General features: G+C 62.1%; 56 protein-coding genes and 3 pseudogenes (2 of these 59 running past the window's edge). 44 read left to right on the forward strand and 15 right to left on the reverse strand.

Going from position 1 to position 55,020, the window contains the following annotated elements; genetic code table 11:
- The 4 genes in view from BLQ92_RS31110 to phnG are tightly spaced (at most 23 nt apart) and all read right to left on the reverse strand, a layout consistent with a single transcriptional unit that may run on beyond the window.
- Positions 1 to 523, reverse strand: partial view of an alpha-D-ribose 1-methylphosphonate 5-phosphate C-P-lyase PhnJ gene (locus BLQ92_RS31110; RefSeq protein WP_090691335.1) — the 5' portion only. Its footprint begins 386 nt before the window's first position; only the first 523 of its 909 coding nucleotides appear in the window; its start codon is at positions 521 to 523; its stop codon lies off the left edge, out of view.
- The gene (locus BLQ92_RS31115; RefSeq protein WP_090691338.1) at positions 520 to 1,722 is read right to left on the reverse strand and encodes a carbon-phosphorus lyase complex subunit; all 1,203 of its coding nucleotides are present in this window, start codon (positions 1,720 to 1,722) and stop codon (positions 520 to 522) included. Before BLQ92_RS31115 ends, BLQ92_RS31110 begins: the two co-directional genes overlap by 4 nt.
- A complete protein-coding gene (gene phnH, locus BLQ92_RS31120) occupies positions 1,722 to 2,348 on the reverse strand; it encodes a phosphonate C-P lyase system protein PhnH (RefSeq protein ID WP_090691697.1) in 627 nt (208 codons plus the stop codon). Before phnH ends, BLQ92_RS31115 begins: the two co-directional genes overlap by 1 nt.
- A 23-nt stretch (positions 2,349 to 2,371) precedes the next feature.
- Positions 2,372 to 2,863, reverse strand: a complete 492-nt coding sequence (gene phnG, locus BLQ92_RS31125) for a phosphonate C-P lyase system protein PhnG (protein ID WP_090691341.1) — start codon at positions 2,861 to 2,863, stop codon at positions 2,372 to 2,374.
- Positions 2,864 to 3,041: 178 nt separating this feature from the next.
- On the opposite strand from phnG, the gene phnF reads away from it, so the two are divergent.
- The 3 genes from phnF to phnN are packed head-to-tail and all read left to right on the forward strand — an operon-like array spanning position 3,042 to position 5,111.
- Complete coding sequence (gene phnF, locus BLQ92_RS31130) at positions 3,042 to 3,800, forward strand: phosphonate metabolism transcriptional regulator PhnF (protein ID WP_090691345.1); 759 nt, start codon at positions 3,042 to 3,044, stop codon at positions 3,798 to 3,800.
- Positions 3,797 to 4,546: a DUF1045 domain-containing protein gene (locus BLQ92_RS31135; RefSeq protein WP_090691349.1), complete on the forward strand. Its 750-nt coding sequence runs from the start codon at positions 3,797 to 3,799 to the stop codon at positions 4,544 to 4,546. The genes phnF and BLQ92_RS31135 overlap by 4 nt, the downstream gene beginning before the upstream one ends.
- A 7-nt stretch (positions 4,547 to 4,553) precedes the next feature.
- Positions 4,554 to 5,111, forward strand: coding sequence for a phosphonate metabolism protein/1,5-bisphosphokinase (PRPP-forming) PhnN (gene phnN / locus BLQ92_RS31140; RefSeq protein ID WP_090691352.1), 558 nt, complete (start codon positions 4,554 to 4,556; stop codon positions 5,109 to 5,111).
- An 82-nt stretch (positions 5,112 to 5,193) separates the two neighbouring features.
- Here phnN and BLQ92_RS31145 read toward each other — a convergent pair whose 3' ends face one another.
- A complete protein-coding gene (locus BLQ92_RS31145; protein ID WP_090691355.1) occupies positions 5,194 to 6,102 on the reverse strand; it encodes a LysR family transcriptional regulator in 909 nt (302 codons plus the stop codon).
- Between the two features lie 131 nt (positions 6,103 to 6,233).
- On the opposite strand from BLQ92_RS31145, the gene BLQ92_RS31150 reads away from it, so the two are divergent.
- The 14 genes and pseudogenes from BLQ92_RS31150 to BLQ92_RS31215 form a co-directional block, all read left to right on the forward strand.
- The gene (locus BLQ92_RS31150) at positions 6,234 to 7,436 is read left to right on the forward strand and encodes a M20 aminoacylase family protein (RefSeq protein ID WP_090691699.1); all 1,203 of its coding nucleotides are present in this window, start codon (positions 6,234 to 6,236) and stop codon (positions 7,434 to 7,436) included.
- Between the two features lie 61 nt (positions 7,437 to 7,497).
- Positions 7,498 to 7,704: a hypothetical protein gene (locus tag BLQ92_RS31155; RefSeq protein ID WP_090691358.1), complete on the forward strand. Its 207-nt coding sequence runs from the start codon at positions 7,498 to 7,500 to the stop codon at positions 7,702 to 7,704.
- Positions 7,705 to 7,810: 106 nt separating this feature from the next.
- The gene (locus tag BLQ92_RS31160) at positions 7,811 to 7,999 is read left to right on the forward strand and encodes a hypothetical protein (RefSeq protein WP_090691361.1); all 189 of its coding nucleotides are present in this window, start codon (positions 7,811 to 7,813) and stop codon (positions 7,997 to 7,999) included.
- Positions 8,000 to 8,314: 315 nt separating this feature from the next.
- Complete coding sequence (locus BLQ92_RS31165; protein WP_090691364.1) at positions 8,315 to 8,506, forward strand: monooxygenase; 192 nt, start codon at positions 8,315 to 8,317, stop codon at positions 8,504 to 8,506.
- Between the two features lie 242 nt (positions 8,507 to 8,748).
- Positions 8,749 to 10,530, forward strand: coding sequence for a replication endonuclease (locus BLQ92_RS31175; protein ID WP_090691370.1), 1,782 nt, complete (start codon positions 8,749 to 8,751; stop codon positions 10,528 to 10,530).
- Entirely contained in the window at positions 10,481 to 10,681 is a 201-nt protein-coding gene (locus BLQ92_RS39650; protein ID WP_143016707.1) for a hypothetical protein, read from the forward strand. Before BLQ92_RS31175 ends, BLQ92_RS39650 begins: the two co-directional genes overlap by 50 nt.
- A gap of 58 nt (positions 10,682 to 10,739) precedes the next feature.
- Entirely contained in the window at positions 10,740 to 11,486 is a 747-nt protein-coding gene (locus BLQ92_RS31180; RefSeq protein ID WP_090691373.1) for a hypothetical protein, read from the forward strand.
- Between the two features lie 78 nt (positions 11,487 to 11,564).
- On the forward strand, positions 11,565 to 11,807 hold the full coding sequence (locus BLQ92_RS41485; protein WP_090691378.1) for an Ogr/Delta-like zinc finger protein: 243 nt from the start codon (positions 11,565 to 11,567) through the stop codon (positions 11,805 to 11,807).
- A 369-nt stretch (positions 11,808 to 12,176) separates the two neighbouring features.
- Complete coding sequence (locus tag BLQ92_RS31190) at positions 12,177 to 15,710, forward strand: type VI secretion system Vgr family protein (protein WP_090691382.1); 3,534 nt, start codon at positions 12,177 to 12,179, stop codon at positions 15,708 to 15,710.
- Entirely contained in the window at positions 15,685 to 17,145 is a 1,461-nt protein-coding gene (locus BLQ92_RS31195; RefSeq protein ID WP_175772392.1) for a hypothetical protein, read from the forward strand. Before BLQ92_RS31190 ends, BLQ92_RS31195 begins: the two co-directional genes overlap by 26 nt.
- A 1-nt stretch (position 17,146) precedes the next feature.
- The gene (locus BLQ92_RS31200; protein ID WP_090691387.1) at positions 17,147 to 17,431 is read left to right on the forward strand and encodes a PAAR domain-containing protein; all 285 of its coding nucleotides are present in this window, start codon (positions 17,147 to 17,149) and stop codon (positions 17,429 to 17,431) included.
- An 11-nt stretch (positions 17,432 to 17,442) separates the two neighbouring features.
- Positions 17,443 to 18,891 carry a hypothetical protein gene (locus BLQ92_RS31205; RefSeq protein WP_090691390.1) on the forward strand — a complete coding sequence of 483 codons (1,449 nt, stop codon included), beginning with the start codon at positions 17,443 to 17,445 and terminating at the stop codon, positions 18,889 to 18,891.
- A gap of 87 nt (positions 18,892 to 18,978) precedes the next feature.
- Complete coding sequence (locus tag BLQ92_RS31210; RefSeq protein ID WP_090691393.1) at positions 18,979 to 19,341, forward strand: hypothetical protein; 363 nt, start codon at positions 18,979 to 18,981, stop codon at positions 19,339 to 19,341.
- A gap of 221 nt (positions 19,342 to 19,562) precedes the next feature.
- Positions 19,563 to 20,297 (forward strand): annotated as a pseudogene (locus BLQ92_RS31215) (MFS transporter); the annotation flags it as partial.
- Between the two features lie 20 nt (positions 20,298 to 20,317).
- Here the strand turns inward: BLQ92_RS31215 and BLQ92_RS31220 are convergent.
- Positions 20,318 to 21,151 (reverse strand): IclR family transcriptional regulator, encoded by an 834-nt coding sequence (locus tag BLQ92_RS31220; RefSeq protein ID WP_090691397.1) that lies wholly within the window; start codon positions 21,149 to 21,151, stop codon positions 20,318 to 20,320.
- Between the two features lie 322 nt (positions 21,152 to 21,473).
- Between BLQ92_RS31220 and BLQ92_RS31225 the strand changes: the two genes are divergently transcribed.
- From BLQ92_RS31225 to BLQ92_RS31280, 12 genes are all read left to right on the forward strand, one after another.
- Positions 21,474 to 22,178, forward strand: a complete 705-nt coding sequence (locus tag BLQ92_RS31225; RefSeq protein WP_090691401.1) for a FadR/GntR family transcriptional regulator — start codon at positions 21,474 to 21,476, stop codon at positions 22,176 to 22,178.
- A gap of 94 nt (positions 22,179 to 22,272) precedes the next feature.
- Positions 22,273 to 23,166, forward strand: coding sequence for an L-threonate dehydrogenase (ltnD, locus tag BLQ92_RS31230; RefSeq protein ID WP_090691403.1), 894 nt, complete (start codon positions 22,273 to 22,275; stop codon positions 23,164 to 23,166).
- Positions 23,167 to 23,179: 13 nt separating this feature from the next.
- Complete coding sequence (gene otnK, locus BLQ92_RS31235) at positions 23,180 to 24,529, forward strand: 3-oxo-tetronate kinase (protein ID WP_090691408.1); 1,350 nt, start codon at positions 23,180 to 23,182, stop codon at positions 24,527 to 24,529.
- Positions 24,526 to 25,182 carry a 3-oxo-tetronate 4-phosphate decarboxylase gene (otnC, locus tag BLQ92_RS31240; RefSeq protein WP_090691410.1) on the forward strand — a complete coding sequence of 219 codons (657 nt, stop codon included), beginning with the start codon at positions 24,526 to 24,528 and terminating at the stop codon, positions 25,180 to 25,182. The genes otnK and otnC overlap by 4 nt, the downstream gene beginning before the upstream one ends.
- Before the next feature lie 161 nt (positions 25,183 to 25,343).
- Complete coding sequence (locus tag BLQ92_RS31245) at positions 25,344 to 26,684, forward strand: MFS transporter (RefSeq protein WP_175772393.1); 1,341 nt, start codon at positions 25,344 to 25,346, stop codon at positions 26,682 to 26,684.
- A gap of 70 nt (positions 26,685 to 26,754) precedes the next feature.
- Positions 26,755 to 27,564 carry a 2-oxo-tetronate isomerase gene (otnI, locus tag BLQ92_RS31250; protein ID WP_090691416.1) on the forward strand — a complete coding sequence of 270 codons (810 nt, stop codon included), beginning with the start codon at positions 26,755 to 26,757 and terminating at the stop codon, positions 27,562 to 27,564.
- Entirely contained in the window at positions 27,561 to 28,541 is a 981-nt protein-coding gene (gene denD, locus BLQ92_RS31255) for a D-erythronate dehydrogenase (RefSeq protein ID WP_090691420.1), read from the forward strand. Before otnI ends, denD begins: the two co-directional genes overlap by 4 nt.
- Before the next feature lie 189 nt (positions 28,542 to 28,730).
- Positions 28,731 to 29,933 carry a 3-oxoadipyl-CoA thiolase gene (pcaF, locus tag BLQ92_RS31260; protein WP_090691422.1) on the forward strand — a complete coding sequence of 401 codons (1,203 nt, stop codon included), beginning with the start codon at positions 28,731 to 28,733 and terminating at the stop codon, positions 29,931 to 29,933.
- A 444-nt stretch (positions 29,934 to 30,377) separates the two neighbouring features.
- Entirely contained in the window at positions 30,378 to 30,962 is a 585-nt protein-coding gene (locus tag BLQ92_RS31265) for a hypothetical protein (protein WP_090691425.1), read from the forward strand.
- A 361-nt stretch (positions 30,963 to 31,323) separates the two neighbouring features.
- Complete coding sequence (locus tag BLQ92_RS31270) at positions 31,324 to 32,031, forward strand: response regulator (RefSeq protein WP_090691429.1); 708 nt, start codon at positions 31,324 to 31,326, stop codon at positions 32,029 to 32,031.
- Between the two features lie 197 nt (positions 32,032 to 32,228).
- Positions 32,229 to 33,026, forward strand: a complete 798-nt coding sequence (locus BLQ92_RS31275; RefSeq protein WP_090691432.1) for an alpha/beta hydrolase — start codon at positions 32,229 to 32,231, stop codon at positions 33,024 to 33,026.
- An 82-nt stretch (positions 33,027 to 33,108) separates the two neighbouring features.
- On the forward strand, positions 33,109 to 34,230 hold the full coding sequence (locus BLQ92_RS31280; RefSeq protein ID WP_090691435.1) for an ATP-binding protein: 1,122 nt from the start codon (positions 33,109 to 33,111) through the stop codon (positions 34,228 to 34,230).
- Here BLQ92_RS31280 and BLQ92_RS31285 read toward each other — a convergent pair.
- Together BLQ92_RS31285 and BLQ92_RS31290 are read right to left on the reverse strand one after the other, a co-directional pair.
- Positions 34,227 to 36,563, reverse strand: a complete 2,337-nt coding sequence (locus BLQ92_RS31285; RefSeq protein WP_090691438.1) for a patatin-like phospholipase family protein — start codon at positions 36,561 to 36,563, stop codon at positions 34,227 to 34,229. The genes BLQ92_RS31280 and BLQ92_RS31285 overlap by 4 nt on opposite strands.
- 125 nt (positions 36,564 to 36,688) lie before the next feature.
- Complete coding sequence (locus BLQ92_RS31290; RefSeq protein WP_090691442.1) at positions 36,689 to 36,976, reverse strand: EAL domain-containing protein; 288 nt, start codon at positions 36,974 to 36,976, stop codon at positions 36,689 to 36,691.
- Between the two features lie 529 nt (positions 36,977 to 37,505).
- On the opposite strand from BLQ92_RS31290, the gene BLQ92_RS31295 reads away from it, so the two are divergent.
- The 6 genes from BLQ92_RS31295 (at position 37,506) to BLQ92_RS31315 (ending at position 41,487) form a co-directional block, all read left to right on the forward strand.
- Complete coding sequence (locus tag BLQ92_RS31295; protein ID WP_090691445.1) at positions 37,506 to 38,267, forward strand: LysR substrate-binding domain-containing protein; 762 nt, start codon at positions 37,506 to 37,508, stop codon at positions 38,265 to 38,267.
- A 4-nt stretch (positions 38,268 to 38,271) separates the two neighbouring features.
- Entirely contained in the window at positions 38,272 to 38,448 is a 177-nt protein-coding gene (locus BLQ92_RS40245) for a hypothetical protein (RefSeq protein WP_175772395.1), read from the forward strand.
- Between the two features lie 208 nt (positions 38,449 to 38,656).
- Positions 38,657 to 39,196, forward strand: coding sequence for a sigma-70 family RNA polymerase sigma factor (locus tag BLQ92_RS31300; protein WP_090691448.1), 540 nt, complete (start codon positions 38,657 to 38,659; stop codon positions 39,194 to 39,196).
- Positions 39,196 to 40,011, forward strand: a complete 816-nt coding sequence (locus BLQ92_RS31305; RefSeq protein WP_090691451.1) for an anti-sigma factor family protein — start codon at positions 39,196 to 39,198, stop codon at positions 40,009 to 40,011. Before BLQ92_RS31300 ends, BLQ92_RS31305 begins: the two co-directional genes overlap by 1 nt.
- Before the next feature lie 150 nt (positions 40,012 to 40,161).
- A complete protein-coding gene (locus tag BLQ92_RS31310) occupies positions 40,162 to 41,106 on the forward strand; it encodes a metallophosphoesterase family protein (RefSeq protein WP_090691454.1) in 945 nt (314 codons plus the stop codon).
- Positions 41,107 to 41,190: 84 nt separating this feature from the next.
- On the forward strand, positions 41,191 to 41,487 hold the full coding sequence (locus BLQ92_RS31315) for a cupredoxin domain-containing protein (RefSeq protein ID WP_244896697.1): 297 nt from the start codon (positions 41,191 to 41,193) through the stop codon (positions 41,485 to 41,487).
- 23 nt (positions 41,488 to 41,510) lie between these two features.
- Here BLQ92_RS31315 and BLQ92_RS31320 read toward each other — a convergent pair whose 3' ends face one another.
- Positions 41,511 to 43,118: an EAL domain-containing protein gene (locus BLQ92_RS31320; RefSeq protein WP_090691460.1), complete on the reverse strand. Its 1,608-nt coding sequence runs from the start codon at positions 43,116 to 43,118 to the stop codon at positions 41,511 to 41,513.
- 128 nt (positions 43,119 to 43,246) lie between these two features.
- Complete coding sequence (locus tag BLQ92_RS31325) at positions 43,247 to 43,681, reverse strand: helix-turn-helix domain-containing protein (RefSeq protein ID WP_090691462.1); 435 nt, start codon at positions 43,679 to 43,681, stop codon at positions 43,247 to 43,249.
- Between the two features lie 73 nt (positions 43,682 to 43,754).
- Between BLQ92_RS31325 and BLQ92_RS31330 the strand changes: the two genes are divergently transcribed.
- The 6 genes and pseudogenes from BLQ92_RS31330 to BLQ92_RS31345 all read left to right on the forward strand — a co-directional run bounded on the left by BLQ92_RS31330 (position 43,755) and on the right by BLQ92_RS31345 (position 46,948).
- Entirely contained in the window at positions 43,755 to 44,591 is an 837-nt protein-coding gene (locus BLQ92_RS31330) for a class I SAM-dependent methyltransferase (RefSeq protein WP_090691466.1), read from the forward strand.
- The gene (locus BLQ92_RS39655) at positions 44,570 to 45,007 is read left to right on the forward strand and encodes a hypothetical protein (RefSeq protein WP_143016708.1); all 438 of its coding nucleotides are present in this window, start codon (positions 44,570 to 44,572) and stop codon (positions 45,005 to 45,007) included. The genes BLQ92_RS31330 and BLQ92_RS39655 overlap by 22 nt, the downstream gene beginning before the upstream one ends.
- A 7-nt stretch (positions 45,008 to 45,014) precedes the next feature.
- Positions 45,015 to 45,212, forward strand: a complete 198-nt coding sequence (locus tag BLQ92_RS31335; protein ID WP_342342415.1) for a LysR family transcriptional regulator — start codon at positions 45,015 to 45,017, stop codon at positions 45,210 to 45,212.
- A gap of 126 nt (positions 45,213 to 45,338) precedes the next feature.
- Positions 45,339 to 45,473: pseudogene (locus BLQ92_RS40860) on the forward strand (carboxymuconolactone decarboxylase family protein); the annotation flags it as partial.
- 69 nt (positions 45,474 to 45,542) lie between these two features.
- Entirely contained in the window at positions 45,543 to 45,791 is a 249-nt protein-coding gene (locus BLQ92_RS39660; RefSeq protein ID WP_143016709.1) for a hypothetical protein, read from the forward strand.
- A gap of 59 nt (positions 45,792 to 45,850) precedes the next feature.
- Positions 45,851 to 46,948: a porin gene (locus tag BLQ92_RS31345; protein ID WP_090691472.1), complete on the forward strand. Its 1,098-nt coding sequence runs from the start codon at positions 45,851 to 45,853 to the stop codon at positions 46,946 to 46,948.
- Positions 46,949 to 46,988: 40 nt separating this feature from the next.
- On the opposite strand, the gene BLQ92_RS31350 is transcribed toward BLQ92_RS31345, so the two are convergent.
- Entirely contained in the window at positions 46,989 to 47,546 is a 558-nt protein-coding gene (locus tag BLQ92_RS31350) for a LysR substrate-binding domain-containing protein (RefSeq protein WP_090691701.1), read from the reverse strand.
- Between BLQ92_RS31350 and BLQ92_RS31355 the strand changes: the two are divergent.
- Positions 47,504 to 48,028, forward strand: a pseudogene (locus BLQ92_RS31355) (MFS transporter); the annotation flags it as partial. The gene BLQ92_RS31350 and the pseudogene BLQ92_RS31355 sit on opposite strands and share 43 nt — an antisense overlap.
- A gap of 2 nt (positions 48,029 to 48,030) precedes the next feature.
- Here the strand turns inward: BLQ92_RS31355 and bla are convergent.
- Together bla and BLQ92_RS31365 are read right to left on the reverse strand one after the other, a co-directional pair.
- Entirely contained in the window at positions 48,031 to 48,903 is an 873-nt protein-coding gene (gene bla / locus BLQ92_RS31360) for a class A beta-lactamase (protein WP_090691475.1), read from the reverse strand.
- 29 nt (positions 48,904 to 48,932) lie between these two features.
- Entirely contained in the window at positions 48,933 to 49,868 is a 936-nt protein-coding gene (locus tag BLQ92_RS31365) for a helix-turn-helix domain-containing protein (protein ID WP_090691705.1), read from the reverse strand.
- Positions 49,869 to 49,983: 115 nt separating this feature from the next.
- Between BLQ92_RS31365 and BLQ92_RS31370 the strand changes: the two genes are divergently transcribed.
- Positions 49,984 to 51,420 (forward strand): cytochrome P450, encoded by a 1,437-nt coding sequence (locus BLQ92_RS31370; protein WP_090691478.1) that lies wholly within the window; start codon positions 49,984 to 49,986, stop codon positions 51,418 to 51,420.
- A 36-nt stretch (positions 51,421 to 51,456) separates the two neighbouring features.
- On the opposite strand, the gene praA is transcribed toward BLQ92_RS31370, so the two are convergent.
- Together praA and BLQ92_RS31380 are read right to left on the reverse strand one after the other, a co-directional pair.
- Positions 51,457 to 51,939, reverse strand: a complete 483-nt coding sequence (praA, locus tag BLQ92_RS31375) for an alkane oxidation protein activator PraA (protein ID WP_090691486.1) — start codon at positions 51,937 to 51,939, stop codon at positions 51,457 to 51,459.
- A gap of 215 nt (positions 51,940 to 52,154) precedes the next feature.
- Positions 52,155 to 53,810 (reverse strand): DUF2957 domain-containing protein, encoded by a 1,656-nt coding sequence (locus BLQ92_RS31380; protein WP_090691498.1) that lies wholly within the window; start codon positions 53,808 to 53,810, stop codon positions 52,155 to 52,157.
- A gap of 556 nt (positions 53,811 to 54,366) precedes the next feature.
- Between BLQ92_RS31380 and BLQ92_RS31385 the strand changes: the two genes are divergently transcribed.
- Positions 54,367 to 55,020 carry the 5' portion of a hypothetical protein gene (locus BLQ92_RS31385; RefSeq protein ID WP_143016710.1) on the forward strand. The gene runs 225 nt beyond the window's last position, so 654 of the gene's 879 nt are visible here — the first part of the coding sequence; it begins with the start codon at positions 54,367 to 54,369; the stop codon falls past the right edge of the window.

The raw sequence follows: 55,020 nt of genomic DNA on the forward strand, positions 1-55,020 counted from the left end.
CGATGTCCTCGTACAGCTTCACGCTGATCAGGCCGTAGTCGGCCAGCGCATGCAGCTTCTTGCATTCGGCGACGCGCGGTTCGAGCCGGTATAGCGGTTCGGGCATCGGCACCTGGTAGACCAGAATCTGCTTGTCGGTGAGCGGCGTTTCGGGAATCCGGTGACGGGTTTGCACGATGGTTGCCTCCGAGGTGCGGCGCGTGGTGGCCACACCGGTGGTGCGCGCAAAGAAGCGTCGGATGTTGACGGCGTTGGTGGTCTCGTCCGAACCCTGGTCGATCACCTTCAGCGTGTCGCTACGGCCGATGATCGCGGCGGTCACCTGGATCCCGCCTGTCCCCCAGCCAAACGGCAAGGGCATTTCGCGCGAGGCGAACGGCACCTGATAACCCGGTACCGCGACGGCTTTTAACAGCGAGCGGCGGATCATCCGCTTGGTCTGCTCGTCCAGATAGGCGAAGTTGTAGCCTTCGGCCGCGCTGTCGTAGGGCTCGCTGCTCAGTTGTGTGTCGGGCGCGTTCATGCCGCTTGCTCCTGCTGATCCTGGCCGTTGGCGGTTTGCGGCGCAAGCGGCGTTGATGCCTGTTCTGCCTGCTGTGCCGCCTGCTCGGTTTGTCCTTCCTGTGCTGCATGTTGTGCCCGCAAGCGGCGCACCAGTTCGAGTTCGGCCTGGAAGTCGACGTAGTGGGGCAGTTTCAGATGCTGGACGAAGCCGGACGCTTCGACGTTATCGCTATGCGACAGCATGAATTCGATATCCTGGGTCGGCGACGCGAGCGTTTCACCGAGTTCTTCGGCGCGCAGTGCTCGGTCCACCAGCGCCATGGCCATCGCCTTGCGCTCCGAATGACCGAAGGCGAGACCGTAGCCCTGCGTGAAGGTGGGCGGCACCTCGCCGCTGCCGGCGAACTGGTTGATCATCTGGCATTCGGTGATGTCGATCTCGCCGATCTCCACCGCTTCGCCCAGTTCGTCCAGTTCCATCTCGACGCTCACCGAGCCGAAGCGGATCTCGCCTGCGAACGGATGCGAATGCGCGTAACCGCGCTGCGTCGCATAGCCCATCGCCAGCAGAAAGCCTTCATCGCCGCGCGCGAGATTCTGCAGGCGCGTGGCGCGATTTGCCGGAAACGCGAGCGGTTCGCGCGTCAGGTCGCCCGGTTCGGCTGCGTCGGGGGTGGGCGTTTCCTGTTCGATCAGGCCTTCCTTGTTGAGCAGCGTGACGACACGCGGCATCGCTTCCGGCTTGGCGTCGAGCGCTGCTGCGGCAAGCTTGCTGGAATCGCCGCCCGCCTCGTCGCCATTAGCCTGTGCTTCAGCCATCAAGGAGAAATCCAGCAGACGTTGCGTGTAGTCGTAGGTCGCGCCGAGCAGTTGCCCACCCGGCAGGTCCTTGAAGGTTGCGGAGATGCGCCGCTCCACCACCATTGCTTCGCTATCGAGCGGCTGCGTGTAGCCAAAACGCGGCAAGGTCGTGCGATACGCACGCAGCAGGAAGATCGCTTCCACCAGATCGCCGGCGGCCTGCTTGATGGCCAGTGCGGCGAGTTCTTCGTCGTACACCGAACCTTCGGTCATCACACGGGCCACCGAGAGGCGCAATTGCTCGCGGATCTGCCCGACGCTCAACTCAGGCAGCCGCGGATCGCCGCGGCGTGACTTGTCGAGCAGGCGCCACGATGCTTCGATCGCGCGCTCTCCACCCTTGACGGCAACGTACATCAGTTCACCTTTGCATGAGTTGTGCGCGGCAAACCGATCAGCGTGTTGCCGCAGACGAGATAGCAATCGATGCCGCACGGAAACAGCGGCGCGAGGCTGGCGCGCTCGCGCCAGAAATGTTCGGGCAGGCCGAGCGGCGAGATAGTGGCGCTGCGCTCGATGCCGGGGCCGCTCAGCACGACGTGTGGACCGCCGCTCAGCGCTTCCACACGGATCAGCAAGGTCACCGATTGCTCCGGCGTTTCCGCGGCGCCAAGCGAGAAGTGTTCGAGTTCCGGCAGCAGCGCGGCGTCATGGATATAGGCAAACGCGGCCTCGTGCACCTCGTCGACGAGCGGCGCGCCGGTATGAAAACGCAGTGCCGACGCCAATGCTGCGTCCGGTTGTGCGAGCCAAACCGGCGTAGAGTAATCGCACAACGTGAGCAGTGCCGCCAAGGCAGCCAGATCGGCGCGCGAGCGGTGCGAGCCCGAGGCTTGCGCGGCCGGCAGGACGTTTTCCACCACACCGACCGTGCCGGGCCGCGACAACGCGTCGAGCAGCGTGCGGAACACCGCCTGAGTATCGTGCACCGGATCGACAAAACCAGGGGCGAGGGTGGAGAGGGCAATCTGTGAGGAGTTCATCGCATGTTTCGTCAGGTTGTCCATCAGTCGCCCCGTACCATCGTGAAGAATTCGACCCGCGTCGACGCGGCTTCGTGACGGCGTGCGACGCGTTGTTCGGCGAGCTGGGCGGCGAGCGGTTCGATCAACTGAACGTGTAGCCGCGCATGCTGCTCGGGCAATTGCAGCAGCGCGTCCGCAATCGCAGCGAGTTCGGCGCGGCGGCGGTCGCGGCCCAGATGACAGGCCACGCCCACCGGCGCGTCCTCGGCCGGGGTACGCAAGCGCAGCGTGGCGCGGGTGACGGTGGCTTCGCCGAGATTGAAGGCGTCGCCGCTGCCGCCGACGCGACCGCGCACCATGGCGAGCCCGGTTTCGGGCGGCCGCAACCAGTCGAACTCCGGTGGGCTCGCGCCATCCAGCGCGCGAGTCAGTGCGGCTTCAAGATCGGCGCGCGGCGTGTGCGCAAGCACGGCCATCCATGCGCGCCGCATGGCGGAGGAAGGCGAGGCGGCAGTGACACTAGGGGCACTCATCGGGGTTCCTGTTGATCCAGCGAGTCGTCATTGGACCATCTATTCATCTAAACGTCTAGACGTTTAGAGGTAAGATGGTTGTGCCTGCAGCACGCTCGTGTTTTCATATTTCCATCACGGCTTGCGCACTACAATGCACGTCATAACGAATATTTGAACTGAAGGGAATGACAGCACCATGACATCGAACGACACCGCCATGCCGGGCACGCAGCTCGAACGGGGCGCGGGCGTTGCCGTGTGGCGGCAGATCGAGCAGATCCTCGCCGCTGAAATTGCGGCCAGCGGCTTCGGCGCGGACGGACGCCTGCCGAGCGAAGGCGAACTGGCCAAGCGCTTCGACGTCAATCGCCATACCGTGCGGCGCGCCATGCTGGGACTGGCCGCTTTGGGCCTCGTCAGTGTGGAGCAGGGGCGCGGCACATTTGTGCAGCCTGGTGCGATCGACTATACGATTGGCCGCCGCACGCGCTTTACCGAGAATCTGCGCCAGCAGCACCACACGACAGCGGGTGCGATGTTGTCGGCGGCGCGGGTGAAGGCCGAACCAAACGTCGCCAAGGCGCTGGGCTTGCGCGCCGGCGCAGCGGTTTACCGCATCGAGACGCTCAACGAATCGGACGGTGTGCCGCTCACCTATGCGCGTAGCTGGTATCCCGCGGCGCGCTTTGCGGACCTGCCCGAGGTGCTCGAGCGTACCGGTGGCATCACCAAGGCGCTGGCCGAATTCGGCGTGTCCGACTACCTGCGCAAGTGGAGCCGCATCGGCAGCGTGCTGCCGGAGGCCGAAGTGGCGCGGCGCCTGAATATCAACCGGCAGCAGCCGGTCTTGTGGGTCGAGAACGTCGACGTCGATCTGGAAGGCGTCCCGGTCAAATACGGTGTGACGCACTTCGCTGCGGACCGCGTGCAACTGATGGTGGAAAACGACTTATGAGCAGCGCGGCGTGGGTGGCGAACGAGGCGAACGAAGGGTTCGAATGGTCTGCCGAAGCGCGTTTTGCGGTGTATTACGCACCGTCGCGCGAGTCCGCCTGGTGGCAGGCCGGTTCCGAATGGCTCGGCGGCGATGTGGAGAGCGGCTTGGGCTACACGCCGCCGCAACCACCAGCGCTCGTTCGTCCAGTGAGCGAGCTGACTCAGGCGCCGCGCCGCTACGGTTGGCATGGCACGCTGGTCGCTCCCTTTCGGCTTGCTGACGGCGTGACGCCGCGCACGGTGCTCGACGACGCGCGCCGCTGGGCCCAGCAGCACACCCCTTTTACCTTGCCGGTGGAAGCCGCCACGCTCGGCGATTTCGTTGCGCTGCGGCCGGCTGAAGCTGCGGGCGAGGCTGGCATGCGCGAGTTGGCCTCGAGTGCGTTGCGCACGCTCGGCGGTTTGCGGGCCAAGCCGCCCGCTGCTGATCTGGCGCGCCGCATGGCCGCCCCGTTGACCGAGCGCCAGCGCGCCTTGCTGATCGAATGGGGCTATCCGTATGTATTCGACGAGTTCCGTTTTCATATGACGCTATCGAGTTCGCTCGAAGCCGCGGATGAGCGTGCGGCCCTCGTCGCGTGGTGGCACGAGAGGGTTGCCGAACTTGGGCCCTTGGTGGTCGACAGTGCGGCGCTGTTTGTCGAACCGGCGCCGGGCGAACCCTTCATGTTGTGGCAGCGCTTGCCGTTTCAGACTGTGGAGTGAAGCAAGAATGAATGGCCGTTTGATCTATGTGATGGGCCCGTCCGGCGCGGGCAAGGATTCGCTGCTGGGTTTCGCGCGCAACCGGGTCACGAGTGAGCCCATCCTGTTTGCGCATCGCTACATTACGCGGCCGAGCGGCAACGGCGAAGATCACGTCGAGCTGACGCTCGAAGAGTTCGAGACGCGCTCCGCACTCGGTCTCTTTGCCCTGGAATGGTCGAGCCATGGCTTGCGGTACGGCATTGGCATCGAGCTCGACGGGTGGCTCGCACGCGGCTGTACGGTGGTCATCAACGGCTCGCGCCAACATCTGCAGCAGACGCTCGACCGTTATCCGGCGGCCGACATTGTGTATGTGGATGCGGCGCCGCACGTGCTCGAAGCGCGTCTCGGCGCACGAGCCCGCGAAAGCGCGGCGCAGGTCGCGGCGCGGCTCGCACGGCGCGCACCGTTCTCGGTGCCGCACGGTGTGCACATGACCACGATCGACAATTCCGGTGCGCTCGAAGACGCCGGCCGCGCGTTTGTCGAAGTGGTGCGTGGCGCAGCGAGTCACGGTCTTTAACGGCGCGGGCTTAACGAAGCACGCTTAGCGGCCGCGCCGAACGAAGCAAGCTTTATTGCGCGCTATAGCGGATAGCGGCGCTCTACACCGCCACATTCCGCGATTTGCTGACCGCTTCCTGCAAACAGGCGACGAATTGCTTGACCGCAGGCGTCGGCAGCAGATCGCGGCGCGACAGGATGCTCAGTTCGTAGTGCGGCAGTGCTTCCTCGATCTGCGCCACTTGAATGCCAAGCGGCGCCATCATGGCCGCGAGCGGCCCGGTAAAGCAACTGATCACATCGGTTTGCGACACAAGCCCGAGCGTGACCGAGAACGACGACGGCGCACGCAACAGGCGCTTGGGCAGCGGCAGGCCATGCGCGTCGAACATCGCCTTCATCACGCTATGCGGGAAGTGGTCTGCGCCGACCGTGAGGATCCACTCCGCGTCCAGCAGTTCGTGCAGATGTTTGACGTTCGCGAGCGGATGCCCTGCGCGCATCACAATCACGAACTGGGTCGAATAGAGCTGCACCTGCACCAGGTCGCTATCGAGCGCCTGGACATGGTGGATCGCCGCGATATCCAGCGTGCCGTTGCGCAGCCTCGCGACGGCGTCGGGCACCGTCACTTCTTCCAGATGCAGATTCACCCGCGGCATCGCCCGCCGGAAGGCCAGCACGGCCTGTGGCAAGGCCGTCAGCGCGATCGACGGCATGGTGCCGACGCTGACCTTGCCCGCCAGTTCGCCTTTGACCTGCTCGACCGCTTCCAGGGTGCGCTGCATGTCGCCCAGCAACTGCTCCGCGCGCGGCAGCAGCGCCAGTCCGCAGGCCGTGAGTTCGATCCCGCGCACGCTTCGCACCATCAACTCGGCATTCAAGGCGTTTTCCAGCTCGCGGATCGTATGTGTGACCGCCGGCTGCGTCACGCCCAATTCGCGTGCCGCAGCGCGCAGACTACGGTGATGTGCCGCGGCGACGAACGCCTGCAACTGCTGAAGCTTCATAGGGTATTCCTGGATATAAAGCTTGTTAATCGGGGTGAAAAAAACAGCATCTTATTCGAACAAAATGGCGTGGCTATAGTGCTCGCCAGTTCGCCGTGCTGATTGCGGCGCCAAACCATTCGGAGTCCATGATGAGCGAAGCATCCCAACCCAGCGGCCAGTTCACCGAAGTCGAGCATCTGGCGCCCGCAGGCGAGCGCCTGCGTGAAATCCGTCATCACATTCACCATCATCCGGAGCTGGCGTACGAAGAGGTCGCGACTGCGGCGCTGGTCGCCGAAAAGCTCGAACAATGGGGCTGGCAGGTGACGCGCGGGGTCGGGCGCACTGGTGTGGTCGGCACGCTCAAGGTGGGCGACGGCGGGCGCAGCATTGGCATTCGCGCCGACATGGACGCGCTGCCGATCATCGAAGAGACCGGTTTGCCATACGCGAGCGGCACGCACGGCAAGATGCATGCGTGTGGCCATGACGGTCACACTACGATGCTGCTCGGCGCCGCCGAGCACCTGGCGAAGACGCGCCGGTTCTCGGGCACCGTCCATCTGTACTTCCAGCCGGCGGAAGAAAGCGGTATCGACAGCGGCGCCAAGAAGATGATCGAAGACGGCCTGTTCGAACGCTTTCCGTGCGATGCCGTGTTCGGCGTGCACAACCACCCGGGCGCGGAACCCGGCGTATTCCTGTTCCGCAAGGGAGCGTTCATGTCGGCGGGCGACAAGGCCATTATCACGATCGAAGGCGTTGGCGGTCATGCGGCGCGTCCGCACCTGACGGTGGATCCGGTAGTGGTGGCGGCAAGCATCGTGATGGCTCTGCAGACCGTTGTGGCGCGCAACGTCGACCCGTCGCAACCGGCGGTCGTGACGGTCGGCTCGATGCACGCGGGCACCGCCAACAACGTGATTGCGAGCACCGCCAGGCTCGAATTAAGCGTGCGTTCGTTCAGCCCGGAAGTCCGCGCATTGCTGAAAAAACGCATCACCGAACTGGCCGAGAGCCAGGCGCAGAGTTATGGCGGCAAGGCGGTGGTCGAGTACATCGAAGGCTACCCGATGGTCGTGAACTCGGACGCGGAGACGGCCTTTGCGATTGAAGTGGCCCGTGAGCTGGTGGGCGATGACAAGGTGGTCGCGCAGGCCGACATCCTGATGGGCAGCGAAGACTTTGCGTTCATGCTGCAACAGCGGCCGGGCACGTTCCTGCGCATCGGCAACGGCGTGGGCGAGGACGGTTGCATGGTGCACAACCCGCATTACGACTTCAACGACAGTAACCTGACGGTCGGCGCGGCTTATTGGACGCGGCTCGTCGAGCGCTATCTGGGGCAATAAGTCGGGCAATGAAAGCCGCAGCGAGCGATGCAAGGAGTGAGACGCTAACAAGGTAAGGAAAATGGCCCCCGACAAACATTGGGCGTTGCGCGTAGCGGATGCGCGGGCCTGGGTGTTGTCGCTCGGTGCTGATCTGCCCACCTTGCTGGGCGAAAGCAGGCTACAGATGGTTGCAGGAAAACTCGTAGTCAAGTCGCCGCCGGGCGGGACTGACCTGCCCATCCGGCAGCCCACGACCGACAAAACCCGCCCCTGGTGTACCCGTTGATCCTGCCTGCGCGAGTGGCCAGGATTTGCCTGCACCGCAGGTCCGACAGGTTCGCTGGAAAGCCGCCATTGTTGAGCACTGGCCGCACATTATTCGCGCGCATGGCATGGACCCCAGTCCGCGCACCGTGATTCGCCACATCCGGGCACAGGATAAGTCGGGCGATATCCTGTCGCACGACGTCGCCGACGAACTGAAGTGGCGAACCGAGAGTGGCGCGCACAAGGTCGTCAAGCTGAAAACGTTCAGGAACGCACTCAGCGAACTGCGCGCACAAGGTTTGCTCCGACACTGAAGCCCCGCAGGGGAGCACCCCGCGCTCCCCTGGTTCTGCAACGCATACCGCCGTTACTGCGATGCCGTTTCCTTCTCCTTGCGGCCCGGTCTTTTCTGGCCGCCATGCTGTTGCACTTCCTCAAGCCGTCCCGAAATTATCCCGGAATTGTCCCGAAACTATCCCGAAACTATCCCGAAACTATCCCGACTAGTCTCCCGATGTCCCGACTAGCGTCCCGGTATCCCGGCTAGCCACACGGGATTCATGAGCACCGGTAGATTCCGTTCCGTCGCGCCACACGGTGCAGCGCATAACCGGAATCAAGAGGACATTATGGAAATCGGACTGAGCACGAATCGCCTTGCGCAATGCCTGGGCCTTCAACCCGACACGTTGCGCGTGGCACTGTGCCGCAACGGTTCGTATTACGGCGTGAAGCCGCTCAAGCTGCCCAACGGTCGCCTTGCGTGGCCAAACGATACGGTCGAACGTATTCTCGCGCTGAACAGCGCGTCCGCCCAGTAAGTGCCGGAAACGCGCGATGCACTGCTGCGCCCTCTGCCCGCACAACGAGAACACATGCGCGTGTTTGGCTGCACTGCCTGCGCGGGCATATCTCCCCGTCGTGACCGATATTGGTGGTGCGCCCACGCCCGTGGGCGACGCCGCGCTTGATGCGCTGTACCGGCTGCTGGCACGGCGTACTGCTGCCCGCAAGACTGTCGCGCACCGCGCACTGCCGCTCATTCATCGGGTTTGGTAAGCGCATGGCTATCCTCAATTCATTCAGCACGATCAGCCCGCACATGCCGCAGCATGCATGGCGTGAGGCGATGCTCGGCAAGCTGCCGGGCAAGTGGGCGCGAAGCATGTCGCGCCGTCTGGAGATGCTGGACCGCCAGCATCACGACTGGATGCACGGCAATGTCTACCTGCGCGAACATGTCGCCAGCTACGCCGAAGCCGTGCTGCCGCTCACCGCAACCCTGTCCGATATCCGCGACTGTGCCGTGCGTCGCGCGGCGGACGCGTATGCCCTTGTCGAGCGTCTGGGCGATACGGCTTCCATCGTGTCGCACCTGACCGCGCTGTGCCAACGCTGGCGCATCGCGGCACCCAGCGTCGAACGTCCGGGCGGATTCATTGCCCGCGTGATCGATCCGGGCTGGTGGGCGCGACGCCTGCGCGCGATGCACGGTCGCCAGACCGAGGCGCTCGCAATCCGCCTTGGACTGGTGAGCGCACGCGCTGACCAGTACATCAGTGACGAAAATCTGCGCCGCAGCGTCGCGCAGGCCGAACGCAATGCGCAGATGCTGGAGCGCACGCAGGCGATCAACGAAGACGGCGAGATTTTTACGCTCGCAGAGCTTGCGGATAAATCCGTCAGCAACCCGGCGATCCGCCGGGGTGAACTCATGCTGCGCATGCGCGGCATGGAAGAGGTCGCGCAGGAACACGGCTGCGCGTGCGAATTCGCGGTCGTGACGCCGCCCAGCCGCTTCCACGCGGTGCGCGCCAATGGTTCCGTCAATGAGAAATACGAGGGAGCCACGCCCCGCGACACGCAGGACTATCTGCAACGGCAGTGGAGCCGGTGCCGCGCGTGGTTGCAGCGCCGTGGGGTGAGCTTTTACGGGATGCGCACGGTGGAAGCGCACCGGGATGGCACGCCGCACTGGAACATCCTGGTGTTCATTCGCGAGCCTGCCGATGTATCAGTCTGGCGCAAGGCACTGGTGCGCTATTTCCTGCTCAACGATTCGCCCGACGAACCCGGCGCGCAGCAGCATCGCTTGCGCTTCGAACGTATTACGGCGGACCAGGGCGGAGCCGCCGCTTACATCGCCAAGTACATCTCGAAGAACATCGACGGCAAAGGCATCGAACTGGACCTGTACGGCGAACCCATTGCGAAGACGGCGCAGCGCGTGCAGGCGTGGGCGAAGCAATGGGGCATCCGGCAATTCCAGGCTATCGGCGACGCACCGGTCACTGTGTGGCGCGAACTGCGTCGCATCGAACAGGCTGCAATCGCGGATTCGCCGGACGCGTTGCAGCGCGCGTGGGCCGCCGCGCAGCGTGTGAAGGGTGCAACAGATGAGGAAAACAAACGCGCGGATTACGCGGAATTCATCCGTGCGTGCGGTGGCCCGTGGATCAAGCGTAAAGACGCGTTGATGTGGCTACATAAAGAGGAACAGGAAGGCGTGGGTCGCTACGGCGATCCGCTGGGCGCACGTGCGGCGGGCGTCGTCGTGCGCGGTGAGTGGGCGCTCGACAAGGGCGGCATCGTCGGCGTGATCCGCACAGTAATGGCGAAAGCCATTGCGAGCGTGCGCCGCACGTGGACGATTGTGAAGGCCGCAGCGTCAAAAATTTCGCCCTCTCGGACTCGTGTCAATAACTGTACGCAGGAGCAGACCAAAGAAGAACAGGAACCCAAATTCAACCCCATGCAGGACCACTTTTATTACTTTGAACAGGATTACTTACAGTATGAAAATCACCTATACCCAGCATGCAATGCGGCAGCATCAGGCTCGTAGCACGGCAATTTTTCGCGCTGCCGACGAACTGAAGGCGGCGCGGGAGAAATTCCGGCAGGCCGAAATGGCCTACCGGATCGCATTGGACAAGAAGCCGGAAGATTACACGCCCTCTCACGGCGACGTGCAGCACCTGTGCACGGATTGCTAAACCCGCCGCCGGGGGTTACCCCCGGCACATTGATAGAAACACGAATTGAGGTATCACCATGAATGCATGGCAAAAGAAAAGCGAAAAAGCGAACATCGAATATGAACGGACTCTCACCGTGCTCAAAGAGGCACGCGAAGCCTACGAAACCGGCGCGGGCAAAAACCTGGCCGAAACGACGGCGAACGCACAGCGCTTGCGCGAGTTGATCGTGCAGCAGAAAGACGCCGCTGAGGCCGCCCAGGCCGCATTAGGCGTCGCATTGCGGAGTTCGAATGCGGCGGTTACGCAGGCGTCGAAAGACGCGCTGTCCGCCCGGCGTAGTGCGGAAGATATGGCAGACGCCTATCAGGCCATGCTTGACGAGACGGTGACGGCGCAGATCGAGGCGACCCTGGCGGCCGACGATGCGGCGAGCAGGTATGAAGGGGCGTGGCAACTGGCGAACACCGCACAGGTTAGCCAGATTGCCTATGCGGCACTGGCTGAATGCGGCGAGGTGATCGCGCGAGCGATGGCCGCAGGCGGGCGCGAGATCATCGAGCGGGAACTGCAACACTGGAAGCCTGACGGGTCGGATGATGCGGCGCAGGCACGGCGTGAAGCGCTAGGCCACTTCAGCCTGGGGGCGCTGCATGACGGAGACCGGCTCGGGACAGCCGCCCGGTGCCAGATCGTTGAGCCGGTGCTGCGAGGCGAACGTGACGGCTTGTCGTTGCTGCGCGACCTGTGCTCGCGGCACTACCTGAGTGCGGCGTTTGCCGACGCGCTGCGTGCGCTTTACGCCCGACATGCTTCCAGCTGAGCGACGCCCACGACTTTCAGGCCACACGCGCAGGGGCGATCCTGCGTGCGTGGCAGGCTATCCCCGACCGGAGAAAACATGAGATTCACGATTGCCTGCCCACTGTGCTCGACGCGAGCCATTGCACGAACGAGCCGCAAGCTGTCGGACACGATGCGCGAAATCACGTTTCGCTGCGATAACGATGAATGCGGGCATGTCTATATTGCCCAACTGGAGGTCGTGCGAACCATTGTGCCTTCGGGCAGATACGGCTCGCACCCTGATATTCCATTGTCCGGGCGCAGTCGTGCGGCGCACTGGCAGGCACCGCACCAGTAGTGCATCAAAACGCACCGACCGCGCATCAAAATGCATCATTCCAGCGCGCCAGAATCGGCCCTGAGTGGCTTGCGGCGCGGGCCCAAGGGGTCCCCCCTGCCCCCTGCATCAAAAACCAGCCCCACAAGAGAAGAGGGCAGGTGGGGAGGGGACCGCAATTTCCGGCTGCCGGTCTCCCTTTCCTGGTCTGTTGCACGGTTTTGGTTTTTGCGGCTCAACAACCCTTGACAATTCTTGTCTTTTTCAAGATGGGTTGTCCGGTAAATTCATCCTGTAGAAGTTCGGTTGTATATCCGACACAGACTGGAGCCTCATGAAAGGGGTTGTCCGGACAACCCCAAAAAAGAAACAGCTTTTAAAGGGACGCATATGGCGGAAGCTGATCGCATAAGAACATATCTGACGGGGCGGCAGTCTGCGCACCTGAAACTGAAGCCGCGCAAGCCGCAGGGAGTTGACCGGGACGCTGACACCGGCAGGCCGAAACCCGCCCCTGCCGTATCGGTCGTATCCTGGGAAGTGCATGAGGAAATCAGCGAGCCGTACCGGGTCAAGGCCGTCATCTCTACGCCGGAACCGGTGAGCAGAAAGAAGGTACTCGGGCAGTTAGCGGAGTTCTCGATCCAGCCTGAGGATGGGCGCGAACTGCGCAAATTCAACGGTTTTGTGTCACGCTTCGATCTGGTATCGGAATCGCGTGACGGTTGCACCTATCGCGTTGTGATCCGCCAGCGGCTTGCTCTCCTCGACGGGCCGAGTAACTGCGTCACATACCAGCGGATGACATCGTGGGAGATCATCAGGGCCGTCCTTGAGCGTCACGAAATCCGCTTCTGGATGCAGGTGGAATTTCGCCTCAGGCGTGAACATCCGAAACACGACTTCCGGTTCCAGTTCAACATGGGGGACTGGGCCTATATCAAGCTGGAAATGGAACAGGGTGGCCTGTTCTGTTTTACGACGACCGGCGAACATGGCGACGTCCTGGTTATTGCCGATGACTTAGACGGCTACGAGCGGCCCTACCTCACAGTGCTTGACCGTCCCACTGCCGGATTGTCAACGTTTGAAGAGTCCATCTTTTCCTTCAAGGTCAGCACGCGTACCGTGCCGGAATCTTTTGTCGTTGCGGATTACAACCCGGAAAGTGCGTGGGAAGTTCTGCGTAACGAAAGCAGCGCTGCACCGGATGACGGGACGATGGTGGGCACACCCTACGTCTGGGGTACGCATCATGAAGACGCCGAGGGCGCAAAGCGCGAGGCGCACTTGCGGCATGAGGCGGCGCTTGCACAGCAGGTCCGCTACAAGGTGAAGTCGACCGTGCTGGCACTCAGGCCGGGTCGTGTCGTGCGTTCTGATCGGGCGCTTGAAGATACGACATGGGGCATGTTGGTTACAAAGGTCGTGCATAGCGGCGCGCGCAACGCCAGCTATATGAACCGCTTCACCGCCATTCCGGCCGACCGTCCGTACCGGACGGCCATCGACGAAAGCCGGTGGCCCAAAATACATGGCACACTCGGAGCAACGATCTGTTCTCCTGATAAATACAAATTTGCCTACCTGACTGACAAGGGGGAGTATGTCGCGCGCTTTCATTGCGACTTCGGCAACTGGCCCAAAGGCGCGGAGAGCGTTCCGCTGCGACTGGCGAAGCCCTTTGCTGGCAAGAACCATACGGGCATGCACATGCCCGCGCTGGACGGCGACGAGGCCCTGGTGGGCTTTCGCGAAGGCAACCCAAACAAGCCGATCCTGGTGGGTTTCGTCCACAACAGCCAGCGCCCCGACCTCATCAATTCCTCGCGGCGGCGCATGTCGCGCAACGAAATCCGCACACAGTCCAACAAGCTGTGGATGGATGACTTTGACAACCAGCAGGGTATCGAACTCAGCACCGAGCATTCGGGCCGCTCGCAGCTCAACCTCGGTTTTATACCGGACGGTGAACTGAAGGAGCGTGGCGCGGGCGCAGAACTGAGGACTTCGGGGCATCTGGTCGGGCGCGGCGGTGCTGGCGCGATGCTCACGGCCTATAACCAGGCCGGTGGCAGCGGCAAGGTGCTCGCGATGGATGAGACGGATGCGCAACTGACGGATCATCAGGTGTTCGTCAAGTCACTGGCCGATTCTGCCGGGGCGTCGAAGGCATCGCCAGCCGATCTGGATGCGCAGCAGGCGATCCATGACGGCCTGAAGGAACTGAAGAAACCTGGTGTCCTGGTCAGTGGTCCGGGGCCAGTCGGCGTGGCATCAGGCGACGGTGTACATCTTGCTGCCGATGGCTCGATCATCGGCAGCGCGAAGAAGGGCGTGCATTTCAGTACGCTCAAGCGTTTCACCGTGGCCGCGCGTGATCTGGTATCGGTGTTCTCGCAGAAGGGCATGAGCCTCATTACCTCGGCGGGCGATTTCGTTGCGCAGGCCCAGCGTGGCCGCATGCAGCTTGCCTCGCAGGAGGACATGTCTGTCGAGTCGGTCAACGGCGTGGTTCACGTGAAGGCGGCGAAGGAGATCATCCTGAACGTGAACGGCAGCTACGTGAAGATCAACGGGGGTGGCGTCGAGATCGGTTCGCGTGGCGGCGTGCTGTACCGCACGGCTGGCGTAAAAGGGACCGGGCCTGCACAGATGGACCTGAGTGGCGCGGCTTTCGCTCCTGCGTTCGTGCCGTACACGTCAGCATGCGAGGTGTGGCGCACCAACCCGGGCTTCGTACCTCCACCAGTGCCTGCGCCCGCCCTCGACGCAGGCGCAGTGCCGCCTGCACCGTCGCCGGATATGGGAGCGGTGCCACCGTCATTCCTTGGTGGCATTTTCGGCGGGGGTTCAGCCACGGATTCTGAAAAGCCGGGTAATGGTGGCTTGACGATCAATGACCCGGAAAATGAAAAGGCTTATTGTCTTCCTCCTGATCCGATTCAGTTAACGAGTCCTGCGGCCTGTAACTGGCAACTGGCAGATTTTGTTGAGTCGGCAACGATGACACGGGAGACACCGACATATCAGAAGTACGGCTGGACGAGAGCCGAGCGTCTTACGAACGGTGGTCAACCTGTCATGTGCGCTGGAACGGCACCGACTACGTGCCAGTTCACCTATGATTCAACCAATAAAACGTTGAGCGCCAAGGTCGTGACTGCGTTGGTGCCGCGTCTGCTGGTCAAAATGAATCCTGCGACCGGAGAACCGGTGCGCGATGAAAATAACGAGTACATTGTCGTGCAATACGAGACGTTCGGAAATGGCGCGAATTCTCATAAAAGCTTTGCAGAGCAGGGGCTGATGCTGGTAGAGCGTGACCTGAAGGATGTTGACGCTTCAACGTACAAAAGCCAGATTGAAAAGACGTTGAATCAAGGCAATTACAAGCTGATCTTGGACGGCTGTTCCAAGGGGGCAGCCTGTGGCTGCCGGATTTCGGTGAAATTTTGCGCGGACGTGCACGTAGTAAGGGCGGCTGATGCTCCTGCGCTCAATCCGAACATCACGATTAATCTGTATCCGACTACCGCACGGGCTGATGCCAATAACTGGCCGGAAAAAGAGTTTGATTTGCAGGCAACTGCAGGGCGATATGCAGAAAAAACTACGCAAACGAAAGCACATGAAACGGGCCATCTTTTCAATTTCCCGGACGAGTACTGGCAACAGGGTGGTTTTGTACACTCAATTTACGTCAATGATGGGCTGAACATCGATTTCAACCTTGCGGATGCAAACAGGGCAAAGAATAATTTCTGGATAATTGAGACCGATACTAATCTTATGGGCGGCGGATGTCTCAAGCCTACGGCAACCACGTCGCCGTATTACCTTGAATATATTCGTAGATGGTTTTCCGCACACACCAATAAGCTGTGGAGGGTTGGTTATGACGCGTCTACCAAGAAATCTTGATCGAATGATTCAGTCATTTTTGTTGCTGCTAATTTTTGTGTTGATGGGAGGTAGATGCGTTATGGCAAATGAATTAGATAGCGATGCCATGAAGCCCGGTGCTTTTACCATATCGGAGTCTGGCGGACTTCAATATGGCTCTAGGCAAATGAGCTTTGATGGCGACAGTAAATTCTACTTTGCCAAAGGTGACACAATCAACGATGAAACCCGGACTGGCGTTGGCGTATTTGCTCTCAATCTGCAAAATAGCGATGTGCAGAAACTGAAAGACGTGGTGGCGGCTTTATGTGACAAGGACATTCAAACGGGTGGGCCGGAAACCCATGACCCTGCCGCGACATTTACCGTCGTCTGTCTGGAGGATGGTAAAGCCGTACAGCGGTCGGGTTCGGTGCGGCTGATTCCAGAGAGCTTCAGGCACCGGGTGTTTGACGTCCCTCTAAGGTTAGCGCAGCAGGCATGGACGGACGGTGGAAAGGTCATCAAGCTTGATTTCACGACCTTGAGTGTCGTGCAGAATGGTGATCATTATGTTGTTTCGGTGCGCTTCCTCAATTCCGGGGCACGGTGGATTAAATTTAAGACGCCGGATCAGTGGCCTGGTACTACTCCAGGCGGAGGCCTTGGTGTCGCGCCGTATAGCGAGCTTGGAAAAATGCAACCCCGTGATGATTGGGGGTTTAACCTGTCTGGTGCAAAGCAAATAAACAAAGATGAGTTTCCAGATGGATCGGTTTTTCTCAAACCTGGAGAAAGCATAGTATTTAAATTTGAAGCGGCCCCGGATAATAAAATCGCCAAAGGCGAGTATGATTTCTCTGGCGTGGCGTTTATGAAAATTGAATACGAAGGCTATGGATGGGGGCTATCGCAACAGGTTGATTTTAGACCGATAAAAACACACATCACCATTGACCGTGATTACCCTTCTACGGCGCAAGAACGTGAGCAGTGGGAAGCGACGCATCGCGCCGCCATGTCGTCTCAACCAGTCAAGCCTGGCGAGACATTCGCGGAGGATGGCCTGTACCGCGCGGTGACGCTGATTTCGGGTGTCCGCTACCGCAGCCTTCAGGTCAAGCCGTTCAAGGCTGGGGACGTCGCCACCACCGAAAACGTGAAGATGCCGATGGAGAACGGGAACGGCATCAGCATCAACGGGCCGGTGCAGTGGGAGTGGCAGGCCACCGCACCGACACCTGTCAAGCAGTATTCGTTTGACATGATTGAAGACACCCAGCAGTTCTGCGCGCCGGGTTCGACGTGTCCGCGCAGCGGGCGCTGGGTTGCCCGCATCAATGCGGGATCGAGTTCCCTGTACCCGGAATACCGCCATGACCTGTCGAGCCTTGTGACGCTACGGCGCGGCCAGCCGATGCCCGCCATCCGGGGTGCAGGCGAGGTGGCCGATTGGGAATGGGTGGGAGCCTGAGATGGGAGCACGCGCCCATATTTACGAAGGCGACCGTACCACTGCGCGCGGGACTGTGGCCGATGGCATCGATGGCACCGGCTACAACGGACGCAGGATGGGCTATATCGGCGCACCCGTGACCTGTCCGGCCTGTGGCACGACCGGCAGGATTGGCCGCAACGGTGAGCGCTTCGAACAGGACTGGTACGGCAAGGTGCCCGCGCTGGAGGGCGACTTCTGCCTGTGCGCCTGCAACCCGAAACCCAGGCTGCTTGCCTCGCAGCACGAATGGACAGTTGACTGACTGGAGGCTGGATGAGTTTTCGCTGGAACCTGCAGTTCCCGTCCGAGCAGGCGGCCTATGAGCCGCTGCCCGTCTGGTTCTATCTCCTGCTATACCTGCTTGTCGAGGGTGTCGCCCTCGCCATGGTGGTGCCTGGCCTGCCGAAGTATGGCGCCGTACCTTGGGACAGAGTCGTGCGTTACGCGGTCGCGGTGCCGTTTTTCTGCTGGCTGGCAATGAGTTGTATTGTGTACTGGTTTTCGTATGACATCCCGGCGACGCTGGCCGCATACCACAACTCGGCACGCTGGCACCAGATAAGCGGCTGGCAACGGCAAAGCCGCTCGGGCATGGCGGTGCTCGACAGCGTGATCCTCACGCCTGAGCCGGACCTGGCCGAGCGCATGCTGGCACTAGAAGGCACACCGCCCGAGAATCCCGGCAAGGTCATGGCGCTGGGAAGCATCGCGGCGGCCGATGATGGTTCGCGTCTGGCCCGCCTGCTGGATGCGCTGCTCGCACCAATGGCTGCACGGCTCGCGCAGGTGGCGAAAGGCGGGTCGTTCGAGATCGTGATGCAGTGCGACCACGAGGTGCTGTCCAGCGAGGTTCTGGCAGCCTGGGGCAGGCTGGCGCTACCGGGTAAACCGGTGGTGCGGTGGCTCGATAACCGCCGCGATGTTGGCTTTGCGGACAAGTGGTTTGAGGACGAGTCGCGCCCGAACGGCTGGTACGGACATGACAGGACACCGAAGTATCGTCTCCTGTTGACCTGGCATCTGAACAAGGTCGGGCCAGATGCCGTACACAAGGATTCTGAAGCGGCAGTGGCGTTGCTGCTGGGTTCGCCCGCACTCATGTACGAGAAGCCGGAACTGAAGCGCCAGGCATGGCTGCTGCGCCAGATTACGGGCGACGCCGATCAAGCGGACAGACTGCTTGCCTTGTTGCTCAATGCCGAACAGGTGCCCAGCGAGCGTATCCGTCACTTCTGGCACAGCGGACTCAAGGGGCTGGCACAGCATGCGACGCTTGGCGCTGTCAGGGAGTCCGGCCTGAAGGTGGAAGCGCACGCGCTCGATCCGGCCATCGGCCCGCAGGCCCCCGCGGCGCGCTGGCTGATTCAGGCGCTGGCCGCGAAGATGGCGCATTTCGGCCAGGGGACACAACTCATTGCCGTGCCTCACGAACAGGGTATCGCGCTGAATCTGGTGGCGAAGGAACCGGCTCCGGTGAACGTGCCATGGAAGGAGGAATACGGCTACAAGCTGGTGCTGGGTCCTGAATTCGCCGCGCTCGTGTCGCTCTGGACGGTCGGCATGCTGCTGTCACCGGACACGGGCTGGAGTTCAACGGACACGCTTGTTACGTGCTTGACCGTCTTTTTCATGCTGGTGTTTTTCATCATCCGTCATCCTGGACTCGTCTCACGGATGGCGGAATCGACGCTGGAGTTTGTGGCAAGCGTGATTGGATTTTGAATAGGAGAACCACATGCCGAATATGCAGGATATTCCGCACCGTTCGAATCACGCGTGCAGTCGCGTGCAAGATGGCGCAGGGTCTACATGAAGGTCCATGTCAGCAAGTGGCTGCTGTTGATCATCGCATGTGCGGTCCTGCTCACGGCCATCGCCGTGTGGGGCTGGTGGGACCGGGAACCGGTCTGGTGGTATCCCGTAGCCGTAGCGGTGTTTGCGTGGCTCAGCTTCGCAGGCGTGATGGTCCTGTCAACAATCCGCGGCTGGCGATCCTATGTCTCGACCATCATGTACATGGAAGCGCTTGAAGATGGCCTGTGCAAGGACAGACCATTCACCTGGGAGGGGCGCGACCGGTGGTACAAGGAACACGGTTCTCCTTGGCGGCTGCAACCTGTGCCGGAATCCATGCTGATGCACCAGGGCACGGAAGACTGGCCCATGGTCTGAAGCTTGAGAGTGATTTTTAGCGAGATGTCAATGGGCGACGTACATCCCCGGCAAGGCTGTCGCAGTGCGACAAGGATTCCCAGTGACGCGATTGCGCCAGCAAATCGGTTACACGCTAGTTACACGACAGAGGAGAATGGAAGCGGGGTTGTAGGCCTTTTTTGTAACTATTTGATTTATTTGGTTATGTTGCTGATGGTCTAACCCGCGATGCCTTTTCGAAGGCGGGCTGGCGGATGCCGTTCGTGCTCGGCGTGCTGATCGCGCCGGTCGGCCTGTATCTGCGCCGCCGCCTCACCGACGATACGCCCGGCGCGCATCATCACGGTTTGCAACGCGGCGTGCTGCACGAGCTGTTTACCCAGCACTTGCGCACGCTGCTGTTGATCACGCTTGCTGTGATGGGCGGCACGGTTTCGACGTATGTCCTGACCTTCTATATGCCGACCTATGCGATCCACACGCTGGGCTTGCCGATGTCCCTATCGATGCTGGTCGGTGTGGCCTCGGGTCTGGTCGTGCTGATCATGTGCCCGCTGTTCGGTTTGCTGTCCGATCGGTTGAGGAGCCGCAAGCTGCCGATCCTGTTCGGCCGCGGCGTGCTGGTGCTGGTGCTGCTGCTGTTTCCGGCCTTCATGTTGATGAACCGCTTTCCGACGATCGCCGCCATCATGCCGCTGACCGCGCTGATGCTGGTGTTCTACTCGATGGGCTCGGCGTCCGAGTTTGCGCTCATGTGCGAATCGTTTCCTCGGCATGTGCGGGCCACGGGGATTTCGATTGCGTATGCGGTAAGCGTCTGCGTGTTCGGCGGCACGGCGCAACTGGTGGCGACGTGGCTGGTGCGGGCGACCGGCAGCAAGCTCGCGCCCGCCGCCTACGTCGCGACGTGCGTCGTGATTTCGTTGATTGCCGTGTCGAACCTGCGGGAGACGGCCGATAAAGTGTTGGATTGAGCGCTGGACCGAGCCGCAGCCTAGCCCCTCCGCGCCACCAGATCCGACACGTTCTGCGCCGCCTGCTGCAACGGCTCCAGAAACGCCTTCACCATCTGCTTGGCCGAATTGCGCTGGGCATTGCCGCTGATATTCATGGCCGCGATCACCCGCCCTTGCCGGTTGCGGATTGGCGCGGACAGCGAGATCAGACCACCTTCCAGTTCCTGATCGACAATCGCCCATCCCTGGCGGCGCACTTGGGCGATGATCTTTTTCAGCTCTTCCTTGTCGGTGACCGTGCGCGGCGTGTGAGCGTACAGCGGCGTCGAGCCGAGCGTGGCGTCGAGCGCTGCGTCGTCGAGCGCGGCCAGCAGCACGCGACCCATCGAGGTGCAATACGCCGGCAGGCGGCTGCCGATCGACAGGTTGATCGTCATGATCTTGTGGGTCGGCACGCGCAGCACATAGACGATTTCGGTGCGATCGAGCACGGCTGCCGAACAGCTTTCGTGGACCTGCGCCGAGAGTTCTTCCATCACCGGCTCGGCGAGGTTCCAGAACGGCATCGAGGTCAGATAGGCGAAGCCGAGATCGAGAATCTTCGGCGTCAGGCGGAACAGGCGTCCTTCCGTTTCGACATAGCCGAGCGTCTGCAAGGTCAGCAGAATGCGCCGCGCGCCGGCCCGCGTGAGGCCGGTGGCGGCGGCGACGTCGGTGAGCGTCTGCTCGGGGCGTTCCGCGTTGAACGCCCGGATCACCGCCAGACCGCGCGCGAACGACTGCACATACGAGTCGCCCGGTTTGTCCGGGGCGTCCGTCGTGTCGGGCGCGTTGGCGGGATCGGCAGGGGACGCTTGCGGGGCTTTGCTCATAGGCCTCTTCAGGGAATGCATGGGGTAACGGGGCGTATCACCGGCGTGCGTCGCTGCGGCGGAAGCCGCGAGTGAGGAGGAGGTGCACCCAGCCTGCACGTAGACGCGCAGAAAGCCGTGAAGATAGCTTATGCCTTGCATTTCGCCAACCTCGCCGATTTTGTATCGGCGTTGCGCCTTGCCGAACGTGGCGTGCGAAGGGGCGATCCACCCTTGGTGGATCCCGCGGCGCAAGGGGGGCAGCACGACCAGGGTTTCCGTGGATGCAGATCCTGCCTCAAATTTGTATGATGACCCGATCACATGATCAATTGAGAGCCGCATGTTCGAGAAGATTCCCGCCCGCGCACTGAGCGACACGGTTGCGCAGCAATTGCTCAAGCAGATCGATAAAGGCACCTTCGCGCGCGGCGGCAAGCTGCCGACGGAAGCCGTGCTGGCCGAGCAGTTCGGCGTCAGCCGCACGGTGATTCGCGAAGCGATTTCGCGCCTGAAGAACGAGGGCGTGGTGGAGCCGCGTCAGGGCAGCGGGGTGTTCATCGCGGCGCACGGCGCGATCCGGCCGCTGCGCATCGACTACGCGGAAGCCGTCGAAGCCGGCTCGGTGTTGCAGATTCTCGCGCTGCGCCGGGCGATTGAGGCCGAGGTCGCCTCCGAGGCCGCGATGCGGCGCAGCGACGCCGACATGATGTTGATCGACGCCGCGCTGGCGAAGATCGACGAGGCGGTGGCCGAGGGGCACGACGGCGTCGCTGAGGACGTGGCCTTTCATCGCGCCATCGCCGAGGCCACGGGCAATCCGTATTTCCTCAAGACACTCGCGTTCCTGAATCAGTACCTCGAAGCCGGCACCGTCGTCACGCGCCGCAACGAGGCACTGCGTGAAGACTTTTCGCGCCAGGTGCGCGACGAGCATGCGGCGATTGTCGCGGCGATTCGCGCGGGCGATCCGATGGAGGCGCGCAACGCCGCTCGCACGCATATGTACAACGCAGCCCGCCGCCTGGCGGAAGCCGGCATTTGCTGAGGTTTGGCCATTGATCCTTGATTGAGACGTGAGTGCGCTGGCGCACTGGCAGCGTGACCACCTCGAACGATACGAATCTCACCCGGAGTAGAGCATGTCCAGAAATGTCGGAGTCATCGGCCTGGGGGCAATGGGGCTGGGCGTTGCCCACTCGTTGCTGCGGGCAGGTTTCAGGGTGCACGCCTGCGATTTGCGCAGCGCCGTGCTGGAGCGTTTCGCTACGGACGGCGGCGTTGCCTGTGCCAGCCCCGCTGAGCTGGGGGCGCAGTGTGAGGTGGTCATCACGCTGGTGGTCAATGCGGCGCAGACCGAGGCGGTATTGTTTGGCGCGCAGGGTGCCGTGGCCGCCATGAAGCCGGGTGGGGTGGTGATTGCGAGCGCGACGGTTGCCCCTGACTTCGCGATTGAGCTCGGCAAGCGCATCGAGGCCGCCGGTCTGCAGATGCTCGACGCGCCTGTCTCGGGCGGCGCGGCGCGTGCCGCCTCCGGCGAGATGACCATGATGACCTCGGGCCCCGCCGCTGCCTACGCCGCCTGTGAGGACGTGCTGGCCGCAATGGCCGGCAAGGTCTACCGGCTGGGCGCGGCGCACGGTGTCGGCTCGAAAGTGAAGATCATCAATCAGTTGCTCGCCGGCGTGCATATTGCCGCCGCCGCGGAAGCGATGGCGCTCGGCCTGCGCGAGGGCGTCGACGCCGAGTCGCTCTACGACGTGATCACGCATAGCGCGGGCAATTCGTGGATGTTCGAAAACCGCGTGCCGCACATCCTCAAGGGCGATTACACGCCGCTCTCGGCGGTCGATATCTTCGTCAAGGATCTGGGTCTCGTGCTGGATACGGCACGCCGCTCGAAATTCCCATTGCCGCTTTCGGCCGCGGCGCATCAGATGTTCATGATGGCGTCGTCGGCCGGGCACGGCGGCGAGGACGACTCGGCGGTGATCAAGATTTTCCCCGGCATCGACGTGCCGGCCGCGAAGTCATAGCAGGAGCGCCGCCATGACCACTTCATCCCCGCGGCCGCTGTTGGGCTGCATCGCCGACGATTTTACGGGCGCCACGGATCTGGCCAACATGCTGGTGCGCGGCGGCATGCGCACGGTTCAGACCATCGGCGTGCCGCAATCAGATGAACCGGTGGCGGCCGATGCGCTGGTGGTTGCGCTGAAATCGCGCACCATCCCGGCCGCTGACGCGGTGGCGCAGTCGCTCGCCGCGCTCGACTGGTTGCGCGCGCAAGGTTGCCGCCAATTCTTCTTCAAGTACTGCTCGACCTTCGATTCGACGGATGCGGGCAATATCGGCCCGGTTGCGGATGCCTTGCTTGATGCGCTGGCTGGCTCAAGCTCTGGGCCTGGCTCTACCGGGTACAGGGAGACGCATGGCAGCGCGGAAGCCTTCACGATCGCTTGCCCTGCGTTTCCGGAGAACGGACGCACGATCTACCGCGGCCATCTGTTCGTCGGCGACGTGTTGCTCAACGAGTCCGGCATGGAGAACCACCCGCTCACGCCGATGACCGACGCGAATCTCGTGCGCGTCTTGCAGCGGCAGACAGCGTCGAAGGTCGGGCTCGTGCGTTATGACCGTGTCGCGCAGGGTGTGGAGGCGGTGCGCGAATCGTTCGACGCGTTAAGGTGCGACGGCGTGCGCATGGCGATCGCCGACGCGCTTTCCGACGCCGATCTGCATGCGCTCGGCGAGGCCTGTGCGGACCTCAAGCTGATCACGGGCGGCTCCGGTGTCGCACTCGGCTTGCCGGCGAACTTCCGCCGTGCCGGGCTGCTGGCCGGTACGGCAGACGCGGGGCAGTTGCCGCGCGTCGAAGGTCTCTCGGTCGTGCTTGCGGGCAGCGCCTCCAAAGCGACCAACGCGCAGGTGGCGGCCTGGCGCGCCAGCCGGCCCGCGTTTCGTGTCGATCCGCTGGCGGTTGCGCGCGGCGAGCCGGTGGTCGAACAGGCGCTCGCGTTTGCGCGTGAACACTTCGGCGCTAGCCAGCCGGTGCTGATCTATGCCACGGCGACGCCCGACGAAGTGAAGGCGGTCCAGCGCGAACTCGGCGTCGAACAGGCGGGGCACCTGGTTGAAGGCACGCTGGCATCAATCGCGCGCGGCTTGCTGGACCTCGGTGTACGCAAGTTCGTGGTCGCCGGTGGCGAGACCTCCGGTGCCGTGGTCCAGGCGCTCGACGTGCATACGCTGCGCATCGGCGCGCAGATCGATCCGGGCGTGCCGGCCACCGCGACCACCGGCGATGTGCCGCTTGCGCTCGCGCTCAAGTCCGGCAACTTCGGCGCGACCGATTTCTTTGCCAAGGCGTTGCGTCATCTCGACGGAGCGGCGCCATGACGTTAGGAATCCATAGCAGCGAAGAAGCGAGAATCCGAGAGGAAATCTGCACCACGGGCGCGAGCTTGTATCAGCGCGGCTATACGGTGGGCACCGCCGGCAATATCAGCGCGCGCCTCGACGACGGCTGGCTGATTACGCCAACCGACGCCTGCCTCGGCCGGCTCGATCCCGCTGAGATTGCCAAGGTGGACCTGGCGGGCAATCCGGTGTCCGGCGGCAAGCCGTCGAAGACCCTGGCGCTGCATCGCGGCATCTACGCACGCAACGCGCAAACCCGCGGTGTCGTGCATACCCATTCGACGCATCTGGTTGCCTTGACGTTAGCGGGCGTGTGGAGCGAAGCCGACGTGCTGCCACCGATCACCCCGTACTACGTGATGAAAGTCGGCCACATTCCGCTGATTCGCTACCGGCGCCCGGGCGATCCGCAAGTGGCGGAGCAAATTGCAGCGCTGGCCGACACCGTGCGCGGCGTGCTGCTGGAGCGGCTCGGGCCGGTGGTCTGGGAGCGCTCGGTGGCGCAGGCGTCGTATGCGCTGGAAGAGCTCGAGGAGACGGCGCGCCTGTGGCTAATGACGAACCCGCGTCCGGCACCGCTCGATGCTGCGGCGCTGGAGGAATTAGGCAATGCATTCGGCGCGCGCTGGTAGCGCTGGCTAACTGAAACGCGGCGAAACGTGCCGAAACCCAGCGAGACGCGGCGATACGTGACACGTCCCAAAGCCAGACCCCGCGACGCGACTGATACCCATAAAGCCCGATGGCTGCCCACGGCATACCGTCGCAGGCCAATCATCAAAGGAGACAATGCATGAGTTCTTACCAGGCGGCTTCCCTCCGACCCGACGGCCCCGCTGCACAGGCCGCCGGACAACCCGGCACGGCTGAAGTCGAACGCACGTACCGGAAGGTGTTCTGGCGCATCGTGCCGTTCCTGATGCTGTGCTACGTGGTCGCGTATCTCGACCGGGTCAACGTCGGCTTCGCCAAGCTGCAGATGTCGACGGATCTCGCGTTCAGCGAAACGGTCTTCGGCCTCGGCGCCGGCGTATTCTTTATCGGTTACTTCCTGTTCGAATTGCCGAGCAACATCCTGATGCACAAGCTCGGCGCGCGCATCTGGATTGCGCGGATCATGATCACATGGGGCCTGCTGTCGGCGGTGTTCGTGTTTGTGAAGACGCCTGCGCAGTTCTACATCCTGCGTTTCCTGCTCGGGCTCGCCGAAGCCGGCTTCTATCCCGGCGTGATCCTGTACCTGACCTACTGGTTTCCGTCGCATCGCCGCGCGAAGATCATCGCGGTGTTCATGTCGGCGATTCCCGTCTCGGGCATCTTTGGCAATCCGCTGTCCGGCTGGATCATGCAATCGTTTCATGGCAATCAGGGCTTTGCCGGCTGGCAATGGATGTTCCTGATCGAAGCGATCCCCGCTATCGCGATCGGCATTGCGACGATCCTGTACCTCGACAACGGCATCGCCAACGCCAAATGGCTCAGCGAGCGCGAGAAGCGCCTGCTGAGCGACGACATCGCCGCGCAGCGGCAAGAGAAAACTCGCACGCATTCGGTCGGCGCGGTGTTTCGCGATCCGCGCACGTGGTGGATGTCGCTGATCTACTTTGCCTTCGTCACCGGGCAGTATGGCTTGACGTTCTGGATGCCTACGCTCATCAAATCGACGGGCGTGTCCGGGTCGTTCGAAATCGGGCTGCTCAGCGCGATTCCCTTCCTTTGCGCGATTGTCGTGATGAACATCATGGGCCACAGCTCGGACCGGTTGCGCGAGCGTCGCTGGCATCTGATCGGGCCGGCGCTGTGCGGGGCGATAGGCTTCACGGTGGCGGCTTCGTTTGCGCACAATACCGTAGTGTCCATCGCGTTCCTGTCGCTCGCGGCAGCCGGCGTGCTGACCTGCGCACCGCTGTTCTGGTCGTTGCCTACGGCCTTTATGTCGGGCGCCACGGCGGCCGCCGGTATCGCCATCATCAATTCGATCGGTAACCTGGCCGGTTTCGCTAGCCCGTACATGATCGGCTACCTGAAGGACCTGACACATAGCACCCAATCCGGCATGTACGTGCTGGCCAGCATGCTGGTGATCGGCGCGCTCGCAGTCTGGTTCACCCCGGCGAAACTCGTCAATCGATAGAGATGTCCGTATTTGCCTGTCTGCCGGGCGCTGGGTGCCTGGCAGTTCAATAGTAAAAGGAGCTGCTGCAATGCCTCGCTTCGCTGCCAATCTGACGATGATGTACAACGAGCACGGCTTCCTGGACCGTTTTGCCGCTGCGGCGCAAGACGGCTTCAAGGCCGTGGAGTTTTTGTTTCCCTACGATTTTCCGGCCACGGAGCTGAAGACCCGGCTCGCCGACCATGGCCTGATCCAGGCGCTGTTCAATGCGCCGCCGGGCGACTGGGCGGCGGGTGAACGCGGCATCGCCTCGCTGCCCGGCCGCGAAGACGAGTTCCGCCGCAGCGTCGATACCGCGCTCGACTACGCGCGCCAACTGGGCAACCGCAAGCTGCACGTGATGGCCGGCCTGATTGCGCCGGGGCAGTCGCGCGAGCGGCATCGCGAGGTATATCTGCAGAACCTCGCGTACGCCGCGCAGACCGCCCAGGCAGACGGGATCACAGTGGTCATCGAGCCGATCAACACGCGCGATATCCCAGGCTTCTTTCTCAACCGCCAGGACGACGCGCAGTCGATCTGCGCGGAAGTGGGTGCGCCGAACCTGAAGGTGCAGTTCGACTGCTATCACTGCCAGATCGTCGAAGGCGATCTCGCCGTCAAGCTCAAGCGCGATATGGCGGGCATCGGTCATATCCAGATTGCCGGCGTGCCTGAGAGGCATGAACCGGATCTTGGCGAAGTGAACTACCCATATCTCTTCGATCTGATCGACCAGCTTGGCTACGACGGCTGGATTGGTTGCGAATACCGGCCACGGGCGGGCACCTCCGCGGGTTTGGGCTGGCTCAAGCCATATCTGGAGAACCATACCGATCAAGGACAGGCGACATCATGAAAGTACTGATCACTGGCGGTGCAGGGTTTCTTGGCCAACGTCTCGCGCGTGAACTGCTGGCGCGCGGCACCCTGAAGGGAGCGGATGGCGTGTCGCAGCCGCTGACCGAACTCGTGTTGCTGGACGTCGTGGCGGCGAGCGGCTTCAGCGATAGCCGGGTGCGCGTCGAAGTGGGCGATATCGCCGAGCGCAGCGTGCTCGAGGGCTTGATCGACGCCGAGACTTCGGCCATCTTCCATCTGGCCGCGATTGTCAGCGGTCAGGCGGAAGCGGATTTCGATCTCGGCATGCGCATCAATCTCGATGCCTCGCGTCTGCTGCTCGAAGCCTGCAGGGTGCGCGGCCACCGGCCCCGCGTGCTATTCACCAGTTCGGTCGCGGTGTACGGCGGACAGATGCCCGACGTAGTGCGCGACGATACGGCGCTCAATCCGCAATCTTCATACGGCACCCAGAAGGCGATAGCCGAGCTGCTGCTGAACGATTACACGCGGCGCGGCTTCGTCGATGGCCGGGTGTTGCGGCTGCCCACCATCAGCGTGCGTCCAGGTAAGCCGAATGCCGCGGCTTCGTCGTTCGCGAGCGGCATCATCCGCGAACCGCTGAACGGCGAGACCGCGATCTGCCCCGTGGCGGGCAGCACGCGGCTATGGCTGCTGTCGCCGCGCAAGGCGATTGCCTGCCTGATTGCAGGTCTCGAACTCGACGCCGCCGCGCTCGGCAACCAGCGCGTGCTGAACCTGCCGGGCATTTCGGTGAGCGTCGACGAAATGGTGGCGGCGCTGCGGGAAGTTGCCGGAGAGGCGGTGGTCAAGCGCATCGACTGGCAAGCCGACCCGCGCATCGAGAAGATCGTCGGCAGTTGGCCGGGCCGCTGGGATACCCGCCGCGCCGAACAACTGGGCCTGCCGGGCGAAACGAGCTTTGCGGACGTGATTCGCAGCTACATCGAAGACGAGCATCTCCCGCCTGGCTGACGGCGAGGGCGGCGCAGCGCTGCCGTTTGCCGCTTTCAGTCATGATCGGTCACTATTCGCCACGCTTGACATCGTTTCCTGGGCGCGCCTATCATCATGGCAATTGTTCGATATACGATCTACTGTTCGCATATAGAACATTCCGCATCCTCGTGATAGAGCCGAGGCCGCACCCAACTGGAGACACTCATGACTGAAGCTTTCTTGTGCGACGCGATTCGCACGCCGATCGGCCGCTACGCGGGCTCGTTATCGTCGGTGCGTGCCGACGACCTTGGCGCAGTGCCGCTCAAGGCGCTGATGGAGCGCAACAAGGAGGTGGACTGGAGCGCCATCGACGACGTGATCTACGGCTGCGCCAACCAGGCAGGCGAAGACAACCGCAATGTCGCGCGCATGTCGCTGCTGCTGGCGGGTCTGCCGCAGGCGGTGCCGGGCTCCACGGTGAATCGCTTGTGCGGTTCGGGCATGGACGCGGTGGGCATTGCCGCACGCGCGATCAAATCGGGTGAGGCGGCGCTGATGGTGGCGGGTGGTGTCGAAAGCATGAGTCGCGCCCCCTTCGTGATGGGCAAGGCGACTAGCGCGTTTTCGCGCCAGGCGGACATCTTTGATACGACGATTGGCTGGCGTTTCGTCAATCCGCTCATGAAGCAACTGTACGGTGTCGATTCGATGCCGGAGACCGGTGAGAACGTCGCGACCGACTACCACGTGAGCCGCGCCGATCAAGACGCGTTTGCGCTGCGCAGCCAGCAGAAGGCTGCACGCGCGCAGCGCGACGGCACGCTGGCGCAGGAAATCGTCGCGGTGACGATCGCGCAGAAGAAGGGCGATCCGCTGGTGGTGTCGCAAGATGAACATCCGCGCGAGACCAGCCTCGAGACGCTTGCGAAACTGAAAGGCGTGGTGCGCCCGGACGGCACGGTGACCGCCGGCAACGCCTCGGGCGTGAACGACGGCGCCGCCGCGCTGCTGTTGGCGAACGAAGCGACCGCCAAGCGCTTTGGTCTGACGCCGCGGGCACGCGTACTGGGCATCGCCACGGCCGGCGTTGCGCCGCGCGTGATGGGCATTGGCCCGGCACCCGCCACGCAAAAGCTGCTGGCGCGCCTGAACATGACGCTGGATCAGTTCGACGTGATCGAGTTGAATGAGGCGTTTGCCTCGCAAGGTCTGGCGGTGCTGCGCGCACTCGGCGTGGCGGACGACGATGCCCGCGTGAATCCGAATGGCGGCGCCATTGCGCTTGGCCATCCGCTCGGCATGAGCGGCGCGCGGCTCGTGACGACCGCGATGTATCAGCTGCAACGCACGCAAGGCCGCTTTGCGCTCTGCACGATGTGTATCGGCGTCGGCCAGGGTATTGCGATCGCGATTGAGCGCGTTTGAGCGCGTTTGAGCGCGGTAGATGGCGGTAGATGGCGGTAGATCGCGGTTGCTCGTTTAGGCAGCACGATCGACGTGAAAGCGGCAGAGCGAGCCGCATAGACCTTAACTGATCGCCCGCCGCAGCAAGCTTCCAGACAAAGGCCCCATTCGTTATCGAATGGGGCCTTTTGCTATTTAAAGCGTGGCTTTATATCCGGAAATCGGTTATTCCTGTTTGCACGGAGCATAAATATGCATTGCAAATTTCGTGATCGTTTTATGCCAATTTAAATGCCGCGACTTGAAGTGTCGCGATTTCCGGATTGGAATGTACAATCATCGCGCTGGCGTTCTTTGAATCTTTATCGTCCGAGAAGACTTGTGTTATTCAAAGGTGCTGTATATCGGCTTATTAATATTTACTTTGCCGCAGTGCCGGATCAGATTATTTCAAGGAGAGCATCAATGAAAGCAGCGACGCTGGGAGCAGCTTTGTTATTGGCGGCAGCCACCGTGCAACCGGTTTGGGCACAAAACGACCTGGCGAGCGCAACGCGCGGGGTCGTCGACCTGGTGCAGCCGGTGCACATCAAGGCGGAAATCGTCGGCATCGATCCGGGCATTCGTGCCTTGACTCTGCAGGGTCCCGCCGGCCATACCCTCTCCGTGATGGTGAGCCAGCAAGTGGCCGGCTTCGAGCAGCTCAAGGTTGGCGACCGGGTCGACGTGCTCTACAAGAACGCGCTGCTCGTCAAGGCGGACAAGGTGACGGGCGGCAACAAGGGCATTCGCACGCGTGTCGACACCCAGGTCTACGCGCCGGCCTCGGGTGGCTTCGAATCCGCGCGGCAGATCGAGGTGCTGGCCACCGTGCAGAAAATCGACCACAAGAAGGGACTCGTCACGCTGCGCGGCGCCGCGCAGACCCAGACCTTGCAGGTCGGACCGGACGTCGATCTGAAGGACGTGAAGGTTGGCGATATGGTGCACGCCGTGTTCGTTTCGGCGGCAGCGGTACAGGTCACACCGCAGGACAGCACGACGCAGTAGACCGCTGCACCGGTGCGGATGTCGGCACCGGCTATCCGGCTGAAAGCAGGCAAACACCCCCGCATGCGGGGGTGTTTGTCGTTTCGGAGCCGCATTTTTTCGAACCTGCGCGTCGAATTGGCTGGAGAATTGTCAAGTTTTGTCGTCTAATTCCGGCCGTGCGAACCGGTCCGTTATGCTGCATGGCTCCCGAGGTGGGATGGAGTTCCCCACCGGTATGCAGGGAAGGTGGGCGGCGCGGTATCATTCCAGTGATTCTGCGTGCCCCCAGGCGCGGCGTTGGCCGCCCTCATCGGGTTTTGCACGGCGTCGGCGTTTATCTGCCGGTATCGAAACCCTGTCAGTTTCAGACGATTCACTCATGCCTTTCCGGATTCTGCTCGTCGAAGACGATAACCGCCTGTCCGCGCTGGTCGCCGGCTACCTGCGCAAGCACGACTATGAAGTCGACGTGGTGCTGAACGGCAACGACGCGGTGCCCGCCATCCTCAAGCGCCAGCCGGATCTCGTGATCCTCGACGTCAATCTGCCGGGCAAGGACGGCTTCCAGATCTGCCGCGAGGCGCGCGAGCAATTCGACGGCGTGATCATCATGGTGACCGCGCGCGACGAACAGTTCGACGAAGTGCTGGGCCTCGAATTCGGCGCCGACGACTACGTCCACAAGCCGGTCGAACCGCGCGTTCTGCTGGCGCGTATCAAGGCGCAGTTGCGCCGCGTGGCGGGGCGCAGTGCGGAAGTCTCCGGCCAGCCCGAGCGCTTTACTTTCGGCAAGTTTGAGATCAACCGGGCGACGCGCACCGTGACGCTGCCGGACGGCACCCGCCCGGACCTGACCTCGGCGGAATTCGACCTGCTGTGGGCGCTGGTGAGCTGCGCCGGCGAGGTGGTGAGCCGCGACGATCTGATGCGGCAACTGCGCGGTATCGAGTTCGACGGCCTTGACCGCACCATCGACGGCGGCATTTCGAAGCTGCGCCGCAAGCTGCATGACGATTCGGGCACGCCGCAGCGTATCAAGACCGTGCGCGGCAAGGGGTATCAGTTCAGCAAGGTGGCGTGGGAATAGCCGCCACAGCGGCGCGGATCCCACTCAAACCGAAAGCCACGCCTCAGCGCGGCAGCACCGCGACCGGCGCCTCGAGTCGAGCACGCCCGTGCCCGTGCCCGTCCCGACAAAACTCCACACAGCCTTATCTCAAATCTACAGTCGCGCGCGCGTCGCGTAGCTAGTATCGCAAGCTCCTTCACTTCAAAGCCTGCGTCATGGCCGCTCGCGCCTTACCTCTCTCGAAACATGCTGTTTTGATGATTCATGGCTTGGGCGGCACGCGTCACGATTTCGGCTCGCTCGACCGCAAATTCGAGCAGATCGGCTGCGATGTGTATCTGCCCTCGCTGCCGGGCCACGGCTCGCGTCCCGACCAGTTGAGCGGCGTCAGCCTGCGCGACTACATGCATCTGTTGAGCCGCACGTATCGCGATCTGATCACGCGCTATGAACGCGTCGATGTCGCCGGCATTTCGATGGGCGCCTTGCTCGCGGTGATGCTGAGCGCCCGCGAGCGCATGACCCGCGGCCGCCTGATCCTGCTGTCCCCGCCGCTCTTCCTCGACGGCTGGGGCGGCTCGCGGCTGCGGCCGCTGCGCTACCTGATGTACTGCGTGCCCGGCCTGCGCCACCTGATCCGGGTGCCGGAAGGCGAGCCGTTCGGCATCAAGAACGACCGTATCCGTAACCTGATTCGCCGCGCGCTGCAAAAGGGCAGCGGGGTCCACTATCCGTACGTGCCGCTGGCCGCCATCGCCCAGGTGGACTGGATGCGCTTTGCGGTCAAACGGGCGCTGCCGCGCGTCGCCTGCGAAACACTGGTGATGCACTCGGAAGAGGACGAAGTGACGAGCATCCGCTCGGCCGAATTCGTCTGCGAACACCTCGGCAGCCGCGACGTCACTTTGGTGCGCCTGACCGACAGCTATCACATGATCACGCTCGACAACGAGCGCATTACCGTCGCCGATCGTACGCTCGCGTTCGTGCAGCGTCCCGATATGCTAACGTGAGCCCCGCGCGGGCCGAACGAACTCGAACAGGCTGAACGGCCTCCGTTGGCCGGCGCGCGCCTTCCTCTCGACGTTCGTGACCATGAATCCTGCCGCACCCAAACTTTCCGCTTTCCGCTACCTCAAATGGCGCTGGCTGCACTTCCGCCGTTCCTGGACCGATACGCGTGCCGACCGCATGCCGAGCTGGTCGAGGCTCTATGTGCGTGCCTATCTTCGTCTGCTGGGTCTCGCGCTGGTGGTGAGCGTGATTCCCTTGCTCGCCCTGTCGTTCGAGCTGACGCCGGCTGTCGTCTGGCACGGCTTGGCGGCGTTGCCGGGCGGCATCCTGCCGGTCCTGCTGGTGGTGTTCGGTGCGCCGGCCGTGGTGACGTACCGCTGGATGCGGCCGGTCTGGGTCGATCTGGTGATGGTGCGCGAGCGCGCCATCGATTTCACCGGCGGGCGCTTCAACACCCGGGCACGTGAGTCGTACAGCACGATCATCGGACCGCTCGCGCGCACGCTCAATGCGCTGGCCGAGCGGATGGAACGGCTGATCGCCGCGCAACGTGAGTTGACTAACGGCATCTCGCACGAACTGCGCACGCCGCTTGCCCGCGTGCGTTTTGCGGTGGAGGTGCTGCGCGAGCCGGGTTCGGCCGCCGAATACGACAGCGCTCTCGCCAGCATCGACCAGGACGTCACGGAGCTGGACGAGCTGATCGACATGAGCCTCACCTATGCACGGCTCGAATACAGCTCGCTGCAATCGAATCTCGAACTCACCGTGCTCGCCACCTGGTTCGACAGCCAGGTCAACGACGCGGCGCTGCTCTACACCGAGAAAGAGATCGTGCCGCAGGTCGAGATCGACCCGGCGCTGCGCGTGGTGATGGACAAGCGCTTGATGTCGTATGCGATGCGCAACTTGCTGCGCAACGCCAGCAAATACGCACGCTCGCGGATTCTGGTCGGGCTCGCCGTGCGGCACGGCAACGTCGAGATTTTTGTTGAAGACGACGGCACGGGCGTGCCGGAAAGCGAGCGCGAGCGCATTTTCAACGCCTTCGTACGGCTCGACCGCCACACCGGCGGCTACGGCCTGGGCCTCGCCATCACGCAGCAGGTCCTGCGCGCCCATCACGGCCGGATCGCGGTCACGGATCCGGTGACCTTGCCGGGGGCCCGCTTCGAAATCAGCTGGCCCGCCGGCGCCGTTTAATACGTGTGGCCGAGCTGGATGTAGAAGTTGTTCCGCCCGCCTGGTGCGAACGCCACACCCAGGTAGATCGGTCCAAACGAACTGGTTGCGCTGGTGAAGAACGTGACGCTGCGTTTGAGCGGTCCGCCGCCATATTGAAACTCGCCGTCCCATACGTTGCCGGCTTCGAGGCTTACGCCCGCGAATAGCGCATGGATGGGCGAGACGGTAAACGTCGTTAGCTGATTCATGTACGTGACCTGGGCGTAGAGCATGGAGTTGCCGGCCAGTTGATCGGCAGCATAGGCGGACAGATGCTGGAACCCGCCAAGCATGAAGCCGAACGGATTAACTGGATTGGTGTTCTCGAAGTCCTTGCCGGCCTCGATACTGGCGTTGATGCTTTGACGCCCGTAGCTTGCGGCCACCAGTGCCTTGCCGTAGACCTCGGTAAAGGTATTCTGCGGTTGCGCGAACAGTGACCGTTCCCCACGAAGCTCCAGGTAATAGCCCTTGCGCGCGAACAGCGGATCGTCGAGCTGGTCGATGACGAGCCGTGCGCGTGCCGTGAACTCGCGACCGTAGATGTCGGGGAATTCAAGTTGGAGATTGCCGTTCTCATCGAAGTACTGCTGGTTATATTGCGGCGACGCGAAACCATGTGCGTACGCGACGCCCACCCGGAAGTCGCCCAGGTTCGCGAGCGGCACGCCGAAGTCGAGGCCCGCGCGCTCCGTCTGCTGCTGGTATTGGGTGAGCTTGAGATACGGATCGTCCTGGAAGATATTCGCGTAGCTGCGCTGGAATTCCACATACGGCGCAACGTAATAGCCAAACGAATACGAGAGCGGCTGGCGCAATTCGGCGTGCAGCGCGAGCATGTCGCTGCCCACCGTGCCGTCGATCAAACCCTCGAGCCCTGAGGACGTCAACCAGGGCCGGCGGTAACCCAGATGCAGGCGGAAGCCGCCTTCGTCCGAGGAACTGGCCGACAGCCCGAGCCCGAACAGCAGGAAGTTCGGGCCCCATGATTTGTCCTGGGCATCGACGATGAGGGTGTTCTGGTCGCCGTCGCTGACCAGCCGCTGTGACACACTTTCGAAGTCGCCCGCCGTGGTGAGCGCGAGCAGGCTCTTGTTGAGCGCCTTCGGATCGTAGACGTCGCCGGGGTGAACGTTCAGCGCCTGGACGATGCGCCGTTCGGGCACGATGCCGTGCGAATTCACCACAATGCGGGTGATCCGTACCGGTTTCGCCGCGGGCATCATGTGCGCTGCGCGCCAGGCGGCGTATTGTTCCGGCGAGAGCGCGAGATGCTGCAGCCTCGGCAACGCGGCGCGGGCGGCGGCTTCGCCCGCAGCAATCGCCTGCGGGGCGTTGGCGAAATCGGTGAAGTTCAATGGCCCGAGTGCCGGTTCGATCAGCACGTCGTTGGCGCCGAGTTGCTCGCGCTGGTGCGCCACATTCTGATGAATCAGGATGCCGATCATCTGTTGCATGACGTCGGCGGGTGAGGCGAGCGCGTCGAGCGGGCGCAGCGGCGAACCGATATCCACTGCGATCACTTCCTGCGCGCCCATATCGTGAGCGGTTTCGATCGGCAGATTGCTGACGAGGCCGCCGTCCACCAGCGTGCGGCCGTCCACCACGGTCGGGGCGAACAGCCCCGGCAGCGCGATGCTGGCGCGAATCGCCAGCGGTAGCGAACCGTGGTCGAGCACCACCTTCTGGCCGGTTTGCAGATCGGTGGCGATCGCCCGGAACGGGATGGGCAACTGGCTGAACGAGGTGTTGCCCGGCACTGCGGCGGTCCAGTCCTGCAGCAGGGCCTGCAAACGATTGCCTTGTACCAGCCCCGCCGGCAAGCGGAAGCCGTTGCTGCCGAAACCGGCCGAGAGGCTGCCGGCGTAGAGCTGCCCGTCTTCACGTTGCGACTGGGGCAGATCGGAGCGCTCCGTGACATCGAAAGCAATATCGGCCAGGTTGATCTGGGCGAGGCGGGTTTCCATCTCCTGTGCAGTCATCCCGCTCGCGTACAGGCCGCCCACCACCGAACCCATGCTGGTGGCAGCAATGCAGTCGACCGGGATGCGGTTTTCTTCGAGCACCTTCAGCACACCCAGGTGTGCGTAGCCCCGTGCGCCGCCGCCGGAAAGCACCAGACCGACAGACGGGCGGCCGGCTGCCCCACCTGCCACCGTGCAGGAGGTGTCTGCTGCGTGGGCGGATTGCAGCGAGGCCGTCAGGCCGAGCACGAGCAGCGCAGCGGTGCAACGCGAGCGGTGTTTCGTATGGCTGGGCCTTGTGTATGCCGCCGTTCCTGATTGTTTTTGGCTCGCCACCGCTCGGATCATCCGCTTCACGACTAGAGGAAAAACCGAGAGATTACATGTTTTTACGACGAGTTACAGAGGTTACTGCAGCGCAGGGTAAGAAAGGGAAATGTAGGGCGACGCGCGATGAGCCGAGTTCGTCCCGGTTATCGCCTGTTGGCGCGACGAAGCGGGGGATCGGCGCAGACCCGCACGTTTTGCAGGGCCTGCTGCAGCGCTGCGACCGGGCGGCGGAAGTAAAAGCCCTGCATGGAGACGTCAGGATATTCACTCAGCCACATCGCTTGTTCCCAGGTTTCCACTCCTTCGACGATGATCTCCAGCTTGAGGTTGCGCAGCAGGGCGAGCACCAGCATGTTCGGCGCAACGTTATATCGTTCGCAGAGCTGACTGATGAAGACGGGTAGCACCTCGTCGAGCAGGAGCGAGTGCATGGTTTCTATCGAATCCTGGTGACGAAAAAAATCGCCGCCCCGTAAAGGCGAACGGCGATCAAGGGGACCGATATGCGCGATTTCGCCGAGGGCATCGCACTCGATAGAGTTCGGCCCACTCTAGCGGTTATCCCTTCCCGCGTGAACTATCAACGGAAGCAATGCACTGTCCTTGTCACCAGGACAATTCAAGCATTGCAGTGCGCAAGCGGCGCACGAGCGTTCGATTGTCAACCGTCTTGATGTAATTTAACTATTGTTCTCTTGCAAGGAACTCTTTGAGTGTTCATTATCCTCGGCATAAATCGCGCTACTTACGTTTTAGCTCGATGAAATAAAAAAGCGCTTAAGAAGCGCGTAGAGAATCCACGTGAAAATCGTGTTTGTGTAGTAATGCTTAATAAAAGACTTGCGCCGGCGTTGCGATAGCCGGACGGCCGGATCGTCGAGCCGCTGAGTTTCGCCCAACTGGGTGTGCGGCCCGACTCGCGGCAACGGCTGGCGTATAGCAATCTCGGGGTTGTTGAATATGGAAAGGCTTGAGGATCTGGTTCTGTTTGCGGAAGTGGTTCAGCAAACGGGGTTTGCGGCGGCCGCGCGCAGTTTGGGGATGCAGCGCTCCAAACTGAGCCGGCGCGTGGCGGAGTTGGAGCAGCGCCTGGGGGTGCGCCTGCTCCAGCGCAATACGCGGAGCATTTCGTTGACGGCGGCGGGCGAGCAGATCTATGGGCACGCTCGCACCCTCGCCGACGAGGCCAGGGCGGCGTTCAGGGTGGCCGCGGACTTGAATGGCGAACCGCGCGGCCTGCTGCGTATCACGGCCCCTGCCACGTTTGCGGCCTTGGACCTGATGCCGGTGGCCGCCGAATTCTGCCAACGGCACAGCCAGCTGGATATCCTGGTCGAGACTCGCAACTGGGTGCCCGACATCATTGCGGAGGGATTCGACCTCGCGTTCTGCGTGCAGACCGGCCCGCTTGGCGATTCCAGCCTGGTGGCCCGGACGATCGGCACGGTCCCCATGATGGTCGCGGCCAGCCCGGCTCTGGTGGCCGCGCATGGCCGGCTTTCGCACCCTACGCAACTCCGCGAATACAAGCTCCATGCGCGGGCGGCGCAAGGCGGCCTGAAAACGCTGCGGTTTTTCCATCCCACCCAGGGCGAGCATACGCACGAGTATCTGCCGAATCTCATCACGGGCAGCGTTGCGGTCCAACAGGCGGCGGTCATTGCTGGGATGGGCGGCCTCCTGTATGCCGCGCTATCTGTGCCGGGAGGCGCTGCATGCTAAGCAAATGGTCGATGTGTTCAAGGACGGCGTTGGCTGGGATCCCGAACCCGCGACGATTTACGCGATCTTGCCGGCGCGCCAGGGCGTGACATTGTCGGCCCGCATGTTTCTGGACTTCGCCCTTCCCAAACTGGCCGCCATCCTGCGTGACAAGGCGGAATGCCTCGGCGTCACGCCGTAGCGGCATGACGCAACTGCGTTCCCTGCGCGGCCGCTTTGCGGCCGCCGCGCCTGGTCGCTCGTTGCGGCCCTTAACCCGGCTACAATGCCCGTGAAATCGTCCTTCCGCTGGCCGGACCCGAGCGCCTGGCGAGTTCGGGAATAAAAACGACGTGCGGACAGTCTGCTCAGTGTCGGTCACGCACAGGGGTTACCGCAGGGATTTCACAATGGCCGATCCAATCATCGCGAAGCGCTTCGAGTCGCTGGTATTGCCGCACATGAATTCGGCCTTCAATGTTGCACGTTGGCTGACGCATAACGACCAGGACGCCCAGGACGTCGTCCAGGAGGCGTACCTGCGCGCGTTTCGTTTCTTTGGCAGCTTCCGCGGCGAGGATGCGCGCGCATGGCTGTTGAGCATCGTGCGCAACACCTTCTACACATGGCATCAGCAGAACCGGGGCCATGCGGCGCAGACGACGGAATTCGAGGAAGACCTGCACAGCCTCGAGACCGGTAGTGCGGAGCATGACGACAGTCCTGAGGCGCAGCTGATTCGCAGCCAGAGCCGCAAGCGGGTGCACCACGCGCTACGCAGCTTGCGTCTGGAATACCGGGAGGTCGTGGTGCTACGGGAACTGGAAGAATTGTCGTACAAGGAAATTGCCGTGATTGTGGGAATTCCCATGGGCACGGTGATGTCTCGCCTCGGGCGCGGCCGCCAGCAACTTGCGGCGCTGCTCGCACCGACGGATCAGGAGGCGTGATGGAGCACGAACAGGCATTTGAACTGCTGCCAGGTTATATCGACGAGGAACTGAGCTTGTCCGAGGCGCTCGAATTCGAGCGCCATCTCGCCGGCTGCGCGCTGTGCAAACAGGCCTATGAGCAGCAGCGCCAGGTTAGTACGCAACTGCGCCAGGCGGATTTGCGTTGGGAGGCGCCACCGGAACTGGCGCAACGCATCCGCGCTGCGTTGCCGGGGCGGCGCTCGCTGTGGCAGCGCCTGGCTGTTCGGCTGGCTGGGACGGGCGCTTTTGGCGGCCGCGCAGGTACGGGCGGCGCCGGAGCGCGGCTGGGCTGGGCGCCGGCCGGCGCGATGGTGTTGAGCCTCGTGGCGCTGACATGGAGCGCGGGGCTCTACCTCTCGATGCCTCCCGGCGATACGCACCTGACGCAGGAACTGGTGGACAGCCATGTGCGATCGCTGCAATTCGATCATCTGTATGACGTGATTTCGACGGACCGCCACACGGTCAAGCCGTGGTTCGACGGCAAGCTCGACTTTGCGCCACCGGTGATCGACCTTGCGCAACAAGGGTATCCGCTGGTGGGCGGCAGGCTCGATTACCTGAACGGACATGCGGTCGCGGTGATGGTCTACCGCTACAAGCTGCACCCGATCAATCTGTATGTCTGGCCGGGCAACGACGCGGGCGCCACGCCGCACATCGCCGAGCGGCAGGGCTACCATCTGGCGCACTGGAGTGCCGCGGGAATGAATTACTGGGCCATTACCGATGCCGGTGAAGCCGAGCTCAATGGCTTCATTACGAATCTGCGCGCGCATCCTGCTTCCTGACGGTTGCGGCACAGCCTGATTTCGTTCGACAAAATTTTCCTGATTCGCGGAATAAACCGCGTGACGCAACAGTCTCCTCATTGAATCCAGTCAGGGGGCCCGGCGGATGAGCCGCCGGCCTACCTCCTGAACTTCAATCGTGAGGTCACCATGCCGTCAGATCTTCCATCCGATCCGTCGCGCCGCGGCGCGTTGAAGTGTCTCGCCTTCGGTGGCGTGGGCACGGTGTTTGTCCTTGCCGGTGGGATTCTCACGCCGGTCGAACTGGCGCTGGCCGCCAGCTCGAAGGATTCCTCAATGGCCTCGGGTGTGCCGCTGTTCCTGCAGATCAGCGACACGCACATCGGCTTTAACAAGGAAGCCAATCCGGACGTGGCGGGCACGCTCAAGCAGACCATCGACTTCGTCAACGCAATGCCGGTCAAGCCGGCCTTGACGATTCACACAGGCGACATCACGCATCTGTCCAAGCCGGAGCAGTTCGATCTCGCGGCCCAGTTGTTGTCGGGCCTGAATATCACCGAGTTGCATACGGTGCCCGGCGAGCACGATGTGACCGATGGACCCGGCACGGAGTACTTCAATCGTTTCGGCCAGGCTTCCGACAACAAGGGCTATTACAGCTTCGACCACAACGGCGTGCACTTTATCGGTCTCGTCAACGTGATGCATTTCAAGCCGAACGGCCTGGGGGGCCTGGGTGACGATCAGCTTGCGTGGCTCGAAAACGACCTGAAGGGCCGCTCGTCCAGTACTCCGATCGTCGTGTTCGCGCATATGCCGATGTGGACCATCTACGAGCCATGGGGTTGGGGCACGGGGGATGCGGGCCAGGCCATGAGCTATCTGAAGCGTTTCGGCTCGGTAACGGTTCTGAACGGCCACATCCATCAGATTGTCTCGAAGGTGGAGGGCAATATCACCTTCCATACGGCGCGCTCGACCGCTTATCCGCAACCGGCCGCAGGCGAGGGGCCCGGACCCATGCCATTGACGGTGGCGAGCGATCAACTGCCGCGGATGCTGGGCGTGACCAGCATCAAGATCATGCGCCACCCGCTCAAAGCGACGCTGAACGACACCACGCTCGTCTGAACCAGTTTATCAATGCTTGCCAAAAGGACAACAATCATGATTAGGAATGCTATTCAACACTTGATGAGACTTGCACTCATGGCAATGCTGATGCTGGCGGCGTCAGCCGGCTTCTCCGCCGTTCAGGCGCAGGAGGCGAATGCCGTGGTGATCAAGAACTTCATGTTTTCGCCGATGGCGATCACCGTCAAGACCGGTGCCACGGTGACCTGGAAGAACCTCGATGGCGAGCCGCATACGGTGGTCAACGACGCGGGCCTGTTCCGTTCCGCGGCGCTCGATCAGAACGAAACCTTCCAGTACAAGTTCGATAAACCGGGGATCTACAAGATTTTCTGCGGCATCCACCCGAATATGCGAGCGACCATTACGGTGCAGTAGGGGCGCGGCCCGCCACGTGCGTCTTAGTGATGCGCGTAGTGCGCGGTTACTTGTTTCTGTGCCAGTTCGGTTGCGCGCAGCGGCCGCTGGTACAGATAACCCTGCCCAAACGGGACGCCAGCGTCGCGCAGCGCGCGGTGCTGTGCCTCCGTTTCGACGCCCTCGGCGATCACAACCAGATCGAAGTGTCCGGCGACGGCTACGATTCCGCGGATCAGGTCAGCTCCGCCCATATCCACTTGCGCAACAAACTGCCGGTCGATCTTGACGTAGTCGAACGGAAAGCGGCTCAGCAGATCGAGGTTGCTGTGCTGTGTGCCGAAGTCGTCGATGGCGAAGCGCACGCCGCGCGCCTTGAGCGTCTCGAAGATCGCAACTACCCGCGGGCTTTTGCTCAGCAAGAACCGCTCGGTCAACTCGAGCACGAGGCTCACGCCTTCTGGCAATGCGTCGACAACCGCCAGCACCTCGGCGACGAAGCCGCGCCGCTCGAGATCGCGTGGCGCGATGTTGATTGCAATGCGCAGCGGCAGCGCCGGCGGGGATGCGCTCATTTCTACGGTCGCAGTGCGCAAGATAAAGCGCGTCACCTCGGCGAGCAGTGCGCTGGTCTCGACCTCGGCCATGAACACGGCGGGATTGACGGCGCCCCACTTGGGATGATTCCAGCGTAACAGAGCCTCCACGCCAGCCACGCGACGAGTCGTAATCTCGACGATCGGTTGATAGACGACGTGCAACTCGCCTTGTTTCAAACCGCGCCGCACCGCGCTGAGCAGCAGGCGGCGCGGTGCTAGCACGAGCAAGTAGAGCGCTGCGATGAGGGCGCCGAGCAGCAGGCCCGCGGCGCCGAAAAGCAGGCCATACTGCCAGCGCATCTGCATGCTGAAGGCTGGTGATGCGCTCAGTTCGATCGCGAACGGCCATATGCTGGATTCAACGCGTGTCGCGTTGAGCTGCGTGTCCTGTGCGGCCGGCACGAATACGCCGTGGTCGGTCAGACTGCCGCTGCCCGCGATTGACAACGCGGTTTGCTGCGCGCCGTATCGCACGCCGTGAGCCAGCGTATCGGCAATGTATCCACCTTCAATAATGTAGAGCACGCCGGTGTCCTGGCCCGTTGCATGGAACATGGCGATAACCGGCACGCCCGGCTGGAACTGTGTTTCGGCGAGCAGCTTGATGCTCACCGGCACGCCGGGCTGGGCCCGGTAGGTGGAGAGCGGTACATCGATCGGCCCAAGGCCAGATGAACAATAGACGCGCCCGTTTCGCACCAGCGTGATCGCGCGCACGTAGCTGACGTAGGTTTGCAACGCCGACAACTGATGCTCCACCTGCGCGCACGGCTGACCGGCGAGGGCGCTCAGATCGGCTACGCGACGCGAGCTGACGCCGCTCAGGATGGTGTCGACGGAGGCGGCGAGGTCGCTGCCGATCAGGCGCTCGCGCGCAGCGACGGCGCGCGTGGCGTAGTGGTCACCGGCCATCAGCATGGCGAGCATGACGGACAGGCCGCATGCGATAGCCACAATCTGCCACAAGCGTGGGGCAATCCCGCGCCAGACCGGAGGCGACGCGGAGGCTTCGGCAATCGAGGTCTTGCCGGCAGTGTTCGACGAGTCGTACATGGCATCGCGGCAAACGAGGATGGATCCACGCCGTGGGTGCAGCACCGGGATGGCGGACGTGGTCGATTTGTCAGATGATATCGCATGCTAATGCACCGGCCACCACGACATCGGAGCTTCCCCTCGACTTAACGCGGCGGCTTCCGATCCCCCTTCCTGCGCCCTCCAATCGCCCCCGACGCTGCGGCCCGCATAATGCGGCGGAAAGTCGGGCACTCCATATGACTCGGTGCCGGGCACGCAGCAGCGTGTCGTAGTCCGTCACGCATAGCGCTTAATTGACGGATCGTTTTGTCCAGTTCATCCGCCTTGGCCGAGAGCATCTGCCTGTCGATGCGCGGCTGTCCTTGCGGCGCGAACATCAGCGCGACTTCATCGAGCGAGAATCCAGCGGCGCGTCCCAGCGCAATCAACGCTAACCGGTCCAGCACGCCCGCATCGAACTGGCGGCGCAACCCCAGCCTGCCGCTGGATGCAATCAAGCCCTTTTCCTCGTAAAAGCGGAGTGTGGAGGCGGGAACGCCCGAACGCTGCACCACTTCGGCAATGTCTAGCTTGGTCACCGCTTGACCTCAAGTCGACTTGAACTCGCATAGTGTAGCTTTCCCTTCCCGCGGCAAGCCAAGGACAACGAATATGGGCACCACACACCAGACAGAAACCGGGCAGGCAACCCATTGGAGCGGCGGCGCCGGACGCGCCTGGGTGACGGCCCAGGCGCTGCTCGACCCAATGTTCAAACCGTTTGAAGATCTACTCGTCGCCAGGATTGGCGCGGCATCCGCGCAGCGCGTCCTTGACGTCGGCTGCGGCACCGGCAGCACAACACTGGCAGTGGCACGACAGCTCGGTGAACGAGGCCATTGTCTCGGCGCCGATGTTTCCGCGCCGATGGTCGCCGCTGCCCGGGCACGAGCCGAACAGGAAGGCTCGGCGGCACGCTTTATCCTCGCCGACGTGCAGACTCATGCCTTCGAGCCGGCGAGCTTCGAGCGGATCATCTCGCGCTTTGGCGTCATGTTCTTCGATAACCCGGTGCAGGCCTTCGAGAACCTGCTGCGCGCCGCAAGCAGCGACGCCGAGCTCGCCTTCATCGCCTGGCGCAGCGCCGCGGACAACCCGTTCATGACGACGGCCGAGCGTGCCGCCGCGCCGCTGTTGCCGAATCTGCCCGTCCGTCGGCCCGGTGCGCCGGGACAGTTCGCCTTCGCAGACCGGCAACGTGTCGATTCCATCCTTGAAGACAGCGGCTGGCTCGGGATCGACATCCAGCCGATCGATGTGCAGTGCTCCCTGCCCGAAAATCAGTTGATCGATTACCTCACCCAACTCGGCCCTGTTGGTCTGTGTCTTCAGGAGGCGGACCAGCATACGCGCAAGCAAGTCGTCGAAACGGTTCGCAGCGCCTTCGATCCCTATGTGCACGGCGCCGACGTGCACTACACCGCTGCTTGCTGGATGGTCTGCGCCTGAGCGCCATCCGCGTAGACTGCGCCAAAGCAGGGGCGCAGGACGATGCCGCTCTATCTGAGTTCGGTTTCAGCAGCGAGCAAAGCCTGATTCGCCGAGTCGACCAGCTTTCTCAGCAGACGGGTCAGATCCCGGCGTTCAGTCGTGCTCCATTCGGCAAGCACTTCGTTGAACAGCCGGTTGCGGGCCGTGCTGATGGTCTCCACCATCTCGGTCTGCATATGCATCCGGCTCAAACCATACCCGCTATTGCGTTCAACGATGAGATGCTGAATTCCGAGGGCAGGCTCGCCGATCCGGCAACTGATTTCGCGCCCTATACCGAGTCGGTTCAGGCGGCGATGCGGGAGTTGCCGGTATTGCTGGCGGAGCCGCAAACGAGTAACGAAGGGTCGCAGCTTGGAACTACGACACCTTAAATACTTCTTGGCGGTTGCCGAGAACCAGAGTTTCCGCCTGGCTGCCGAGCGTATCAACATCACGCAGCCGTCGATTACGCGCCAGATTCAGGATCTGGAAGAGATGCTGGGCGCGCGGCTGTTCGACCGTACGCCTCAAGGTGTCAAGATGACCGTTGCGGGCGAATCTCTCGCTCCCCATTCCGCTGGCGTTCGCTTACCTTGAGAGCAATGCCAACGCGGCATTGCAGCGTCTGCTACGCGTCCTCGGCGCGAGTACCAAAGCAACCTGATCGATTAACTCCTAAAGGCGCACCATGCTGAAAGACTGGAAGTCGTTTTTGCCTAAAAAGCGATCGACCTCGGCGTCACGCAGGTGGAGATAGCGGAGGCCCTTGGCGTTGCGGTTGCCATGAACGCGGGAGCTGCGCTTGCCTACTCGGGGCGCGTAATGGACGCGTTCAACGAACTGTCCGATAAGGGCTGATCGATCAATTGCCTCGCCAACTCATAGTTGTCATCCAGGCAACTAACATCTGGAAGTAATGCGAAAGGCATGTCACGCGATTTCACATACATGCCTTTCGCATCGAATAAGCACACGACTCTGATCCGTTCCAATGAGGGGAAATACCAGACGGACATCAATTCTGTTCAGGGCGCCAATGCGCTGCTATCGCTGCAAGGTTCTTCCCGCTATACCGTTGCACATCAAATGTTGCAAACCAGCGACAGACGAATTAAATATTTTTTTAAAATTCTGTCGCGGAAATATCATCGATCCCCAACAGCACTTGCCGCATAACCCGAGGCCGCGGCCTGGACGGGCAGGGTGCCTAACAAATAAGCAAACGGAAAATCCCGGTGAAGAAAACCACGATCGCTATTGGCGGGGCACTGCTTGCCCTCTCGGCTCAAACCGCTTTCGCACAAACCTCGGTCACGCTCTACGGCATTGTCGATACGAGCGTGCGCTACCTGACCAACGCGAATGCGAATAACGACAGCCAGGTCTCGATGGGCGTCGGTCCGATCACCGGCAGCCGCTGGGGCCTGAAGGGCAACGAAGACCTGGGTGGCGGCCTGTCTGCGGTATTCCGGCTTGAAGACGGTTTCAACCTCTGGAATGGCCAGTTCGCGAGCCAGAACACGTTGTTCAACCGGATGGCTTATGTTGGATTGTCGAGCAATCAGTACGGCGCGCTCACCTTCGGCCGCCAGAATACGCCGCTGTTCGACCAGCTCGGCAACGTCTACGACCCGCTGACCGTGGGTAACTTCGATCAGGACGGCTGGCTGCCCGGCGCACTCGGCTATGGCCTGCGCGAGAACAACTCCGTCAAGTACAACGGCCAGTTCGGCGGCCTGAACGTCGAGGGCATGTACAGCTTTGGTGGCGTGGCCGGCAGCACCGGCGCGAACAACATGTACGGCCTGACCGCTTCCTATACGTACGCTGGCCTGTCGCTCGATGCCGGCTATCAGCAGAACAGCGATCTGCAGAACAACAAGTTCAAGGTCGTCAACGTTAGCGCGGTCTATGCATTCAGCACGGTCAAGGCCTATGCGGGCTGGCTGCATGCCCAGGACAATACCGGCATGGTCGACCTGTATATGGCGGCTGCGAACTCGCCAGCTGCCGGCTGGTCGACGCCCATCACCAACACCAACCGGATCGACGATGGCTTCTACGTCGGTACGACCTGGCAGGTGACGACGCCGTTGCTGCTGACCGCAGCGGGTTACTACGATCACTCACGCAATGCGTTGAATGCCGACGACACGACACTCGGCCGTGGCGTCCGTTACTCGGGCGTGCTGCTTGCCGAGTACTCGCTGTCCAAGCGTACCGAAGTGTATGGCACGGTCGATTTCATTCACGGCACCGGCGCTGCAACTGCGGACTTCCCGGGCCGCAACAACCAGACCGGTGTTGCAGTGGGTATGCGCAATATCTTCTGATGCGTATGGTCCGGCTTGTTGCCGGACTGTGCACTTGCCTCTATGACGGCGCGCACTGCGAGGTGCACGCCGTTTTTCTTGAGCTAAGCAGGATTGCTGGAAGACTTCGCTCTAAAGGCGTTTCGCAATGCTCGCTTTGCGTCGTTGTCTCGGCCGCGCGCAGTGCGCCGGGCAATTCCTTCTCGAGCAATGCCATGATGGCGCGTGTCCTTGATGGAATGGGGCGAGCACATAGCGCATTCAGTTCGAAACCCGGCACGGTGTAGTCAGGCAGAAGCCGAACCAGGCTTCCGCTGGCGATGGCGTTTGCACAGACCGGTTCCTGCAGCACGCCAATGCCCGCACCCGCGACGAGCAATTCATGGACGGGGCGCCAATGGTTGACGCTAATCGCGGCGGTGACCCGTGCGGATATCGGCGACTGTTGTGCATCGAGCATTCGCAATACGCCGTCGCCAAACAGACCCATGACGCGGATAAATGGATGCGCCACCAGATCGTCAGGTTGGGCCGGCGTACCGTGCCGCTCTAGATAGGCGGGTGCCGCAACCAGCGCGCGGCCCACGTGTCCTGATGGCGGGCTGCCAGGGCATCGCACAAGCTGCCATTACCGATATGAGCACGCCTGAGAACAAGGCGTACAACATGAGCATCATGTCGCTCGCGTTTAGTGCTGGCGTGATTGTGGGCCCCGTATTAGGCGGCGTTACCTCGGATCGGACCATTGCGCCGGTTTTCAACTATGGCAGGCCGTTTCTGCTCGTCGCGGCGCTCTCGGCAATCTGTGCGATCTGGACGTGGCGCTCCTACCGGGACACGGCGCTTGCCTCCGGCAAGGCGCGCGTCGATCTCATGCTGCTGCAGACACGATTTCACTACACGAGCTCGCAACTCGGTTTGTTCAGTGGGTTGATCGGCGTCTGCTTCGTCCTGGGTCTGCTGGTCGTGGTGCGGCTAATGTTGCGGATCTGGAGTGTGGTTGACATCGCGAAGACTGGCCTGCTGATTGCCGGCGTCTGCCAGATACTCTCCACGCTCTTTCCGCAGCAGATCGATCCTGCGATTTCGGCGCTCGCTGTTCATCATGTTGTGGTCCTGGCCCATTTGACGAAGGCAGTTCCGGCCTCACGCAAGACGGCTTCGCGAGAGTCCATGCTGACGCCCGGCGCATCGTAATAGGTGGCGACGAGCAGTGGGGCGCGTCCCGGCGGCCGTACCAGCGCATAGTCGTTGGTTTCTTCTTCGACGCTCGTTCCCGGCCGGTCGGCCGCCAGCCAATCCGCAGGCAAAGCCGCGCGAATCCGGTTGAGACCCGGCTTGGCCGCAATCATCCAGCTTTCCAGTTGCGTACGCGATAGTGGACTCAGAACGTCACCTAGGAGAATCCTGTTCGCCAGCTTTACGATTGCTCTCGGACTCGTGGTGTCGCGCACACCGTTGTATTGGTTCGACTCGGGCTCGTACCTGTCGGAGCGGGTGACGGTATCGCCGAGATCCCGAACAAACTGCGTCAAGCCCGCGGGTCCGCCAGCGCTTTTCATCAACAGGATGGCGGCCGTATTGTCGCTCACCTCCACGATGGCCTGGCAAAGCGCGCCAACCGACATGACGCCTTGCGAAACATTGGCTTTCGTTACGGGCGAGGTAAAAATCAGGTCTTTCGCGGTATAGCGCACGAGGCGAGCGAGGTTCTCTTTGCCGGTATCTACACGGGCGAGTATCTGCGCCGCCAGCAGTCCTTTGAAGGTGCTGCACATCAGAAAGCGCTCATCGGCGCGATAGCTCAGCGTTCGCCCTGAACCGGTATCGATGGCGAAGACGCCGAGGCGGCCACCGTGCCGGCGCTCGATATCGGCTAGCGGGGAGTCGGATGCGAAAACAGGGCAGGCAGCGCCCATGCCGAGGAGAAAAGGTAACCCGAGGATCAGGTTTCGCCGGGTGGTGGAGTGGGGCATTGATTTATCCTGTTTGTTCGGGAGCACGGTTATACCCATAAGCGGTACAACCAGAACGACTCATCCTCGGCAAAGCGCTGGGCAAATTCGCCTGGCGTAAAACCGGTGATCTGTTTGGTTTTGCGGCTCAAATGGGCTTGATCGGCGAAGCCTTCATCAACGGCTAGCCCGGCCCAGTCGAACGCCTGTCCCGCCTCATGGCGCTCTCTTGCACGAAAGAACACACCTTCGGACTTGACCAGCGATTGCCACTGCCGCAAGGATCGTCCGCTGTACGCCTGAATGCGGCGCTCCACCTGGCGTGGGCTGAGCGTACGCCGCCATTCGTGGGCTTGCCAGGCAAGGTGCTCAACCCAATGCCGGCCCGATTGACGCAAGGAGGGCGCGCTCGATTTTCGCCCTTGGAGCACTTGCCAGAGCGGCGCAAGATGTTGCTCGAGGACGGACAGCGTGGCCGCATCGTCGGGAGCGTCAAGCAGCGCTTCCAACAGAGGCTGCCAGTTTTCGCCGAGCAAGGCGCGCGCGTCGACGAAGCGATCATGGATGGCCGGCAATTCAATTCCAAATAGCGTCTGCGCGACATCCGCGGTGACACACAACATGTAGCCACGCCCTGTGGTGGGCGCCCAGCTAGCGGTGGGGCGTGACTGGCTGCCAGAGAACACGACAGGCGCGCCTAAGGACCGCCATTGCGGGCCATTGGCAGTGCGTTCCGCTAGCCCTACCTCAGCTCCCTTGAACCACGAAAGAGACACCAGTGGCGAGGCCGGAAAATGCGTCAAGCGTTGCGCGCTATCCAGTTGCAGGCTGCGTGTATCGCGGCTGATGAGCGCCACGAACGCGCCTTGCAGCGCTGCCGGCGCGAGGTGAAGTCGCGTGTGCACTGTCTTCTCTGCCGGCGAGACGCGGGGGGCACGTGTCAGCGGATCGGGGCAGAGCGGCAGGGTCGATGGAGTATCGAGCATCATGACGACGGAGTGTAAGCAAACCAGGCACGGGTGTCACGCCGGACACCGCAAACCGCCGGCGATGTCGTTTGCGTTCAAGACGCGCCCGCTCCAGAGACGAACAATGTGTGCCATGAATACACCCTCTACACCCCAATGCCCTTTCCACGCGCAACCGTCGTCTGCGCCGCCGGTTTGCCATCCTCCTGGTGTCTGGCCGCCGGGGCCGCCAGCCGGCCTGACGGGTTGGGGCTTGCTCAGGCGCATGTCGAACGACTTGCTGGGCACGCTTGGCGCCTGGCAACAGCGCTTCGGCGATGTGGTGCATCTGCGCATCTGGCCGGAACATCAGATCGTGGTCGCCGATCCGCAACTTGCGCGGGACTTGCTGGTCACACACCATGAAGCGTTGATTCGCTGGGAACGCGGGATGCGCGTTTTCTCCGGTCTGCAGGGGCAGAGCGTATTCGTCTCCGAGGGCGAGGCATGGCGTGGCAAGCGGCATGCCCTGTTGCCGAATTTCTCGCGCAAAACAGTTGAATCCTTCGTGCCGTCGATGGTCGCGGCCGTCGAGCAGGCGCTCGCGCGTTGGCCGCAAACCGATCGGCGCTGGCCGATCGAGAGTGCGCTGACTTCGGTGACCATGGACGTGATCCTGCGCATGATGTTCTCGACTGCGCCAGGCGATGATGCCCGTACAGCCGAGCAAGCGGTCCACACGGTGATGGTTGCGGCGAATGCCGAGTTCTATTGGCCGGCAAGCGCACCCGACTGGGCGCCCTGGAAGCGCGCGAAGCGCATGGCGCTGGCGACGCTAAAGGACATAGTGAGCCGCCATTTGCAGGACCGTGTGCGCAAGCCGCGTGACGCCTGGCCGGAGGATTTGTTGTCGAGCCTGCTGCGGATGCATTTCGACGATCCGGCGGCGTGGCCGTTGCAAGCGGTGCACGACGAATGCATGACGACGTTCCTCGCGGGTCATGAAACCGCCGCGGCGGCGTTGACCTGGTGGGCGTGGTGCATGGCCGATAGTCCCAAGGTACAGACCGCTGCGCGCGAGGAAGTTCGCAAGGTTTTCGCGGGCCGCGCGCCGACAATGGATGTCCTGCCATCGCTGCGTTATCTGACGCAGACGCTTCAGGAAACGCTGCGTCTTTACCCCGGCGCGCCGGTGCTCAACAGCCGTCGCTTGCTTAAACCCATCACCTTGGGCGCCTGGCAGTTTCCCGCGCGAACCATGTTCATGGTGCCGGTTCAACTGATGCACCATGATTCACGCTGGTTCCCCGAGCCAAAGGCATTCCGGCCCGAGCGTTTCGCGTCCGGAGCGCCGGAGATTCCACGCGGCGCTTATCTGCCTTTCGGAGCGGGCCCACGCGTTTGCCTGGGGCAGCACCTCGCCATGACCGAACTGACCGTTGTCGCGGCCATGCTCTTGCAACGCTTTCAATTGTCAGTGCCGGATGGCATGACGGCGCCTCAGCCGGTGTTTCACGTCTCGCTTAGACCAAGCCGTCCTCTATCCCTGCAACTCGCCCCAGCACCACAGGCCGCAGCGATCTCAACCTGAGCTTCGCCGCAGAACGCGGCGAAGCTCGTACGGCGCTTACTGCGAAACCGTAAACGCCGGGTTCGGGCTAACTGAGAGGCTATTGACCGTGCAACTGCCGGCTAGCGGCTGATCGCTTGCGCTCAGCGTATTGGTTTCGTTGCTCCAGCTACCGTTGATGGTCGAGGGACCGCAACCCACACCCAGTACGCTAAACCCGACGTTCGCCACGTTGCCAGTCGTGGTGCTGGTGGCGACGAGTTTCCACGGCAAACCGGTGATCTGCGGTACACCGCACAAGCCACCGCCGGTGAGCGCAACCGAATTGATCTGGGCGTACGTGCCGTCCTTGCTGACCACGCCGCTAAGCGTGATGCCGCAGCTGACGTTGGGGGCGATCGGCGTGCTGACGTTGATCGTGCCCGGCGCACTGAAGGAAGATCCCGCCGGTCCGATCGTGGCGGCTGAGACGATGGGTGAGAGGGCGGCACAAATGAGAGCGACAGCACCACCGCGAGCGAACGTCTTGATGAGCTTCATGATTTGCCTTCCATGGTTAAATGGCAACGAAGTTGCCGAATGTAGGCGCCAAGCAGTGGTGTTCAGGAACACCGTTGCCTCGCCTGTTGACGAACCGAACTGCCTCTATCCGTGCAGCCTGTGCAACGTGATACACGCGGCCGCACGGCGTCATTCGTCATCCTGAAGATCGGGTAGACCTTCAGGACAGACGAACCGCATGCTTGATGCGAGGGCTATTGCACGAATGCGCCGATTGAGAGGTACGGATTGACGACGCCAGCCTGGGTCGGTGTCGTCGACGGTGTATTGACGCCGTTCATCAACAATCCGTACACCGGCCCCACCTGAACCATCACGCCGGTATCGCCGGCCTTATAGATCGATGTGCTGCCCGACATCAGCGGTCGCGCTGCAGTGACGTTGACGAGACCGGGTTTCGACTGCGTATAGTCGAAGTTGAAGTCACTCGAATCCACGGTCTTGAATGGGTTGATCAATTTCCCCACCGAGCCTTGAAACAAGGTCGAGGTGTAGTTCACGCTAGGCGCAAACGACGCGCTGCCATCAATACAGGCGCCTGCGGAGGCATAGGCGCTCGTGTACTGGCCGTTGATCACCACCGTGCCTTGCACCGCGTTGGCATATGTGACCGCGCCGCAGGCAGAGGCGCTGTTGGCCCCGATGTAGCCGCCGCTCAAGGCGCCCGATGCCAGTTGTGTGGCGGGTGCAAGCAGGGAAATGCCGATCTGGTCGTCCAGCACGGAAGCGAACGGGTTGGTCCCACTGGTGGAGGCATATCCGACGCGAATGATGACCGGCACCAGTTGGCCATTGACGTTGCCGACGATCATCACGCCGTGAGCATTGTTGGTGCCGCCGACCAGCTGGGTGATCGACTGGCCGACCGCGGGAAAGTATTGCTGTCCGCTTGGCGGCTTGCTGACGAACACATTGTCCGGCGTGCCGTCCGCATTGGTTCGCAGCGTCCACGGCGCACCCGTGGACTTGCACGAGTAGGTGGAGCTGTCAGGCACGCACGAGCCGTCGGCATTGAAGGTTTCCGAGGCCTGGATCGCGTCGGGCTGCCAACCGATATTGCTGCCCGTGGTCACGACGGGCGCCCCGGTCTGGAAGCTGGTGCCTTCGGGCGTCATGCGGAATCCCAGCTCGTTGTATGTGCCCGCCACCTGCGAGAAGTCGGTGACGGTCTGGCTGAAGCCGAGGAACGGGTACGAATCGAACGTGCGCGCGGGCACCCCGCCGATGGTGTATCCGGGGAACAGTTGAACGCCATTGAACTGGATGGAGGACCCCGGAATGCCGCCCCCGATGATGCCCTGGCCGACGAACAGCATAGGCGGATCCTGCGGGTTGACGGTGATCGAATAGGTGCCGTCCGAGGTTGCGCCGTTTTCCAGCAAGATGGCGCAGCGATTCTGCTCCGCAGTCGGCAAGCCATAGGGCGTGGTGACGTTGCCGCTCGAGTCGGTCACCTGGTACTGGTTGGGATGCACGTACGAACCGGTAATGGTCAGGCCCGCTCGCGACTGGTTGATCTGCCCGGACGAGGTGGGCACGAACGATTCGACAAAGGTCATCTGATACTGCATCTTGGTCGAGTCGAACTGCATCTTGATGTATTCACCGCTTCCAGAGCCACCCGAGTAGGTCGTCGAGTAGTCGAGGGACTCGGGACAGAGCTGCTTGACAACGACCGGTGTGGAAGAGGGCGCGCCCTGTGGCGTACAGGTGCTTCCGGTACATTGGGTGACGGAGATAGGACCCGGCGCGCCGGGTGAGCTGCCGTTGCACGCTGCCAGTAGTAAAGGAAATGCGAGTGCACTAATGATGAAAACTGCAAAGCCTCGCCTGCTTTCTCGATGCGCCATCATTTGTCTCCGTGGCCATGTTTTTATTAAAAGTCAAAACAACATCTATTCATCCGGCATTCATGTGCCGGTTGATGTACTCCCTGCGGACAAACGTATCCACCCTTATGCGTAACGCGAGCCGCCGCGCTTAAACAGGAGAACGTTTCATGCGAATAATGCGAATTGCATCGGAAAGAAACTGAACTTCGCAATATGCTTTGCGCATTGCGAGTTGCCAATGCAGTCGTTTTCCTCGATAGACAGTGATGTCGTGGTGCATTGCACTCGCTGGCCGGATATTCAGATAATTTGTGGGCATACACTAGCCCCACGGGCCCTGCGTGTACATAGAGTCTTTGATCCAAACAGGCGGCTGTGGCTAGCGGCGCTTAAGCTCGCCGGTCGGCTGCGATTTAAAACGCTCGCATGAATTGTCTTAATTCGCCAGAATGCAGTTTTACCGGATGACACGATGCAATTGACGTATTCTGCTCTCCGGGGTTGACGATATTCATAATCAACCGTATGCCTAATAGAATGATTTCCGATTTTGGTCGCTGATATGGGAGCTGGCATGCAGTCCTTGCGCAAGGCGGAAAAATCTACTGCGAAATCGCTATGGAGTTTCGCGGGATGGGTAATATGCGGAGGCGTCACGATTGCGGTGACCTTGGCATTGATGGGCCACTGGCCGCTGTTCGCAGCGGCGCGCACGATGCCTGTTGCAATGCATGCGACGACGCAGGTTCCGGACGTGCTCACACCGGGCGGCGTGAGCGCGGCACAGAGGCCAACCGTTGAGCCGGCTGCCTTTGCACACCCGGGTATCGACGTGCTCGCGCGACTCGAATCCGCAGCACGCAGCAGTACTGCCGCGCAGTCGGGACCGAACACCAGCGAGACGCTGACCGAAGCGCTGCAACGTGCGCTCTCATATCCGGATTTCAGTGCGCTTGCCGCGCGCAGCGACCCGGAAGGTCTGGTTGAAGCTGCGGCTTGGGCCGATGCTTGCGAGCGTGGCGCGTTGTCCGCTCAGGACGAAGGCTTGCGTTGCGGCGATGTGAAACTGCACGGCGCAAGCTATGCCGACGACCTGCTAAAGAAGGCCGCCGACGCAGGTCAGCCCGCAGCCGTTCTGGCGCTAGCGGACCGCTATCCGGACCAGTGGCTGGAGATTCCGTTGCCAAGCGGCGAGATGCTGGGCGACCGCGTATTTACCCTTGCCGCT

It is taken from the genome of Paraburkholderia phenazinium (assembly GCF_900100735.1).
Classification (GTDB): Bacteria; Pseudomonadota; Gammaproteobacteria; order Burkholderiales; family Burkholderiaceae; genus Paraburkholderia; species Paraburkholderia phenazinia.

What these genes read in the sequence shown, in the direction of transcription:
- BLQ92_RS31115 (WP_090691338.1), bottom strand. Translation starts at nt 1,722, where the DNA reads ATGTACGTTGCCGTCAAGGGTGGAGAGCGCGCGATCGAAGCATCGTGG.
- phnH (WP_090691697.1), bottom strand. Translation starts at nt 2,348, where the DNA reads ATGAACTCCTCACAGATTGCCCTCTCCACCCTCGCCCCTGGTTTTGTC.
- phnG (WP_090691341.1), bottom strand. Translation starts at nt 2,863, where the DNA reads ATGAGTGCCCCTAGTGTCACTGCCGCCTCGCCTTCCTCCGCCATGCGG.
- phnF (WP_090691345.1), top strand. Translation starts at nt 3,042, where the DNA reads ATGACATCGAACGACACCGCCATGCCGGGCACGCAGCTCGAACGGGGC.
- BLQ92_RS31135 (WP_090691349.1), top strand. Translation starts at nt 3,797, where the DNA reads ATGAGCAGCGCGGCGTGGGTGGCGAACGAGGCGAACGAAGGGTTCGAA.
- phnN (WP_090691352.1), top strand. Translation starts at nt 4,554, where the DNA reads ATGAATGGCCGTTTGATCTATGTGATGGGCCCGTCCGGCGCGGGCAAG.
- BLQ92_RS31145 (WP_090691355.1), bottom strand. Translation starts at nt 6,102, where the DNA reads ATGAAGCTTCAGCAGTTGCAGGCGTTCGTCGCCGCGGCACATCACCGT.
- BLQ92_RS31150 (WP_090691699.1), top strand. Translation starts at nt 6,234, where the DNA reads ATGAGCGAAGCATCCCAACCCAGCGGCCAGTTCACCGAAGTCGAGCAT.
- BLQ92_RS31155 (WP_090691358.1), top strand. Translation starts at nt 7,498, where the DNA reads ATGGCCCCCGACAAACATTGGGCGTTGCGCGTAGCGGATGCGCGGGCC.
- BLQ92_RS31160 (WP_090691361.1), top strand. Translation starts at nt 7,811, where the DNA reads ATGGACCCCAGTCCGCGCACCGTGATTCGCCACATCCGGGCACAGGAT.
- BLQ92_RS31165 (WP_090691364.1), top strand. Translation starts at nt 8,315, where the DNA reads ATGGAAATCGGACTGAGCACGAATCGCCTTGCGCAATGCCTGGGCCTT.
- BLQ92_RS31175 (WP_090691370.1), top strand. Translation starts at nt 8,749, where the DNA reads ATGGCTATCCTCAATTCATTCAGCACGATCAGCCCGCACATGCCGCAG.
- BLQ92_RS39650 (WP_143016707.1), top strand. Translation starts at nt 10,481, where the DNA reads ATGAAAATCACCTATACCCAGCATGCAATGCGGCAGCATCAGGCTCGT.
- BLQ92_RS31180 (WP_090691373.1), top strand. Translation starts at nt 10,740, where the DNA reads ATGAATGCATGGCAAAAGAAAAGCGAAAAAGCGAACATCGAATATGAA.
- BLQ92_RS41485 (WP_090691378.1), top strand. Translation starts at nt 11,565, where the DNA reads ATGAGATTCACGATTGCCTGCCCACTGTGCTCGACGCGAGCCATTGCA.
- BLQ92_RS31190 (WP_090691382.1), top strand. Translation starts at nt 12,177, where the DNA reads ATGGCGGAAGCTGATCGCATAAGAACATATCTGACGGGGCGGCAGTCT.
- BLQ92_RS31195 (WP_175772392.1), top strand. Translation starts at nt 15,685, where the DNA reads ATGACGCGTCTACCAAGAAATCTTGATCGAATGATTCAGTCATTTTTG.
- BLQ92_RS31200 (WP_090691387.1), top strand. Translation starts at nt 17,147, where the DNA reads ATGGGAGCACGCGCCCATATTTACGAAGGCGACCGTACCACTGCGCGC.
- BLQ92_RS31205 (WP_090691390.1), top strand. Translation starts at nt 17,443, where the DNA reads ATGAGTTTTCGCTGGAACCTGCAGTTCCCGTCCGAGCAGGCGGCCTAT.
- BLQ92_RS31210 (WP_090691393.1), top strand. Translation starts at nt 18,979, where the DNA reads ATGAAGGTCCATGTCAGCAAGTGGCTGCTGTTGATCATCGCATGTGCG.
- BLQ92_RS31220 (WP_090691397.1), bottom strand. Translation starts at nt 21,151, where the DNA reads ATGAGCAAAGCCCCGCAAGCGTCCCCTGCCGATCCCGCCAACGCGCCC.
- BLQ92_RS31225 (WP_090691401.1), top strand. Translation starts at nt 21,474, where the DNA reads ATGTTCGAGAAGATTCCCGCCCGCGCACTGAGCGACACGGTTGCGCAG.
- ltnD (WP_090691403.1), top strand. Translation starts at nt 22,273, where the DNA reads ATGTCCAGAAATGTCGGAGTCATCGGCCTGGGGGCAATGGGGCTGGGC.
- otnK (WP_090691408.1), top strand. Translation starts at nt 23,180, where the DNA reads ATGACCACTTCATCCCCGCGGCCGCTGTTGGGCTGCATCGCCGACGAT.
- otnC (WP_090691410.1), top strand. Translation starts at nt 24,526, where the DNA reads ATGACGTTAGGAATCCATAGCAGCGAAGAAGCGAGAATCCGAGAGGAA.
- BLQ92_RS31245 (WP_175772393.1), top strand. Translation starts at nt 25,344, where the DNA reads ATGAGTTCTTACCAGGCGGCTTCCCTCCGACCCGACGGCCCCGCTGCA.
- otnI (WP_090691416.1), top strand. Translation starts at nt 26,755, where the DNA reads ATGCCTCGCTTCGCTGCCAATCTGACGATGATGTACAACGAGCACGGC.
- denD (WP_090691420.1), top strand. Translation starts at nt 27,561, where the DNA reads ATGAAAGTACTGATCACTGGCGGTGCAGGGTTTCTTGGCCAACGTCTC.
- pcaF (WP_090691422.1), top strand. Translation starts at nt 28,731, where the DNA reads ATGACTGAAGCTTTCTTGTGCGACGCGATTCGCACGCCGATCGGCCGC.
- BLQ92_RS31265 (WP_090691425.1), top strand. Translation starts at nt 30,378, where the DNA reads ATGAAAGCAGCGACGCTGGGAGCAGCTTTGTTATTGGCGGCAGCCACC.
- BLQ92_RS31270 (WP_090691429.1), top strand. Translation starts at nt 31,324, where the DNA reads ATGCCTTTCCGGATTCTGCTCGTCGAAGACGATAACCGCCTGTCCGCG.
- BLQ92_RS31275 (WP_090691432.1), top strand. Translation starts at nt 32,229, where the DNA reads ATGGCCGCTCGCGCCTTACCTCTCTCGAAACATGCTGTTTTGATGATT.
- BLQ92_RS31280 (WP_090691435.1), top strand. Translation starts at nt 33,109, where the DNA reads ATGAATCCTGCCGCACCCAAACTTTCCGCTTTCCGCTACCTCAAATGG.
- BLQ92_RS31285 (WP_090691438.1), bottom strand. Translation starts at nt 36,563, where the DNA reads ATGATCCGAGCGGTGGCGAGCCAAAAACAATCAGGAACGGCGGCATAC.
- BLQ92_RS31290 (WP_090691442.1), bottom strand. Translation starts at nt 36,976, where the DNA reads ATGCACTCGCTCCTGCTCGACGAGGTGCTACCCGTCTTCATCAGTCAG.
- BLQ92_RS31295 (WP_090691445.1), top strand. Translation starts at nt 37,506, where the DNA reads ATGGAAAGGCTTGAGGATCTGGTTCTGTTTGCGGAAGTGGTTCAGCAA.
- BLQ92_RS40245 (WP_175772395.1), top strand. Translation starts at nt 38,272, where the DNA reads ATGGTCGATGTGTTCAAGGACGGCGTTGGCTGGGATCCCGAACCCGCG.
- BLQ92_RS31300 (WP_090691448.1), top strand. Translation starts at nt 38,657, where the DNA reads ATGGCCGATCCAATCATCGCGAAGCGCTTCGAGTCGCTGGTATTGCCG.
- BLQ92_RS31305 (WP_090691451.1), top strand. Translation starts at nt 39,196, where the DNA reads ATGGAGCACGAACAGGCATTTGAACTGCTGCCAGGTTATATCGACGAG.
- BLQ92_RS31310 (WP_090691454.1), top strand. Translation starts at nt 40,162, where the DNA reads ATGCCGTCAGATCTTCCATCCGATCCGTCGCGCCGCGGCGCGTTGAAG.
- BLQ92_RS31315 (WP_244896697.1), top strand. Translation starts at nt 41,191, where the DNA reads ATGCTGATGCTGGCGGCGTCAGCCGGCTTCTCCGCCGTTCAGGCGCAG.
- BLQ92_RS31320 (WP_090691460.1), bottom strand. Translation starts at nt 43,118, where the DNA reads ATGTACGACTCGTCGAACACTGCCGGCAAGACCTCGATTGCCGAAGCC.
- BLQ92_RS31330 (WP_090691466.1), top strand. Translation starts at nt 43,755, where the DNA reads ATGGGCACCACACACCAGACAGAAACCGGGCAGGCAACCCATTGGAGC.
- BLQ92_RS39660 (WP_143016709.1), top strand. Translation starts at nt 45,543, where the DNA reads ATGTCACGCGATTTCACATACATGCCTTTCGCATCGAATAAGCACACG.
- bla (WP_090691475.1), bottom strand. Translation starts at nt 48,903, where the DNA reads ATGCCCCACTCCACCACCCGGCGAAACCTGATCCTCGGGTTACCTTTT.
- BLQ92_RS31365 (WP_090691705.1), bottom strand. Translation starts at nt 49,868, where the DNA reads ATGCTCGATACTCCATCGACCCTGCCGCTCTGCCCCGATCCGCTGACA.
- BLQ92_RS31370 (WP_090691478.1), top strand. Translation starts at nt 49,984, where the DNA reads ATGAATACACCCTCTACACCCCAATGCCCTTTCCACGCGCAACCGTCG.
- praA (WP_090691486.1), bottom strand. Translation starts at nt 51,939, where the DNA reads ATGAAGCTCATCAAGACGTTCGCTCGCGGTGGTGCTGTCGCTCTCATT.
- BLQ92_RS31380 (WP_090691498.1), bottom strand. Translation starts at nt 53,810, where the DNA reads ATGGCGCATCGAGAAAGCAGGCGAGGCTTTGCAGTTTTCATCATTAGT.